Annotated in this window: 55 protein-coding genes and 3 pseudogenes (2 of these 58 only partly in view); 34 read left to right on the top strand and 24 right to left on the bottom strand. The window is 66.1% G+C overall.

Annotated elements, in window-relative coordinates:
- The 3 genes from JX552_RS09565 to JX552_RS09555 form a co-directional block, all read left to right on the top strand.
- A protein-coding gene (locus JX552_RS09565) for a class I SAM-dependent methyltransferase (protein ID WP_205877103.1) crosses the window boundary here: on the top strand, window positions 1-220 show its end. Its footprint begins 578 nt before the window's first position; 220 of the gene's 798 nt are visible here — the last part of the coding sequence; its start codon lies off the left edge, out of view; the stop codon is at window positions 218-220.
- Window positions 221-246: 26 nt separating this feature from the next.
- Window positions 247-1,797, top strand: a complete 1,551-nt coding sequence (locus JX552_RS09560; RefSeq protein WP_205878343.1) for a 1,4-alpha-glucan branching protein domain-containing protein — start codon at window positions 247-249, stop codon at window positions 1,795-1,797.
- A gap of 112 nt (window positions 1,798-1,909) precedes the next feature.
- A complete protein-coding gene (locus JX552_RS09555) occupies window positions 1,910-3,154 on the top strand; it encodes a glycosyltransferase family 4 protein (protein WP_205877102.1) in 1,245 nt (414 codons plus the stop codon).
- Here JX552_RS09555 and JX552_RS09550 read toward each other — a convergent pair.
- Window positions 3,151-4,113 (bottom strand): SDR family NAD(P)-dependent oxidoreductase, encoded by a 963-nt coding sequence (locus tag JX552_RS09550; protein WP_205877101.1) that lies wholly within the window; start codon window positions 4,111-4,113, stop codon window positions 3,151-3,153. The genes JX552_RS09555 and JX552_RS09550 overlap by 4 nt on opposite strands.
- Window positions 4,114-4,168: 55 nt before the next feature.
- Here JX552_RS09550 and JX552_RS09545 point away from each other — a divergent pair, with 55 nt between their 5' ends.
- The gene (locus JX552_RS09545; RefSeq protein ID WP_205877100.1) at window positions 4,169-5,518 is read left to right on the top strand and encodes a TIGR01777 family oxidoreductase; all 1,350 of its coding nucleotides are present in this window, start codon (window positions 4,169-4,171) and stop codon (window positions 5,516-5,518) included.
- A gap of 4 nt (window positions 5,519-5,522) precedes the next feature.
- Here JX552_RS09545 and JX552_RS09540 read toward each other — a convergent pair whose 3' ends face one another.
- A complete protein-coding gene (locus tag JX552_RS09540) occupies window positions 5,523-6,401 on the bottom strand; it encodes an NAD-dependent epimerase/dehydratase family protein (protein ID WP_241010987.1) in 879 nt (292 codons plus the stop codon).
- A gap of 294 nt (window positions 6,402-6,695) precedes the next feature.
- Between JX552_RS09540 and JX552_RS09535 the strand changes: the two genes are divergently transcribed.
- The 11 genes and pseudogenes from JX552_RS09535 (at window position 6,696) to JX552_RS09485 (ending at window position 15,696) form a co-directional block, all read left to right on the top strand.
- Window positions 6,696-7,805, top strand: coding sequence for a polyprenyl synthetase family protein (locus JX552_RS09535; protein ID WP_241011116.1), 1,110 nt, complete (start codon window positions 6,696-6,698; stop codon window positions 7,803-7,805).
- 19 nt (window positions 7,806-7,824) lie between these two features.
- Window positions 7,825-9,348, top strand: a complete 1,524-nt coding sequence (crtI, locus tag JX552_RS09530) for a phytoene desaturase family protein (protein WP_205877097.1) — start codon at window positions 7,825-7,827, stop codon at window positions 9,346-9,348.
- On the top strand, window positions 9,345-10,298 hold the full coding sequence (locus tag JX552_RS09525; protein ID WP_205877096.1) for a phytoene/squalene synthase family protein: 954 nt from the start codon (window positions 9,345-9,347) through the stop codon (window positions 10,296-10,298). The genes crtI and JX552_RS09525 overlap by 4 nt, the downstream gene beginning before the upstream one ends.
- Complete coding sequence (locus tag JX552_RS09520; protein ID WP_205877095.1) at window positions 10,295-10,618, top strand: lycopene cyclase domain-containing protein; 324 nt, start codon at window positions 10,295-10,297, stop codon at window positions 10,616-10,618. The genes JX552_RS09525 and JX552_RS09520 overlap by 4 nt, the downstream gene beginning before the upstream one ends.
- Window positions 10,615-10,926 (top strand): lycopene cyclase domain-containing protein, encoded by a 312-nt coding sequence (locus JX552_RS09515; protein WP_205877094.1) that lies wholly within the window; start codon window positions 10,615-10,617, stop codon window positions 10,924-10,926. The genes JX552_RS09520 and JX552_RS09515 overlap by 4 nt, the downstream gene beginning before the upstream one ends.
- A gap of 2 nt (window positions 10,927-10,928) precedes the next feature.
- Entirely contained in the window at window positions 10,929-11,648 is a 720-nt protein-coding gene (locus JX552_RS09510) for a class I SAM-dependent methyltransferase (RefSeq protein WP_205877093.1), read from the top strand.
- The gene (locus JX552_RS09505; RefSeq protein WP_205877092.1) at window positions 11,645-13,162 is read left to right on the top strand and encodes an FAD-dependent oxidoreductase; all 1,518 of its coding nucleotides are present in this window, start codon (window positions 11,645-11,647) and stop codon (window positions 13,160-13,162) included. Before JX552_RS09510 ends, JX552_RS09505 begins: the two co-directional genes overlap by 4 nt.
- On the top strand, window positions 13,159-14,154 hold the full coding sequence (locus tag JX552_RS09500) for a DUF5914 domain-containing protein (protein ID WP_205877091.1): 996 nt from the start codon (window positions 13,159-13,161) through the stop codon (window positions 14,152-14,154). The genes JX552_RS09505 and JX552_RS09500 overlap by 4 nt, the downstream gene beginning before the upstream one ends.
- A gap of 33 nt (window positions 14,155-14,187) precedes the next feature.
- Window positions 14,188-14,514, top strand: a pseudogene (locus tag JX552_RS09495) (DUF2784 domain-containing protein); the annotation flags it as partial.
- Window positions 14,515-14,589: 75 nt separating this feature from the next.
- Window positions 14,590-14,808: a hypervirulence associated TUDOR domain-containing protein gene (locus tag JX552_RS09490; RefSeq protein WP_205878342.1), complete on the top strand. Its 219-nt coding sequence runs from the start codon at window positions 14,590-14,592 to the stop codon at window positions 14,806-14,808.
- A 306-nt stretch (window positions 14,809-15,114) separates the two neighbouring features.
- Entirely contained in the window at window positions 15,115-15,696 is a 582-nt protein-coding gene (locus JX552_RS09485; protein WP_205877090.1) for a MarR family winged helix-turn-helix transcriptional regulator, read from the top strand.
- Here JX552_RS09485 and JX552_RS09480 read toward each other — a convergent pair.
- The 3 genes from JX552_RS09480 to JX552_RS09470 are packed head-to-tail and all read right to left on the bottom strand — an operon-like array spanning window position 15,625 to window position 18,597.
- A complete protein-coding gene (locus JX552_RS09480) occupies window positions 15,625-16,917 on the bottom strand; it encodes a glycosyltransferase (RefSeq protein ID WP_205877089.1) in 1,293 nt (430 codons plus the stop codon). The two genes, JX552_RS09485 and JX552_RS09480, sit on opposite strands and share 72 nt — an antisense overlap.
- Before the next feature lie 8 nt (window positions 16,918-16,925).
- The gene (gene fni, locus JX552_RS09475; protein ID WP_205877088.1) at window positions 16,926-17,972 is read right to left on the bottom strand and encodes a type 2 isopentenyl-diphosphate Delta-isomerase; all 1,047 of its coding nucleotides are present in this window, start codon (window positions 17,970-17,972) and stop codon (window positions 16,926-16,928) included.
- Between the two features lie 28 nt (window positions 17,973-18,000).
- Entirely contained in the window at window positions 18,001-18,597 is a 597-nt protein-coding gene (locus JX552_RS09470; protein WP_241010986.1) for an SOUL family heme-binding protein, read from the bottom strand.
- Between the two features lie 472 nt (window positions 18,598-19,069).
- Here JX552_RS09470 and JX552_RS09465 point away from each other — a divergent pair, with 472 nt between their 5' ends.
- The 3 genes from JX552_RS09465 (at window position 19,070) to JX552_RS09455 (ending at window position 22,246) form a co-directional block, all read left to right on the top strand.
- On the top strand, window positions 19,070-19,432 hold the full coding sequence (locus JX552_RS09465) for an STAS domain-containing protein (RefSeq protein WP_205877087.1): 363 nt from the start codon (window positions 19,070-19,072) through the stop codon (window positions 19,430-19,432).
- Window positions 19,433-19,442: 10 nt separating this feature from the next.
- Window positions 19,443-19,841 carry a hypothetical protein gene (locus JX552_RS09460; protein WP_205877086.1) on the top strand — a complete coding sequence of 133 codons (399 nt, stop codon included), beginning with the start codon at window positions 19,443-19,445 and terminating at the stop codon, window positions 19,839-19,841.
- A 146-nt stretch (window positions 19,842-19,987) separates the two neighbouring features.
- Window positions 19,988-22,246, top strand: coding sequence for an MMPL family transporter (locus tag JX552_RS09455; protein WP_205877085.1), 2,259 nt, complete (start codon window positions 19,988-19,990; stop codon window positions 22,244-22,246).
- Here the strand turns inward: JX552_RS09455 and JX552_RS09450 are convergent.
- Window positions 22,216-22,725: a MarR family winged helix-turn-helix transcriptional regulator gene (locus tag JX552_RS09450; protein ID WP_205877084.1), complete on the bottom strand. Its 510-nt coding sequence runs from the start codon at window positions 22,723-22,725 to the stop codon at window positions 22,216-22,218. The genes JX552_RS09455 and JX552_RS09450 overlap by 31 nt on opposite strands.
- Before the next feature lie 48 nt (window positions 22,726-22,773).
- Between JX552_RS09450 and JX552_RS09445 the strand changes: the two genes are divergently transcribed.
- The 6 genes from JX552_RS09445 to JX552_RS09420 all read left to right on the top strand — a co-directional run bounded on the left by JX552_RS09445 (window position 22,774) and on the right by JX552_RS09420 (window position 28,006).
- The gene (locus JX552_RS09445; protein ID WP_205877083.1) at window positions 22,774-24,858 is read left to right on the top strand and encodes an MMPL family transporter; all 2,085 of its coding nucleotides are present in this window, start codon (window positions 22,774-22,776) and stop codon (window positions 24,856-24,858) included.
- Complete coding sequence (locus JX552_RS09440) at window positions 24,851-25,330, top strand: TspO/MBR family protein (RefSeq protein ID WP_205877082.1); 480 nt, start codon at window positions 24,851-24,853, stop codon at window positions 25,328-25,330. Before JX552_RS09445 ends, JX552_RS09440 begins: the two co-directional genes overlap by 8 nt.
- 13 nt (window positions 25,331-25,343) lie before the next feature.
- On the top strand, window positions 25,344-26,678 hold the full coding sequence (locus tag JX552_RS09435) for a cryptochrome/photolyase family protein (RefSeq protein WP_205877081.1): 1,335 nt from the start codon (window positions 25,344-25,346) through the stop codon (window positions 26,676-26,678).
- A gap of 107 nt (window positions 26,679-26,785) precedes the next feature.
- Window positions 26,786-27,331 (top strand): anti-apoptotic protein, encoded by a 546-nt coding sequence (locus tag JX552_RS09430; protein WP_205877080.1) that lies wholly within the window; start codon window positions 26,786-26,788, stop codon window positions 27,329-27,331.
- Window positions 27,315-27,629 carry a hypothetical protein gene (locus tag JX552_RS09425; RefSeq protein ID WP_205877079.1) on the top strand — a complete coding sequence of 105 codons (315 nt, stop codon included), beginning with the start codon at window positions 27,315-27,317 and terminating at the stop codon, window positions 27,627-27,629. The genes JX552_RS09430 and JX552_RS09425 overlap by 17 nt, the downstream gene beginning before the upstream one ends.
- A gap of 17 nt (window positions 27,630-27,646) precedes the next feature.
- Entirely contained in the window at window positions 27,647-28,006 is a 360-nt protein-coding gene (locus JX552_RS09420) for a hypothetical protein (RefSeq protein ID WP_205877078.1), read from the top strand.
- Here the strand turns inward: JX552_RS09420 and JX552_RS09415 are convergent.
- Complete coding sequence (locus tag JX552_RS09415) at window positions 28,003-28,740, bottom strand: acyltransferase (RefSeq protein WP_205877077.1); 738 nt, start codon at window positions 28,738-28,740, stop codon at window positions 28,003-28,005. The genes JX552_RS09420 and JX552_RS09415 overlap by 4 nt on opposite strands.
- Before the next feature lie 81 nt (window positions 28,741-28,821).
- Between JX552_RS09415 and JX552_RS09410 the strand changes: the two genes are divergently transcribed.
- Window positions 28,822-30,048 carry an outer membrane protein assembly factor BamB family protein gene (locus tag JX552_RS09410; RefSeq protein WP_241010985.1) on the top strand — a complete coding sequence of 409 codons (1,227 nt, stop codon included), beginning with the start codon at window positions 28,822-28,824 and terminating at the stop codon, window positions 30,046-30,048.
- 91 nt (window positions 30,049-30,139) lie between these two features.
- On the opposite strand, the gene JX552_RS09405 is transcribed toward JX552_RS09410, so the two are convergent.
- The 6 genes from JX552_RS09405 to JX552_RS09380 all read right to left on the bottom strand — a co-directional run bounded on the left by JX552_RS09405 (window position 30,140) and on the right by JX552_RS09380 (window position 35,501).
- Window positions 30,140-30,823: an esterase gene (locus JX552_RS09405; protein WP_205877075.1), complete on the bottom strand. Its 684-nt coding sequence runs from the start codon at window positions 30,821-30,823 to the stop codon at window positions 30,140-30,142.
- 87 nt (window positions 30,824-30,910) lie between these two features.
- A complete protein-coding gene (locus tag JX552_RS09400; RefSeq protein ID WP_241011113.1) occupies window positions 30,911-32,137 on the bottom strand; it encodes a class I SAM-dependent methyltransferase in 1,227 nt (408 codons plus the stop codon).
- The gene (locus JX552_RS09395; protein ID WP_205877074.1) at window positions 32,095-33,069 is read right to left on the bottom strand and encodes a class I SAM-dependent methyltransferase; all 975 of its coding nucleotides are present in this window, start codon (window positions 33,067-33,069) and stop codon (window positions 32,095-32,097) included. The genes JX552_RS09400 and JX552_RS09395 overlap by 43 nt, the downstream gene beginning before the upstream one ends.
- Before the next feature lie 10 nt (window positions 33,070-33,079).
- Entirely contained in the window at window positions 33,080-33,847 is a 768-nt protein-coding gene (locus JX552_RS09390) for an enoyl-CoA hydratase (RefSeq protein ID WP_205877073.1), read from the bottom strand.
- Window positions 33,844-34,662, bottom strand: a complete 819-nt coding sequence (locus JX552_RS09385) for an NUDIX hydrolase (protein WP_205877072.1) — start codon at window positions 34,660-34,662, stop codon at window positions 33,844-33,846. The genes JX552_RS09390 and JX552_RS09385 overlap by 4 nt, the downstream gene beginning before the upstream one ends.
- Window positions 34,659-35,501, bottom strand: a complete 843-nt coding sequence (locus JX552_RS09380) for an ABC transporter ATP-binding protein (protein WP_205877071.1) — start codon at window positions 35,499-35,501, stop codon at window positions 34,659-34,661. Before JX552_RS09380 ends, JX552_RS09385 begins: the two co-directional genes overlap by 4 nt.
- 354 nt (window positions 35,502-35,855) lie before the next feature.
- Here JX552_RS09380 and JX552_RS09375 point away from each other — a divergent pair, with 354 nt between their 5' ends.
- The gene (locus JX552_RS09375; RefSeq protein WP_205876309.1) at window positions 35,856-37,148 is read left to right on the top strand and encodes an IS110 family RNA-guided transposase; all 1,293 of its coding nucleotides are present in this window, start codon (window positions 35,856-35,858) and stop codon (window positions 37,146-37,148) included.
- Between the two features lie 110 nt (window positions 37,149-37,258).
- Here JX552_RS09375 and serB read toward each other — a convergent pair whose 3' ends face one another.
- Both serB and ctaD read right to left on the bottom strand, forming a co-directional pair.
- Window positions 37,259-38,506: a phosphoserine phosphatase SerB gene (serB, locus tag JX552_RS09370; protein WP_205877070.1), complete on the bottom strand. Its 1,248-nt coding sequence runs from the start codon at window positions 38,504-38,506 to the stop codon at window positions 37,259-37,261.
- A gap of 15 nt (window positions 38,507-38,521) precedes the next feature.
- Window positions 38,522-40,267, bottom strand: coding sequence for an aa3-type cytochrome oxidase subunit I (ctaD, locus tag JX552_RS09365; RefSeq protein WP_205877069.1), 1,746 nt, complete (start codon window positions 40,265-40,267; stop codon window positions 38,522-38,524).
- Window positions 40,268-40,459: 192 nt separating this feature from the next.
- On the opposite strand from ctaD, the gene JX552_RS09360 reads away from it, so the two are divergent.
- Both JX552_RS09360 and JX552_RS09355 read left to right on the top strand, forming a co-directional pair.
- A complete protein-coding gene (locus JX552_RS09360; RefSeq protein WP_431195972.1) occupies window positions 40,460-41,527 on the top strand; it encodes an iron-siderophore ABC transporter substrate-binding protein in 1,068 nt (355 codons plus the stop codon).
- 91 nt (window positions 41,528-41,618) lie between these two features.
- Window positions 41,619-42,659 (top strand): NAD(P)-dependent alcohol dehydrogenase, encoded by a 1,041-nt coding sequence (locus JX552_RS09355; protein WP_205877067.1) that lies wholly within the window; start codon window positions 41,619-41,621, stop codon window positions 42,657-42,659.
- On the opposite strand, the gene JX552_RS09350 is transcribed toward JX552_RS09355, so the two are convergent.
- A complete protein-coding gene (locus JX552_RS09350; RefSeq protein ID WP_241010984.1) occupies window positions 42,654-43,064 on the bottom strand; it encodes a DUF3349 domain-containing protein in 411 nt (136 codons plus the stop codon). The two genes, JX552_RS09355 and JX552_RS09350, sit on opposite strands and share 6 nt — an antisense overlap.
- 198 nt (window positions 43,065-43,262) lie before the next feature.
- Here JX552_RS09350 and JX552_RS09345 point away from each other — a divergent pair, with 198 nt between their 5' ends.
- The gene (locus JX552_RS09345; protein WP_205877065.1) at window positions 43,263-43,799 is read left to right on the top strand and encodes a restriction endonuclease; all 537 of its coding nucleotides are present in this window, start codon (window positions 43,263-43,265) and stop codon (window positions 43,797-43,799) included.
- On the opposite strand, the pseudogene JX552_RS32105 reads toward JX552_RS09345, so the two are convergent.
- Window positions 43,796-43,864: pseudogene (locus JX552_RS32105) on the bottom strand (hypothetical protein); the annotation flags it as partial. The gene JX552_RS09345 and the pseudogene JX552_RS32105 overlap by 4 nt on opposite strands.
- 539 nt (window positions 43,865-44,403) lie before the next feature.
- Here JX552_RS32105 and JX552_RS09335 point away from each other — a divergent pair.
- Both JX552_RS09335 and JX552_RS34055 read left to right on the top strand, forming a co-directional pair.
- Entirely contained in the window at window positions 44,404-44,865 is a 462-nt protein-coding gene (locus JX552_RS09335; RefSeq protein WP_205877064.1) for a hypothetical protein, read from the top strand.
- 405 nt (window positions 44,866-45,270) lie between these two features.
- Complete coding sequence (locus JX552_RS34055; RefSeq protein WP_431195971.1) at window positions 45,271-45,621, top strand: DUF6985 domain-containing protein; 351 nt, start codon at window positions 45,271-45,273, stop codon at window positions 45,619-45,621.
- Window positions 45,622-45,726: 105 nt separating this feature from the next.
- Here JX552_RS34055 and nrdF read toward each other — a convergent pair whose 3' ends face one another.
- From nrdF to JX552_RS09305, 5 genes are all read right to left on the bottom strand, one after another.
- Complete coding sequence (gene nrdF, locus JX552_RS09325) at window positions 45,727-46,701, bottom strand: class 1b ribonucleoside-diphosphate reductase subunit beta (protein WP_205877063.1); 975 nt, start codon at window positions 46,699-46,701, stop codon at window positions 45,727-45,729.
- Between the two features lie 124 nt (window positions 46,702-46,825).
- On the bottom strand, window positions 46,826-47,605 hold the full coding sequence (locus tag JX552_RS09320) for an alpha/beta fold hydrolase (RefSeq protein ID WP_205877062.1): 780 nt from the start codon (window positions 47,603-47,605) through the stop codon (window positions 46,826-46,828).
- 6 nt (window positions 47,606-47,611) lie between these two features.
- Entirely contained in the window at window positions 47,612-48,754 is a 1,143-nt protein-coding gene (locus JX552_RS09315; RefSeq protein ID WP_205877061.1) for a glutathione-independent formaldehyde dehydrogenase, read from the bottom strand.
- Window positions 48,755-48,795: 41 nt separating this feature from the next.
- A complete protein-coding gene (locus JX552_RS09310) occupies window positions 48,796-49,647 on the bottom strand; it encodes a YncE family protein (protein WP_241010982.1) in 852 nt (283 codons plus the stop codon).
- A gap of 227 nt (window positions 49,648-49,874) precedes the next feature.
- On the bottom strand, window positions 49,875-50,384 hold the full coding sequence (locus tag JX552_RS09305) for a TetR/AcrR family transcriptional regulator (RefSeq protein ID WP_346779300.1): 510 nt from the start codon (window positions 50,382-50,384) through the stop codon (window positions 49,875-49,877).
- A 24-nt stretch (window positions 50,385-50,408) separates the two neighbouring features.
- On the opposite strand from JX552_RS09305, the pseudogene JX552_RS09300 reads away from it, so the two are divergent.
- Window positions 50,409-51,299: pseudogene (locus JX552_RS09300) on the top strand (SDR family NAD(P)-dependent oxidoreductase).
- Here the strand turns inward: JX552_RS09300 and JX552_RS09295 are convergent.
- Together JX552_RS09295 and JX552_RS09290 are read right to left on the bottom strand one after the other, a co-directional pair.
- Complete coding sequence (locus tag JX552_RS09295) at window positions 51,296-52,852, bottom strand: flavin-containing monooxygenase (RefSeq protein WP_205877059.1); 1,557 nt, start codon at window positions 52,850-52,852, stop codon at window positions 51,296-51,298. The pseudogene JX552_RS09300 and the gene JX552_RS09295 overlap by 4 nt on opposite strands.
- A 133-nt stretch (window positions 52,853-52,985) precedes the next feature.
- Window positions 52,986-53,729 (bottom strand): TetR/AcrR family transcriptional regulator, encoded by a 744-nt coding sequence (locus tag JX552_RS09290; RefSeq protein ID WP_205877058.1) that lies wholly within the window; start codon window positions 53,727-53,729, stop codon window positions 52,986-52,988.
- 146 nt (window positions 53,730-53,875) lie between these two features.
- Here JX552_RS09290 and JX552_RS09285 point away from each other — a divergent pair, with 146 nt between their 5' ends.
- On the top strand, window positions 53,876-54,802 hold the full coding sequence (locus JX552_RS09285) for a CPBP family intramembrane glutamic endopeptidase (RefSeq protein ID WP_205877057.1): 927 nt from the start codon (window positions 53,876-53,878) through the stop codon (window positions 54,800-54,802).
- Window positions 54,803-55,178: 376 nt separating this feature from the next.
- Window positions 55,179-57,088 carry the 5' portion of a type 2 lanthipeptide synthetase LanM family protein gene (locus tag JX552_RS09280; protein WP_205877056.1) on the top strand. Its footprint extends 1,315 nt past the window's final position, so only the first 1,910 of its 3,225 coding nucleotides appear in the window; its start codon is at window positions 55,179-55,181; the stop codon falls past the right edge of the window.

Raw genomic sequence — 57,088 nt, 5'->3', positions numbered from 1 at the left:
CGGCTTGTTCCACGGGCCGCGGCTGCTGGAGATGGACGCCCGCCACGGCGGTTCCATCATCGACGCGCAGATCGAGCGGGCGGTGGCCGACGCGCCCTGGTCACCCGAGCTGGTGGCAGACGTGGCGGCGGTGGCCACCGCCGACTTCGACCTCCTGGACCGGGCCGTCCGTGATATCGACGACAGCCTGGATCTGGTCGCGATCGCGGTGCGCAATTGACCAGTTCGCCCGACCGGGTGCCCGGCATGTTCACGCTGGTGCTGCACACGCACCTGCCCTGGCTGGCCCATCACGGTCGCTGGCCGGTCGGCGAGGAATGGCTCTACCAGTCGTGGGCGGCGGCCTATTTGCCGTTGTTCCGGGCGCTGCGCTCGCTGGCCGACGAGGACCGCGGCGGCTTGCTGACCCTCGGCATGACGCCGGTCGTCAACGCCCAGCTAGACGACCCATACTGCCTCGCCGGCATGCACCACTGGCTGGCCAACTGGCGATTGCGCGCCGCCGAGGCCGCCAGCGTGCGGTCACTGCCGCGATCGAAGTCCGACGGCTACCTGTCGTGCACACCGGAAGCTCTGCGCGCCTTCGGCATTCGCGAGTGCGCCGAAGCCGATCAGGCGCTCGAGGAGTTCTCCACGCTGTGGCGGCACGGCGGTAGCCCACTGCTGCGCGGCCTGATCGACGCCGGCACCGTCGAACTGCTGGGCGGCCCACTGGCCCATCCGTTCCAGCCACTGCTGGCACCCCGGCTGCGGGAGTTCGCACTACGCGAAGGTCTGGCCGACGCCCGGTTGCGGATGTCCCAGCGCCCAACCGGGATCTGGGCGCCCGAATGCGCATATGCCCCGGGCATGGAGCAGGACTACGCCGCGGCCGGAGTCAGTCACTTCATGGTCGACGGTCCATCGCTGCACGGCGACACCGCGCTCGGCCGTCCGGTGGGCAGCAGTCCAGTGGTCGCGTTCGGGCGTGACCTGCAGGTCAGCTACCGGGTGTGGTCGCCCAAGTCCGGCTACCCCGGTCACGCCGCCTACCGCGACTTCCACACCTACGACCATTTGACCGGGCTGAAGCCGGCGCGAGTCACCGGCCGCAATGTGGGGTCCGACGGCAAGGCGCCCTATGACCCCGAGCGCGCCGATCGCGCGATCGATGTCCACGTCGCGGACTTCGTCGAGGTGGTGCGCAACCGCCTGGCGGCGGAATCCGAGCGGATCGGCCGCCCCGCCCACGTGGTGGCCGCATTCGACACTGAGTTGTTCGGGCACTGGTGGTACGAGGGTCCGACCTGGCTTGCGCGGGTGCTGCGCGCACTGCCCGAGGCCGGCGTCCAGGTGGGCACGCTGCGCGATGCGATGGCGGCCGGGTTCGTCGGCTCCGCAGTCGAATTGCCGCCCAGCTCTTGGGGTTCCGGTAAGGACTGGCAGGTGTGGAACGGCGAGCAGGTGGCCGATCTGGTCCAGCTCAATGCCGAGGTGGTCGACACGGCGCTGTCCACCGTGGACAAGGCACTGGCCCAGACGGCGTCGCTGGACGGGCCCATCCCGCGCGATCACGTCGCCGACCAGATCCTGCGCGAGACGCTGCTGACGGTGTCCAGCGACTGGCCGTTCATGGTCAGCAAGGACTCCGCCGCGGACTATGCGCGCTATCGCGCGCATCTGCACGCCCACGCCACCCGCGAGATCGCGGGGGCGCTGGCGTCGGGCCGCCGCGACTCCGCGCAGCGGCTCGCCGAGGGGTGGAACCGGGCCGACGGCCTGTTCGGCGCGCTGGACGCCCGGAGGTTGCCCAGGTGAGCACCCCTTCCTCCCCGTGTTGCGAGCGTGCGCGTGTTGCCAGCAACACGCCGCCGCGACCGGCATTTCACGCACCTTCGCACCAGCGCCAGCGCCAGAGCCAGGTCCCCTCGTGAAGATTCTGATGATCTCGTGGGAGTACCCCCCGGTCGTCATCGGCGGGCTGGGCCGACATGTCCACCACCTGTCGACCGCGCTCGCCGAGGCCGGCCACGAAGTCGTCGTGCTGTCACGTCGGCCAACCGGCACCGACCCCAGCACGCACCCCACCTCGGACGAAGTCCAGGAAGGTGTGCGGGTTGTCGCGGCGGCGCAGGACCCGCACGAGTTCACGTTCAGCACCGACATGATGGCGTGGACTCTGGCCATGGGTCACGCCATGATCCGTGCCGGACTGGCCATCAAGAGCCCCGGCAACAAGCGGAGCTGGCGCCCCGACGTGGTGCACGCCCACGATTGGCTGGTAGCCCACCCGGCCGTTGCGCTCGCTGAATTCTACGACGTACCAATCGTTTCCACGATCCACGCGACGGAGGCGGGTCGACATTCCGGCTGGGTCAGCGGGGCCATCAGCCGACAGGTGCACGCCGTCGAGTCGTGGCTGGTGCACGAATCCGATTCGCTCATCACGTGTTCGGCGTCGATGCGCGAAGAAGTCACCGAACTGTTCGGGCCCGGCCTGTCCGAGACCACGGTGATTCGCAACGGAATCGATGCGGCGCGCTGGCCGTTCGCCACCCGTGCGCCGCGCACCGGTCCGGCCGAACTGCTCTACGTCGGACGGTTGGAATACGAGAAGGGCGTGCATGACGCCATCGCCGCATTACCGAAGATCAGACGCAACCATCCAGGGACCACCCTGACCATCGCCGGCGACGGCACCCAGCAGGACTGGCTTATCGAGCAGGCTCGTAAACACAAGGTGCGCAAGGCCACTCACTTCACCGGACACCTCCATCATGAGGAGCTGCTGGCCGCGCTGCACCGGGCCGACGCCGCGGTGCTGCCCAGCCACTACGAACCGTTCGGCCTGGCCGCGCTGGAGGCCGCCGCGGCCGGAATCCCGCTGGTGACGTCTGACACGGGCGGTCTGGGCGAGGCGGTGATCAACGGCGTGACCGGGATGTCGTTTAAGCCACGCGACGTGGCGGGCCTGGCCCAAGCGGTCAGCGCCGTGCTCGATGACCCGGCAGCGGCCCAGCGCCGGGCACACGCCGCCCGTGAGCGGCTGACCTCGGACTTCGACTGGCAGACCGTGGCCAGCCAGACGGCGCAGGTGTATCTGGCCGCCAAGCGCGGCGTGCGGCAACCGCAGCCCAGGCGGCCGGTCGTCGAGCACGCGCTGCCGGATCGTTAGTCCAGACCGACCGCCTCGGCGCAGTACCGCCACATGCGCTGCAATGCAGCGTCGCTGTACCAGGTCGTGGGTAGGTAGTGCTGCGGGCGCGGCCTCCGGTCATGCCAGAACAGTCCGGTCGGCGGCGCCGGTTTGGTCGCGGCGAGCCAGACCGCGGTGTCGGCGCCCTCCTCGGCGGTGCGCAGCAACGGGCCGGTCAAGCGACGAAAGCCCGGCAACGAGGAAGCAACTCCCGGTGTGTCTGCCCACCCCGGATGCATCGAGTAGACCCGGATGCCCGCCCAGCGGCGGGCCAGGAGCGACGTGAACGCCACCTGAACCCGCTTGCTGCGGGCATAGGCGATGGCGCCGCGGTAACGGCCTTCCCGGTATTCGGGGTCGTCGACCGGCAATTGCTGGGTGTACATCCCGCCCGAGGACATCAGGATCACCCGCGGGTCACTGGACGCGCGCAGCAACGGAAGCAGGCCTTCGGTCAGCAGCAACGGCCCCAGCACGTGGGTCGCCAACGTGACTTCGTGACCGTCGCTGGTCTCCGTTCGCTGGGCGGGCAGCAGTCCGGCGTTGTGGATCAGGATGTCCAGTCCGGCCATCCGCGCGGCCAGATCGGCGGCGAACGCGCGCACGGCGGCCAGGTCGGACATGTCACACACCTCGACGCGGATGTCGGCGTAGGGGTACGAGGCGATGATCTCCGCGCGCGCCTGCTCCCCCTTGGTCCCGTCGCGCACCGTCAGCAGTACCGTGGCGCCGAGTCCTGCCAACGCGACGGCGATGGCCTTGCCGATGCCGCGGTTGGCGCCCGTGACCAGCGCGGTGCGACCACGTAGCGCGTCCGGCGGCGGATCATCCGGCCATTCGAGGGTTCGGAGTCGATACCCGATCCTGGTGTAACCGGGCACCACCGCCCGGTCCAACACGGCGTCGAACAGCGAAACGATTCCGTCGCGAACACCCATGCAGATAAGAATGCCGCACCGGCGTGCCGCAGCATTCGTCGGTAACGTCAGACCCATGGGCCTGATCTACTCGAGCGTCATCGACGCACCTCGCGACGAGGTGTTCGCCTGGCACACCCGCCCCGGCGCATTCGCCAGGCTTTCGCCGCCCTGGTCGCCGATGCGGCTTATCAGCGAAGCCGACTCGCTCAAGGACGGCCGCGCGGTCCTCGGGCTGCCGGGCGGCCTGCGCTGGGTGGCCCAGCATCAGGCGGATTCTTACGAACCGCCACAGCGTTTCGTCGATGTGCTCAGCAGCGACGGGCTGGCCTCGCTGCCACCACGCATCATCGGGCACTGGAGGCACACCCACGATTTCGAAGAAGTCGGCGCCGGGCAGACCCGCGTCATCGACCGCGTTGACACACCGGTACCCGAGCGCGCGCTGCGAAAGATGTTCGTCTACCGACACCGTCAGCTGGCCGACGATCTGGCCGCGCACAAGCGAGCGACTCAGCATGGCCTGGCGCCCTCAACCGTCGCTGTCACGGGCTCCTCGGGGTTGGTCGGCACCGCGCTGAGCGCGTTCTTGAGCACCGGCGGCCACCGCGTCATCCGGCTGGTCCGCGGCACCCCGCACGGCCCCGATGAGCGCAGCTGGAACACCGATGAACCCGCCCCGGACCTACTGGCCGGCGTCGACGCGGTCATCCACCTCGCGGGGGCATCGATCGCCGGACGGTTCACCGACAAACACCGAAAAGCTATCCGCGACAGCCGAATCGGGCCCACCCGCCGGCTGGCCGAACTGGTGGCGCGCACCGGAACCCCGGTGCTGATCTCCGCTTCGGCGATCGGGTACTACGGCTATGACCGCGACGACGAATCCCTCACCGAAGACAGCGAGCGCGGCGACGGATTTCTCGCCGACGTCGTGACCGAGTGGGAGGACGCCTCCGCGCCGGCAGAGCAGGCCGGAGCCCGGGTGGTCAAGGTGCGCACCGGGATCGTCCAGTCCCCCGCCGGCGGCACGCTGCAGCTGATGCGACCGCTGTTTAGCGCCGGGCTGGGCGGCCGACTCGGTGACGGCCACCAGTGGTTCTCCTGGATCGGGATCGACGATCTGATCGACGTCTATCACCGCGCGTGGTGGGACACCGAACTGTCCGGACCCGTCAATGCCGTTGCGCCACAACCCGTTCGGAATTCCGAGTACACCCGGATCCTTGCGCATGTGCTGCACCGGCCTGCGGTGCTGCCGGTCCCGGCGCTGGGCCCACGGGTGCTGCTGGGTGCGCAGGGGGCGCGCGAACTGGCGCTGGCGAACCAGCGAGTCAGCCCGGCCCGGCTGGACGGCGCCGGCCACCCGTTCCGCCACCCCGACCTCGATTCCGCACTGCGGCACCTGCTCGGACACAGCGCCTGACCGACTAGGGCACCTTCCGGGTCGTGACGGGCCCGTGCGACACGTCGCGCATCAGCGCGGTGCGCAGCGACCGTGGCCACAGAACCGGGCTCGGCATCCCCTTGCCGTGCAGCAATCCGTCTACCAGGTCGGCAAAGGCGTCCGTCGACGACCACCGCGGTGACCAACCCAGTTCCTGACGTGCCCGGCCGGTGTTCAGCAGCGGCGCGGAGAACGCCATGTCGAACCAGCCGCGGTCGATCGGCTGTAGGCGGGCCAGCCACGACGCCTGCACCAGCGGTCCGAGCAGGCGGGCGGGCACGTGAAAGGGTTTGGCGCCCAACGTACGAGCGATGTCATCACGGGTCAACGGCGGCTCGGCGGCGAGGTTGAAGGCCCCCAACGCCCCCCGCTCGATCGCCCGCACGCACGCGTCCGCCACGTCGTCCGTGTGGATCATCGACATGACCAGCGACCGGTCCAGCGGCAGCACCGGCAACCAGCGCAGCCACGCGGGGTCGATGTAGGCGGGCAGTGTGTAGCGCTGCAGACCCGCGGCGGCGTTGCGCTGCACTATCAAACCCGGGCGCATTCGCGTGATGCCGACACCGTCGGCGTGCCTGGCTTCGTAATCGTCCAGCAGTTTCTCCGCGGCGGCCTTGGCCCTGCTGTAGCTCGAGGTGCTCAGGCCCGCCGTCGACCACGACTCGTCCACCTGCTGCCCGAACCGGCCCGGCGCATAGGTCCCGAGTGAGGACATGTGGACCAGGTGGGACACACCCGCGCTGTGCGACGCGCCCAGCACCGCGGAGGTTCCGCGCACACCGACCTCATACAGATAGCGCGCGTTGCGGGTGGGCTGGAACCCCCAGGCCAGGTGCACGACGAGATCGGAAACTTTCACCGGCGGCGGATTCCCGTTCCGAGTGAGGAGAAACCCGCTTGAACCGAATCCAGCTCTACTACGTGTGCTCAATAGTCAGCGGCCGACCGGCACGAGTGGCGAACTACAGGATCATTCAGTATTTTAACGTTTAAATAAGTGAAGATAATTTTTCCGTCCCGGGCCACCGCCACCCGAACGTGGTTTGGCTTCTCGTCGAGGGGGTACCAACGCGTGAATCTGAGCCGTCCGGTATCAGCGGGTGATGAGACTTTCGAGGGAGTCGCCGTGGGAGACGTCCGTGAATTCCCGCGCGTGGCTCTTGCCGAAGTCACACGTAAAGGAGCAGCCGCCCTGTCGTCGGTCGACCAGTTCGACGATTGGCGGGCGAATCTGCGACACGCCGTGCTGGCCGAGGTCGAGGAGTTCGTCGCAGCCCGTTGTGCCGACACATTGGGCGACTGCGGGGTCGACGCTGCCGGCCAGGTGCTGATGGAGTTCGTCAAAGGCGGCAAGTGCCTTCGGTCAGCCTTCATGTACCTGGGCTGGCTGTCCGGTGCGCCACCCAACGACGCTGCCCTGTCGGCGACAGCCAGCTTAGAATTACTGCACGCATTCGCACTGCTGCAGGACGACGTGATGGACGATTCGCCGTCGCGGCGAGGTTTGCCGGCCGCGCACATCCAGTTCGAACAGTGGCACCACCAGCGTGGGTTGTCCGGCTCGTCGCGCCGGTTCGGAGAATCGGCTGCCGTGCTGCTCGGTGACCTGTGCCTGATCTGGGCCGAGCAGATGTTGCGTGACTGCGGCCTGAGCCGCGGTCAGCTGCAGCGGGCCTGGCCGCGCTACGACGCCATGCGCACCGAGCTGGCCGTCGGCCAATTCGCCGATCTGACCCTGGATATTCGCAAACCGCCCACACTGGAAGCGGTGCTCAACGTCGCCCGGCTCAAGTCCGGCAATTACACGGTGCGCCGGCCACTGGAGATCGGCGCCGCCATGGCCGGTTGCAGTGAACACACGCTGGCTCGGCTGGGCGAATACGGCAGCGCGGTCGGCGAAGCCTTCCAACTGCGCGACGACATCCTGGGGATTTTCGGATCGCCGAGCACCACCGGCAAACCCAACGGCGGTGACCTGCTCGAGCGCAAGGCCACCAGCCTCATGGTCGCTGCGTTCGAGCTCGCCGACACCTCGACCCGACGGCAGTTCGCCGAGCTGATCGAGCGCGCGCATCTCACTGATGCCGATCTCGAGCATTGGCGCGGCTTGATTCTTGCCACCGGAGCAGTCCAGCGGATCGAGGGACTCATCACCGATCGGGTGCAGATCGCCCAGCAAGCGTTAGATAGCAGTGGAATCGACGGACCGATCAAGGGCGCGCTGGCCGGCATGGCCGGGGTGTGCACCAGGCGTGCCGCGTGAGAGTACGGGAGGGGAACTGATGCGTACGGTTCGAGGCCGGACCGACCGGGTCGTCGTCGTAGGTGCCGGTTTCGCCGGACTTGCGGCGGCACTGCACTTGGCCGGTCGGGGGCGAGAAGTCACGGTGGTCGAGCGTGAGCGGTGGCCAGGCGGCCGGGCCGGACGCCGCGACATCGGCGGCTACCTGATCGACACCGGGCCGACGGTGCTCACCATGCCCGACCTCATCGACGAGGCCTTTGCCGCCGTCGGCGACTCCCTGTCGCAGCGGCTCGACCTCTTGCCGCTGGACCCCGCCTACCGCGCGATGTTCGCCGACGGCGCCGCCATCGACGTCCACACCGACGCCGAGCGGATGGCTGCGTCGGTGCGGGAGTTCGCCGGACCCCAGGAAGCCGCCGGTTACCGGGCGCTGCGGGACTGGCTGGACCGCCTCTACCGCACAGAGTTCGACGGCTTCATCGCCGCCAACTTCGATTCGCCGCTGTCCATGCTCACCCCACAGCTGGCTCGGCTGGCCGGCCTCGGCGGGTTCCGCCGCTGGGAGACGATGGTCAAGCGGTACATCGCCGATCCCAGGCTGCGGCGGGTATTCACCTTCCAGGCCCTCTACGCCGGAGTGGCGCCGCAGGACGCGCTCGCCGTCTACGCCGTGATCGCCTATATGGACACGGTGGCCGGCGTCTTCTTCCCCCGCGGCGGTGTGCGGGCTCTGCCTGACGCTCTCGCCGCCGCCGCTGCGGACGCCGGGGTGCAATTCCGGTACGGATCGACGGTCACCTCGCTGGAGCGCTCCGGTGACCGGGTCAATGCGGTGGTCACCGCCGGGGGCGACCGCATCGCGTGCGACGCAGTGGTTCTGACCACCGAGCTACCGCTGACCTACGAATTGCTGGGCCGCCGCCCCCGGCGCCCGTTGAAGTTGCGCGCCGCCCCGTCGGCCGTGGTGATGCACGTCGGTTGCCCTGCCATCGAGCCACCCCCGGCCCACCACACCATTCTTTTCGGGGACGCGTGGGACCAGACGTTCACCGACATCATCCGCGACGGCGAACTGATGCGGGATCCGTCGCTGTTGGTGACCCGGCCCACCGCCAGCGACGCCGGTCTGGCTCCGGCGGGACATGACCTGCTCTACGTCCTGGCGCCCGCGCCCAACCTGGACCGCGGTCGCATCGACTGGTCGAACACCGCGGAGCCGTACACCCAGACCATGCTCGAGGCGGTGGAACAACGCCTGTTACCCGGCCTGCGCGACGGCGCGGAGGTGCTGCACGTGGACACCCCCGCTGACTGGGCCCGCGCGGGTATGGCGGCGGGCTCGCCGTTCGCCCTCGCACACACCTTCGGCCAGACCGGACCGTTCCGGCCGGCGAACCTGATCCGTGGCATCGACAATGCGGTGCTCGCCGGATCGTCGACGACACCAGGGGTGGGAGTGCCGACCACCTTGATCTCCGGGCGGCTGGCCGCCGACCGCGTCACCGGTGTGCCCGAGCGGTCCACGACACAGCGCATCGACCTGAAAGCCCCGCTGCCGTGATCCGCGCCGAACTCGACGCAGCCGGCATCGACGATCCCGACCTGCGTGCGGCCTATCGCGACTGCCGAAAGATCGCGGCCGCCAACGGCCGTACCTACTTTCTGGCGACCCGGCTGCTCGCACCCGACCAGCGTCCGGCGATTCACGCCCTCTACGCATTCGCGCGCGTCGCCGACGACATTCTCGACGAGTTCAATCCGCACCTGGACTCCCAGGCACGAGCCGACCGGCTGCAAGTGCTCTCCGACCGCTTCTTCGCCGGCGGCAATCAGCGAGACGAGCCGGTGCTGGCCGCGGTCGACGACACCGTGGCCCGCTACCAGATCCCCACTGAGTTGTTCGTGGACTTCCTCGATTCCATGCGCATGGACCTCACGGTCACCAGGTATCCGGACCGCGACGCACTCAACCGCTACATGCGTGGTTCAGCGGAAGTCATTGGCCTGCAAGTGCTCCCAGTGCTCGGAACGGTCGGCGGCACCGACGAGGCGGCACCCTACGCCGAAGCGCTGGGCCGCGCCTTCCAGCTCACCAACTTCCTGCGTGACGTCGACGAAGACCTGCTGCGCGACCGGATCTATCTGCCGGCCGACGAACTCGCCGCCCACGGCGTGGACCGCGAGTTGATGCTGTGGTGTCACATGCATCGCCAGACCGACGCCCGGGTTCGCGACGCGCTGGCCGAGCAGCACAAAATCACCCGCGAGATCTATCGGTTCGCCGCGCAAGGGATTGAGCTGCTGGCACCGCGTTCCCGCCCTTGTGTGACAACAGCTTTGACACTCTACTCGGAAATTCTGGACCGCATCGAGTACAGCGACTTCGCGGTCTTCAGCCACCGCGCCACCGTCGGCAAAGCCCGCCGTCTTCAGGTCGCCGGCGGCGCCCTGTTCCAGTCCTGGCGGATCCGCCGATCACTACCCGACGGCCGAAGGCCCGGCGCCGCATGAGCGACCACTGGCAGTATCTGATCGTGCTGGGACTGTGCCTGCTGATCACGTTGCCGCTGGAAGTGTTCGGCAAGGGGGTGTACCGGCAACCGGGACGCCTGGTGCGTGCGGTGGTGCCGTTCGCGGTGATTTTCCTGGTGTGGGACGCCATTGCGATCGCCGCCGGAATATGGTGGTACAACGGCAAATACATCACCGGCATCGAGTTGCCACCGCGCATACCCATCGAGGAGGTGCTGTTCTTCCTGGTGATACCCGTGTGCGGCCTGCTCACTTACAGCGCGGTGAGCACCATCCTGGACTGGAGCAGACGCCGATGACCGGACTGGGTTACACCGTTCCGGCCGTGGTGTCGGTGCTGGCCGTCTGTGCGGTCGAGTTCACGGTGCTGCGCACCGGCTTGTTCCGCAAGCTCGCCTACTGGCTGTCGATGGTGATCGTGCTCGGCTTCCAGGTTCCGGTCGATGGCTGGCTGACCAAGCTCAGCGCCCCGGTGGTCATTTACGACGAGCGCCAGACCAGCGGCCTGCGCTTTCCCTTCGATATCCCCATCGAGGACTTCCTGTTCGGCTTCGCCCTGGTCACCGGGGTGCTGCTGGTCTGGGAGTATCAACGTGTACGGCGGTGATCATGGATAAAGCAGGTCTTGCTCGCAGCGACGTCCCGGACGCGTTCGACGTCGGTGCGGATGCCTACGACCGATTGGTGGGCGCCAACCCCGGCTATCACGCGAACCTGCGGCGTTCGGTGCAGCGCATGGGCTTGCCGGACAGGGGCCGCGGCTTACGGCTGCTCGACGCCGGGTGTGGCACCGGCGCGTCGACGGCCGCGCTGCTGGCGGCGGCCCCGGAAGCCGAGATCATCGCCGTCGACGCCTCGGCCGGCATGTTGGAGGCGGCGCGGGCCAAATCCTGGCCATCGTCAGTGCGGTTCGTGCACACTCCCATCGAGAAACTCGCTCAGCACGGCATCACCGGCCCGTTCGACGGCATTCTGGCGGCCTACCTGCTGCGCAACCTGGCCGACCCGGACAGCCAGCTGCGTTCCTTCCGCGAACTGTTGCGGCCGGGCGGAACGTTGGCGCTGCATGAGTATTCCGTGCGTGATTCCGCTGTCGCCGTAAGGATTTGGCACGCGGTGTGCTGGGGGATCATCATTCCGTCCGGGTGGTGGCGCACCCGGAGCACCACCTTGTACCGCCATTTGTGGCGCAGCGTGCTCAGTTTCGACGGCGCTCAACGGCTGCGGCAGCGGATATCCGACGCCGGTTTCAGCACAGTCCGCAGCGAAACCATGCCAGGCTGGGAGCGCAACATCGTTCATACCTTTATCGGGGAGGTGCCGCTGTGACCGACCGCCGCCGCGTACGACACCCGGCAACGCGTGGGTTGGCCGATGCCACGTCGCTGTCGAAGCGTCCTCGCGCGGTGGTCGTCGGGGCCGGGATTGCCGGGCTGGCTGCAGCCACCGGTCTCGCCGAACGGGGTGTGGACGTCGAGGTGGTGGAGAAGGAGCCCTACCTCGGCGGGCGCGTCGGTGGTTGGACCGAACAGGACGGTGGCGTCGACGTCGCGATGAACCGCGGATTTCACGCCTTCTTCCGCCAGTACTACAACCTGCGGGCGCTGCTGAGCCGGGTCGATCCACAGCTGCGGATGCTGACACCGGTGACCGACTACCCGTTGATCGACGGCCAGGGCAGGCTCGACACCTTCCGCGGGTTGCCCCGCACACCCCCCTTCAACGCGCTGGTGTTCGCGTTGCGCAGCCCCACCTTCCGGCTCTCCGATCTGGTCCGTATCGACGCCCGGGCGTCGGCACCGCTGGCCGCGGTATCGGTTCCCGAGGTCTATCACCAGCTGGATCACATCGACGCCGAGACATTTCTGAAGAGCATCAATTTCCCCGAGTCGGCGCGTCACCTCGCCTTCGAGGTGTTCTCCCGCAGCTTCTTCGCCGAAACGAACCAGCTCTCGGCCGGTGAACTCGCGACGATGTTTCACATCTATTTCCTGGGTTCCAGCGAGGGACTGATCTTCGACGTCGCTAACGCCAATTTCGATGTGAGCCTGTGGAATCCGCTCCGGGAGTATCTGAGTCAGCGTGGTGTCCTATTCCGGCTGGGCACACAGGTTCAACGGGTCGACACCGCTGAGGGCGGTTACCACGTGCAGACCGGGGATGGTGCGCTGTCCGCCGACGCCGTGGTGCTGGCGCTCGACGTGGGCGGTCTGCAGGACATCGTCGCCGCATCGAACGGCCTGGGTAACGACCTGTGGCGGGCACAGATACGGCGGCTACGCACCGCGCCGTCGTTCGTGGTTCATCGACTGTGGCTCGATCGCCCGGTCAGGTCGGACCGGGCCCCCTTCCTGGGTACCGCGGGACATCCCCCGCTCGACAACATCAGCGTCCCGGAGCGCTACGAGTCCGAAGCGGCCGCATGGGCGCGCCAGACCGGCGGGTCCGTCATCGAATTACATTCCTATGCACTGGATTCGACGACTCCCAGCGATGCGGCGATCGAGCAGCTGCACAAGCTGTACCCCGAGACGGCGACGGCCAACGTGGTACGAGAACGCGTGCTGCGACGCAGCGACTGCCCGCTGTTCACCCCAGGCACCTACACCCGGCGACCTACCGTGGCGACGCCGCAACCCGGGTTGGTGCTGGCCGGTGATGGCATCCGGGTGGACCTGCCGGTGGCGTTGATGGAGCGCGCCGCCACCACCGGATGGGTGGCCGCCAACCAGTTGCTCGCAAGCTGGGGGGTGTGCGGTCACGAGCTGTTCACCGTTCCCACCCGCGGCCGCTCTGCGCTGCTGCGAACGCTGGCGCTGCGACAGATTCGAGGGCGGGCATGAGCGCCGGCGATCAGATCCGCGATCGGTGGCCCAAGAACTGGCCACTGCAACTGATTCCGCGGGAGCCGTGGACAAAGCAGCGTCCCACCTACGGTCAGGCTCAGCCGGCGATCATCAACGCCGCGTTGGAGCGGTCGCAGCGTCGCCCCACCGGAAACTGGTACGTTTTCGCGGCGAGCGCTGACGTGCGACCCGGCCGACCGCTCGGCGCCCGCGTTGCCGGCGTCGAACTGGTCGCCTGGCGCGATCGGCTCGATCATTTGACGGTGGGGCCGGCCAGTTGCCCCCATCTGGGCGCGGACCTGGCCACCGGCACGGTCTCCGACGGCGTGCTGTTCTGTCGCTGGCATGGGCTGGCCTTGGACGGTACGTCCTGCAAGCTGGGCTGGGCTGCACTGCCCAGCTATGACGACGGGGTGCTGGCGTGGGTGCGATTGGACGCTGTCGGCGCCGAAGCGCCGCTGGACGTGCCGGTGATTCCCGATCGACCGACCAGGACGACGCTGCCGGCCGTCGCCCGCCTCGTCGGCACCTGCGAACCGCAGGACATCATCGCCAACCGACTCGACCCCTGGCACGGCAGCTGGTTCCACCCCTACTCGTTCACCCGCCTAGAGGTGCTGACCACGCCGACGGAGGAAGACGACCGGTTCGTCGTCTCGGTCACCTTCCGGGTGGGCCGCTTCGGCGTGCCCACCATCGCGGAATTCAGCTGCCCCGAGGCACGCACCATCGTCATGCGCATCGTCGAAGGCGAGGGTGCGGGCAGCGTCGTCGAAACACATGCCACCCCAATGGGTCCCGGGCCGGACGGACAACCGCGCGTCGCCGTGATCGAAGCCGTCGTCGCGCATTCCCAACGCCCCGGGTTCAAGGCGGCACTTTCGGTCGCGCCACTGGTGACGCCCTTGATGCGCTATGCCGCCAATCGGCTGTGGCGCGACGACCTGGCCTATGCCGAGCGCAGATACCGACTGCGAAGCGGCAGCTGATTCTCCCGCCGCGTGCTCTAGGCTGAATCAGCGATGAACAGAAGATATTTCGCCTTGGTCGTCGCCACCGTCGCGGCACATTTCGCCTATCTCGCGTATCTGCCGAGCGGGGGCTTTCTGGCGTTGCGCTGGCGGCGCACCTTCTGGCTGCACCTTCCGGCCGTGGCGTGGGGCGTCGCCGTGGTGGCACTGAACCTTCGCTGCCCGCTGACTTCACTGGAAGAGTGGGCCCGGGCCCGGGCCGGCATGGGCGAGTTGCCTGAGAAGGGATTCATCGGCCGCTATGTGGATGGCACCGTCTTGCCGGCTGACCGTACCGGAACCGCCCAGGCACTGGCATTCGCCGCAGCCGGGCTCTCCTGGATCGCGTTAATCATCCAGGGCCGGCGGGTACCCGACTCAGGGCCTAACCGATGCCGAGGGAAGCGAATTCACGTGAGCGACGACAAGCTGCGCAAGGGCGACAAGGTCGAGTGGAAGAGCCACGGTAACACCGTCGAAGGCAAGGTTGAGCGGAAGATCACCTCGGATACCGAAGCGGCCGGGCGCACCGTGCGGGCATCAAAGGACGATCCGCAGTATCAGGTGCGCAGCGACAAGACCGGCAAAGATGCCGTGCACAAGCCGGACGCGCTGCGCCGCCAGGACGGCTGACCGATCGCGGTGGCCCGCAGCACCGACGACACCACGCGCCAGATCCTCTGCATGACCCGGCCAGCTCGAAAAGCGAAAACGCAGACTTCACCGGGTCATGACCGACGCCGCCAAAGGGTCGCCATCCTGCGCTCTGAGCACGTATAGCTCAACCACGATCGCGATGCCCATCTGTGCCAGGCGACCAGCGTTGTTCGCTGATGGGCGGGGGCCACGACACGACCATGCCGGTGCAGCGTGCGGCCGGCTGACGCACTTATGAGCGCACACGCCGTACTCTGAATGGTTGATGAAGGGTGCGGGCAAATGACCAAGCGCGGCGTGGGCGAGCCGCCGCCGAGGCGGGCGGAGCTGGAGCGGCAGCTCTCCGCCGACATTCGCGCAATCACCGCCCGTTCTGACCGCGTCGGCCGCCACTACGCACGCATCAACGACGTCAGCAACAGTGATTTTCACGCCTTGCTGCACATCATGGTGGCCGAGACAGCGGGTGCCCCCTTGACCCTGGCCCAGCTGCGCCAACGCATGGACGTGTCGCCTCCGGCCATCACCTACCTGGTCGACCGGATGATCGAAGCCGGTCACATCCGGCGCGAACCCGACCCGGAAGACCGCCGCAAGTGGCTGCTGCGCTACGAGACCCGGGGCATGACCCTGGCGCACACGTTCTTCAGCCCGCTCGGAGCCCATATCCGCGAGGCCCTGGCCGACCTGCCGGACAAAGACCTGGTGTCAGCCCACCGGGTATTTATGGCGATGATCGACGCGATGGCCACGTTCGAGGACGAGCTGGCCGCGCCCGAGCAACACGAGGATTCAGCGGAACTCGGCCGAGGCGCTTCGGCTTCCCGGCGGCGGGGTGCCCGGTCCCACGCGCCGAGGCGCTGACACTAACCGCTGCTCGATCAGGTCAGCACCTCGTGCCACACCTCCAGTTGCAGCGAATCCGGCGGCAACCCGACGCGCTCCTGCCGTCATCCTCTCCGCTTTGAGCACTGCGGCACGCAGCCGGTCCGGGGTGAGCCGCTTGGGTGGCAGCCGGGTTCCGCACTCAGCCACCTCGACGCGACGTGCCACCTCGCCCTGGTCACGCGCGAACGGCACCACGCAGACCGGGACGCCCCGGTTCAGCGCCTTCACGGTCGTTCCCATCCCACCGTGCGTGACGACACACACAGCCCGGTCGAGCACCGGACCATGGTCCAGAAACTGGCACACCGTCGCATTCGGGGTCTGCGGCAGCCCCGCGGGCACACCGGCCGGAAAGGTCGCCACCACGTGAACCGGTTCCTCGGCCAATGCCTGCAGCGCAATGTGCCCCAACTTCGCGTCGGCCTGGGCGATCGACGAGGTACTCACCAGCACGATGGGGCGCTCGATGGACTGCAGCCAATCCGGAGCCGGACCGGCCATCTGCTGAAATACGCAGGGACCGACGAAGTGCACCATATCGGACCAATCCGGATGCGGGTACTCGAACGGCTCGCCTCCCACCGCCAATAGCAGCGGCGCCCGGCGCATCAACTGGTCCACCGAATCGATCAGCGGAGCGCCCAGGCCGGCGCGAAGCGCGTTGATCCGCGGCAACATCGGGCGATCGAACAGGAATCTGACGAACGGCCGCATCGAGGCGTCGCGGATGCGGCCTATGAAGCCCGGCAGCGGCCGCAGTCCCGGGCCGAACGGCGGCGCCGACCGCGATCGCAGGTACGGCGTGAACGGCGAGAACACCGCCCACGGCAAGCCAGCGACGTCAGCCGCCGACATCGCGCCCCAACAGTTCGCATCGACGATGACGGCCTCAGCTGCTGTCTCGCTGACCGCGTGCCGGAGATCATCCACCTCGAACACGGCCCGCCGGCAGAGCACGTCGATGGACCGCTTGAGGACGCCTAAAGCGTTGCGCGCCAACCAGTCATCACCGACGATATTCTCGATGCGAGGGTCGACGGATTCGGTGTGAATACCGACGGCCCGCATCGAGGCGACCTCACCGCTCATCGTGCGCAGGTGGACCTGGTGCCCGCGCCCGGTCAGCTCGGTCAGCAGTGCGGCCATCGGGTAGAGATGACCCAGTGCGGGCGAACCGTAAGCCAGAATGACCGCCACAGGTTCGCCTAGGTGACAGGTAGCGCGCCGAGCTTGCGCACCGTCGGCAGATCTGCCGCTCCGCAACAGTGCAGGCAGATGCGTAACTCGTCGATGAACCCTTGCAGCCAGGCCGTCGCCGCGGCGGCGGACTCGATGGCCGATGCCAGCAGCGGCCTAGCAACCGCCACTACGTCAGCGCCCAGGGCGATCGCTTTAGCCGCGTCCGTACCTGTCCGGATCCCGCCGGAGGCCACCAGCGGGATGCTTGGCAGTGCCGCGCGCACCTCGAGGAGCGCCTGCGCGGTGGGTATCCCCCAGTCGGCGAGATCCGGATACCGCAGTTCGCCATAACGGACAAACTGCTCGACGCGCGACCACGACGTACCGCCGGCCCCGGCGACGTCAATGGCGGCCACGGGCGACTCTCCGGTGAGCCGCAGCAGGTCGGCAACGGCGCTCGCCCCGATGCCGTGGCCCACTTCCTTCAGCAGCACCGGATAGTCCAGCATCGCGGTCAGCTCGTGCAGCCGGTCCAGCGACCCGGCGAAGTCGGTGTCACCGTTGTGCTGCATCGCCTCTTGTAGCGGATTGGTATGAACCGCAAGCGCATTCGCGCCGACCCGGTCCAGCGCCCGGGCAATTTCCGGTATCGCGTCCTTGACGAACTGGGACAACCCGATATTGCCCACCAACAGCACGTCGGGGGCCACGTCCCGCACGGCGAAGCTGGACGCGGCCTGTTCGCCCAGGGCACGCTCCAACATCACCCGTTGGGACCCGAGCATCATCCCGATGCCCAGCCGTTGGGCGGCGGTCGCCAGATTCCGGTTGATCGTGCCCGACAGCTCGGCACCCCCGGTCATGGCGCCCACCAAAACCGGTGCGCGTAGCGGGGCTCCGAGAAACTCCGTCGATAGGTCGACGTCGGCCAAGTTCGTCTGCGTCAATGCGTTGTAGGGCAACCGATAGCGTTCCAAACCCGTCGTAACCCCGTGATAGGTCACGTCACCGTCCCGGCAGACGTCGATATGACGGAGCTTGCGAGATGTAATGTCGCTGCGCTGTGCCGTCACGGGAATCGGGCCCCACCATTCAGCACGCTCAGACCTCACTCCTGCGCTTAACCGGGACGGCGATTTCGTTGCGGCGCAACGCCGGAACGGTCCAGGGCGGGTCGTAGAACCAGGCTGCCGGGGAGTCCGTCGGCTCGAATCCCAATTCGCCCAGTGTGCCCATCAACTGCTTGGTGTGCGAGGCGACCGCCCGCTCGGTGGGAATTCCGTTGAAGGTGTGTACCGCAACCGTTGTGGGTGGCACGGTCACCAACTTCACATCGCCGTCATCAGGCGACGGCAGGGTGTCCATCGTCTTGTGGGAAGGCATGAAGAACTGAATCACCCATTCGCCCTTGCTGCGGGATTCCTGCGCCACCGGCGCGGTCATGGCCACCTTCTCCCGGTCGTTATTGGCGCCGAAGATGTAGCGTGCGAGACGGCGGAACCCGACGTTACGCGCCGATTCCTCATCCGCGACGACTGTGGTCTGAGCAGCGATGCGATCACCATAGTGCCGGATCTCCACATCGCGGGTCAGCTTCTCGGTCGTGTGGGCAGGCTCCTCGATGTTGTGACGGTAGCCCACGACCATGCCGGCCGCTTCAACGAACTGCCCCACAACTGAGCTGATCGCTTTCAACAAGGTCGCCTCTTTCCCTGATCGATCCCATCGTGTCTGGATTTCGCGGCTCCCACAACTGAGCCTGTGCTCAGATCTGCGTCATTGGCACTACTCCGCCACCCTGGCAGGAGCCCCGGCATGTTCAGCATACGCCCAACAGACAATCTTGTTAAGTAAATGAATGTTTAATTCAATTAAGTTTTGCGATGAAGTCCGGCACCGAACCTTCGAACTGCGAACTCCAGCGCATGCCGCGTCCGACGACCCGGCAGCGGGATCCCCTGCCACTCGGCCAGCCGAACCGTCACAACGCTGTTGCGGTGACGACTGTGCCGAACCGAGCCGCCAGATTCCGTCTAGGCTGGTCTCAGTTGAGTCCGCAGCTACAGTTCCTTCTTCCACAACTTGATAGGCCACATCGATGCACGCTGTAGATTCACCGAACCAACGACGCCCCCGCTACCGCTACGTCGTTAATTGCGATGGGGCACAGATGTTTGTATACGCCCGCAGTCTGGCAACCGTGGTACGGGTGGACGGCGGTATAGACGCGTCGAACGCCGGACAGATCGCCACGGAGATACGTCGATTCACCAAGGCACGCTCGCCCCTGATCATCGATCTCAGTCGTCTGGACTTCCTCGGCATCGAAGGATTTCAGCAGTTGCTCGCCCTCAACCATCAGCATCAGGCCGCCGGCCTCTACTGCAGGGTGGTCAGCGGTGTGGCGCTGGACCCGCTGGTTCGGGTCGTTAGGGATCACGGACTACCTCTTGTCACTTCGGTGGCCGAAGCGTTGCAACTGATCGATGACGGCCTGGCCACCCGCCGTCACGTTCCCAGACTCGTCCGGTAGGGGCACATCGATGACACCAGCTGATCAGCCGGGCCGCCACTTTCCCTACAGTTACGACGCGCGCCTGGCGCCGCTGTGGCTTCCGTTCCGCTGGCCCGGCGTGCAGGGCGTCACGCTCACCGATGACGGGCGCTTCGTGGCGCGGTACGGCCCGCTGCGGGCCGAAGCTCCCTTGTCGGACGTGGTTGACGCTCATGTCACCGGCCCCTACCGCTGGTGGACCGCGGTAGGACCACGACTGTCACTGGCTGATGACGGACTCACTTTCGGCACCAACGCGCGTGCGGGAGTCTGCATCCATTTCGAGCCACGTATCCACCGAGTCATCGGATTTCGCGACCACTCAGCCTTGACAGTCACCGTCTCCGATCCCCAAGCCCTGGTCAGGGCGCTGAAGTCCGGGGATTGATCGAAGCGGAAACTCTGCTCAACACCGTCGAACCAGCGGCACCGTCGCCTCGTTACCACTAGGTACCCCAGCTTAATTAGATTAATGTTTAATAATCTTAAGCTTTGCTGCGGTTGCCACGGGAAGTGTCATCACGAGGACGGAACATGCTTGCCGCACTTACACGAGTCTCCGTCGCCGCGCCGCGACGGGTTATCGCCGCTGCTCTCTTGGTGATGATCGGAGCTGCCGTTTTCGGAATCCCTGCTGCCGGCAGCCTCTCCGGAGGTGGCTTCCTCGATCCCGATTCCGAATCCGCGCGCGCGTCGGCTTTGCTCGCCAACACTTTTCACCAAGGTGACATGGAGTTGGTGCTGCTCGTGACATCGGAAACCGGGGTTAATGCGGGCACGGCACTGCAGATCGGCAGGGACACGGCACGACAGCTTGTCGAGTCGCCGTTCGTGTTCCAGGTCGGCTCACCATGGCAGCAGCCACCCACCCCCGGCACGCTCAGCGGCGACGGAAAAACGGCCATGATCATCGCTGCACTCAAGGGTGACGAGAACACCGCCGCCAAGCACGCCCAGCAATTGGCCGATCGCTTCGTCGGAACCCGAGACGGCGTGGGGGTGCAAGCCGGTGGATCCGCAATGGTTTATGCGCAGATCAACAAACAGACCGAAAACGATCTGCTCCGAATGGAAGTCATCGCAATTCCATTGAGCTTCATTGCCCTGGTCTGGGTGTTCGGCGGGTTGCTGGCAGCCGCGCTGCCGGTGGCGGTGGGTGGGTTCGCGATCCTGGGGGCACTCGCCGCGCTACGAGGGATCGCGCAGGTCACGGATGTGTCGATCTTTGCGCTGAACGTCGCGGTGGCCCTGGGTTTCGCGCTGGCCATCGACTACACGCTGTTGATCGTCAGCCGCTACCGAGACGAGTTGGCCGACGGTGTGCCACCCACCGAAGCTGTGCTGCACACCATGGGCACCGCCGGGCGAACGGTGCTTTTCTCCGCGATGACAGTGGCCCTGGCGCTGTTGGGAATGGTGTTCTTCCCGATGTACTTCCTTAAGTCCTTCGCGTATGCCGGCATCGCGGTGGTGGCTTTCGCCGCCGCCGCCGCGGTGTCGATCACACCGGCGGCGCTGGTGTTACTAGGCGACCGGATCGACGCCTTCGATGTGCGCCGCCTGGGAAGGCGGATACTGGGGCGTCCGGAGCGACCTGCGCCACCGATCGAGCAGACCTTCTGGTATCGCCTGGCGAAATTCGTTATCAGGCGGTCGATCCCGCTCGGCCTAATTCTGATAGCGCTGTTGCTTGCGCTGGGCGCACCCTTCCTCGGCGTGAGATGGGGCTACGCCGACGACCGCGTGCTGCCCGCCACGTCGTCGGCGCGATTGGCCAACGACCGGATCCGTGACGAGTTCCCCTCGAACTCGGCGACCCGGGTCAAGATCGTGATTCCCGACACCGCCGGCCTGAGCCGCTCGGATCTCGACACCTACGCCGCTCAGCTGTCTCGGGTGCCAGACGTGGCTTCCGTTTCGGCTCCGACCGCGACCTTCGTCGCCGGCGCTCCCCAGGGACCTCCGTCGGCGCCGACCGGAATGGCCGACGGCGCGGCTTTTCTCACGCTGGACAGCTCTGCGCCGCTGTATACACAGGCGTCCGAGACACAGTTGGATCGCGTGCACGCGATCACGTTGCCGGCTGGCAAGCATGCCCTCATCACCGGTCTGGCGCAGACGAATCGCGACTGTGTTCACGGCATCACATCGAGATTGCCCATAGTCTTCGGGTTCATCGCGATCGTCATGCTGGTGCTGCTGTTTCTGCTGTCCGGCAGTGTGGTGCTCCCGATCAAGGCTGTGTTGCTCAACATGTTGTCGTTGACCGCGACGTTTGGCGCGTTGGTGTGGATCTTCCAGGAGGGCCATCTCGGGGCGGCCGGCACCACGCCGACCGGAACGCTGGCGGTCAACGTCCCGGTGCTGATGTTCTGTGTCGCCTTCGGGCTGTCGATGGATTACGAGGTGTTCCTGCTGTCGCGCATCCGGGAATACTGGCTCGCGTCACCCCAGACACATGCCGACAACGACGAGAGTGTCGCCCTGGGCATCGCCCGTACCGGTCGAGTGGTCACCGCGGCGGCCCTGCTGATGTCGATCTCGTTCGCCGCCCTGATGTCCGCCGGCGTTTCGTTCATGCGGATGTTCGCGGTGGGGCTGACGATAGCGATCCTGGTGGACGCCACGGTGATCCGGATGATGCTCGTCCCCGCTTTCATGCATGTGCTCGGCCGGCTCAACTGGTGGGCACCGAAACCGGTGGAGAAGTGGCACAGGCGACGGTTTACCGCCATAGCCGAACTGGGACTGCCGCAGCCGTATCAGGAATCCCTGGGGCCCAGTTCAGCTTGAAACTGCCGCATCGCCGCCAGCAGTGCGTTGAATACCCGATGCGCGGCAGCCAGATCGGAGTCAGGCAGGTCAACCATCGCTTCATGGGTGTGCTGCCCGAGCGGGGTGAAGAACAACCGCGCGGTGTTCATTCCGGGTTCGGCATGCCGCAGAATCACCTTTCGCCTGTCGGCCGGATGCGAGTCCCGGCGAATGTGCCCGGAGTCGATCAGCCGATCGACCAGGTAGGTGATCGCGGCACCGGACAGACCCATTCGCTGACTCAGGTCGCCGGACGTCATCGGCTGACCTGCCGTCTCGGCGACCATGATGTGCAGCAGCGCACGAAAGTCGGTCGGCCGAACATCATGGGAGACCGCGAAGATCCGGCCTATCTGGTCGGACTCAGACGACAACTCCCGCAGATCAGCGGTGATCTGCGATTCCAGGGCGGCCCGCCGGGACGCCTGCTCGTCGGTTTGCATGCCGAGGTGCAGCATATCGGGTTCCCCGCCTAATTTCAGTTGATTAATATTTCAGTTACTGAAATGCTTGGGTGTGTGTGGGAGGGGTTTGCCTCAGCAGTGACACGACGACACTCCTGGCTGCTCGCGCTGGGGGTGTTGGTGGTGGCCGTCGGTTTCATGGTGTTGGTCGGTGGGAATGCCGCAGCGGGACAGGCGCCACTGTCGGTGCCTACCGATTCCGATTCGGCAAAGGTGCAGAAGCTGTCCAGCCAGTTCCCCGGTGGAGACCGGGTACCACTGATCGTGGTGGTCACCGGTACTGCCGACCAAACCAAGGACGCACTGAAGCAGGCGTGCGAAGGCGCCCTGGGCCGGATGCAGGCGAATGCCGGTGCGCCTGCGGCGCCGGTGCTGGTGTCGGCCGACGGCAAAGCGGCGATCGGAGTGGTCCCGATCAGCGCCGACCTGTCGGGACTGCCCCTCAACGATGCCGTGGCTGCGATGCGCTCCGCCGCGAACACGGGCCTGCCGCAAGGAATGAAGGCCCATATCACCGGCGGGCCGGCATTCGGCGCGGACATCGCGAACGCATTCAGCAACGCCAACATCACGCTGCTCGCGGTCACCGCATCGGTGGTCGCCCTGCTGTTGATCGCAACCTACCGCTCACCGGTGTTGTGGTTGGTGCCCCTGATCGTTATCGGCTTAGCCGACCGATTGGCCAGCGCCGTCGGCATCGCGGTTGCCGACCTGACCGGCTTGAATTTCGACGGCTCCACCTCCGGCATCACCAGCGTGTTGGTGTTCGGCGCCGGCACCAATTACGCGTTGTTGCTCATTTCGCGCTACCGGCAGGAACTTCGGCGTCACCGCGACCACCGCGATGCGTTGCGGCAAGCGGTGCGGATGGCCGGACCCGCGATCGTGGCCAGCAACGCCACCGTGGTGCTGGCGCTACTCACCCTGCTCTTCGCATCCACCCCCAGCACCCGCAGTCTGGGAGGGCTCGCGGCCTGCGGACTGTTGGTAGCCGCGATCTCAGTGCTGGTGCTGCTACCGCCACTGCTGGCGGTGTGCGGGCGGCGGCTGTTCTGGCCGTTCGTCCCACAGCCCGCAACACACACCCACCACGCGGCGCCGGACACCGGCATCTGGCACCGCGTCGCCGAATCCGTGTCGCGCCGTCCGGTGCTCGTCGCATCGGTGACGATCGTGCTGTTGGGGGTCCTCGCCACCGGCCTACTGAGCACGCACATCGGGCTGACGCAGACCGAACAATTTCGCGTCAAAGCGGATTCGGTGACCGGCTTCGACATCGTGGCGCGGCATTTCCCGGCCGGTTTGGCCAACCCCACCGAAGTGATAGCCCCGACCGATAAGGCAACGCAGGTGCAGCGGGCGATCACCTCCACCCCCGGAGTGGTGTCGGCCAATCAGTCCGGGACCTCAACCGGCGGACTGACCAAATGGTCGGTGGTGACCGACTCCGCTCCGTCCTCTCCGCAGGCATTCAGCACCGTTGCGGCGCTGAGGCATTCGACCAAGGCGGTGTCCCCGGACGCTCTGGTCGGCGGCCCGGATGCGCAGGCGCTCGACGTGCGCGACGCCGCGGTACACGATCGGATCCTGCTGATCCCGGCGATCCTGCTGGTGATCATGGTGGTGCTGTACCTGCTGCTGCGGTCGGCGCTGGCGCCCCCCACGCTGCTGGCGGCAACGATCCTGGGCGCCCTGGCCGCACTCGGACTCGGGGGTTGGGCGAGCATGCACGTGTTCGGATTCCCCGCGCTGGACAACATTGCTCCGCTCTATGCGTTCCTCTTCCTGGCCGCACTCGGGGTGGACTACACCATCTTCCTGGTCACCCGCGCTCGCGAGGAGGCAGCGCAGTACGGCGCGCGCGACGGCATGGTCCGTGCGGTGTCCGCGACTGGCGGCGTCATCACCAGCGCGGGAATCGTTCTGGCCGCGGTCTTTTGCGTACTCGGCGTGTTGCCGCTGATTGTCATGACGCAACTGGGCATCATCGTGGGCCTGGGCATTCTGCTCGACACCTTCGTCGTGCGCACCCTGGTGATCCCCGCGCTCTTCGCCCTCATCGGCGACCGCATCTGGTGGCCCGCTGACCTCACCCACGTCACAACCGAAGGGAAACAACATGAGTAAGTCAACTCTGGCCGGCACCGCGCTGGCCGTCACCGCCGCGGCGGCCTCCGGCAGCGTCGCCAGCCCGAACCGGACTCCCGGTTGGTACGACCGACTCCGCAAACCGAGTTTCCAGCCACCCAAGGCCGCTTTCCCGATCGCCTGGACCAGCCTCTACACCGATATCGCGGTCACCTCGGCCAACACCATCGACCGGTTCCGCGAAGACGGTCGCGAGCAGGAAGCCCGCAGCTACATCGCAGCACTCGGGGTGAACCTGGCCATCAACGCGGGATGGAGCTGGCTGTTCTTCCGCTATCACAAATTGGGCCCGTCGGCGGTGGGCGCCGCTGCGCTGACCGCCAGCAGCGCCGATCTGGTGCGCAGGGCTGTCGACGCCGACCCGCGCAAGGGCTGGGCACTACTGCCCTACCCGCTGTGGTGCGGATTTGCCACGGTACTGGCCACGACCATCTGGCGGCTCAACCGCTGAAGGGAGCCCGGACATGTCGGCATTGTTGTGGTTTCGCCGCGACCTGCGCTTGGCCGATCATCCCGCATTGGCTGCTGCATCCGAGAACGACGACGTGCTGGCATGTTTCGTCCTCGATCCGCGCCTCGAGGCTTCCTCCGGCCCCCGACGCCTGCAGTTCCTCGGCGACTCGCTGCGGCAACTGAACGACGATCTGGACGACCGGCTGCTGGTGACCAGGGGGCGACCCGAGGAGCGAATTCCCGCCCTCGCCAAGGCGATTGACGCCGCGTCGGTGCACATCTCGGATGACTTCACCCCCTTCGGGCGACGTCGCGACGAACGGGTGCGCGACGCGTTGGACTCGGTGCCGCTGGTGGCGACGGGCTCGCCGTATCTGGTTTCGCCCGGTCGGGTCGTGAAAGACGACGGCACCCCGTACAAGGTGTTCACCCCGTTCTTCGGCAGATGGCGTGAATCCGGATGGCGGTCCCCGGCCGAGACCGGCGCCGAATCCGCGCGCTGGCTCGATCCGTCCGACGTCAAGGGGCGAAAGCAAGCCAAGATTCCCGACCCCGGCGTCGCGCTGGATTTGGCTGCCGGTGAGGCAGCGGCACGCTCGCAATGGGCGTCGTTCCTCGACGGCGGGGTGCAAAGCTACGCCGACGACCGCAACCGGCCGGACCTACCCGGCACCAGTCGGATGTCGGCACACCTGAAGTTCGGCACCATCCACCCCCGAACCATGGTCGCCGACCTCAACCGGCGCCGCCAGGGCGACTCAGCGTATCTGCGGGAGTTGGCGTTTCGCGATTTCTACGCCGCCGTCCTGCACCACTGGCCGCACAGTGTCTGGTGGAACTGGAACCGCGACTTCGACGCCATCGACACCGACACCGACGCGCAGGCGAAGCTCCGTTTCGAGGCGTGGAAGGCGGGCGAGACCGGCTACCCGTTCGTGGATGCCGGCATGCGTCAACTGCGCGAGACCGGGTTCATGCACAACCGGGTACGCATGATCGTCGCCTCCTTCCTGGTCAAAGACCTGCACCTGCCGTGGCAGTGGGGCGCCCGGTGGTTCCTGGAGCAACTCGTGGACGGCGATATGGCCAACAATCAACACGGGTGGCAGTGGAGTGCCGGCTGCGGCACCGACGCGGCGCCGTACTTCCGGGTGTTCAACCCGACCAAGCAAGGCGAAAAGTTCGATCCTGCAGGGGATTACATCCGGCGCTGGGTTCCCGAACTGGCCGGCGTCGACGACGTCCATCTTGCCAAGGGTGAGCGGCCGAAAGGCTATCCCGCGCCCATCGTCGACCACGCCGCCGAGCGGGCGGAAGCGTTGCGCCGCTACCGCGACATCGGCTGAGCCCAGCGCGAGCCCGGCGATTTTGCGGGATTGCTTTGCAGATGGTCTCCGGCGTGCAATTATCTCCCCGACTCAACTCGGGATTCTGCACACGCCAGGGAGGCGCTATGGCTCGGTTCGTTCGGACACTGCTGGTCTCGGGTGCCGCTGTCGGCCTGATGGCCAGCGCCGGGGCCTGCTCCTGTTCGGTCGGATCGTCGGGGCCCAAGTCAGTGAGCAAGAAGGACGTCGCCGGGCAGATCATCACCAAAATGACCGACGCCAACGGCAACAAGCCGAGTTCGGTCAGTTGCCCTGACGACCTGCCGGCGAAGGTGGGCGCGCAGACCAACTGCGAGATGAAGGTGAAGGACGAGACCTACAACGTCAACGTCACCGTCACCAGCGTCGAAGGCAAGGACGTCAAGTTCGACATGGTCGAGACCGTCGACAAAGACCAGGTCGCCCACATCATCAGCGACAAGCTCTACCAGCAAGTCGGTCAGCGGCCCGATGCGGTGACCTGCCCCGACAACTTGAAAGGCGTCGAGGGCGCCACGCTGCGCTGCCAGTTGACCGACGGAAGTTCCAAATACGGCATCAACGTCACCGTCACCAATGTGGTAGGCGGGGATGTCAACTTCGACTTCAAGGTCGATGACCACCCCGAATAGGCCGGACCGGCTGACCATCAACGAAGGACCCGCCACCGAGCCGTCGGCGGGCCGCCGGATGGTCACCATGATGAACCCGCGGTTTCTGCTGTCGCTGGCAGGCGGCTACCCGGTGGTCGTCAAGCAGTTCCTGTGGTTCTGTTTGATCCTGATCTACCCCGGGTGGCTTTTCGCGGTCCTCGCCTCAGCCGCCATGTACTACACCGTCTACGCGACCCTGTGGGTGCTGTTCTGGCCGGCGCGAGCGTGGATGAGCAAGAATCGGCCCGAAGATTACGCTGTCAGCCGGGGCAGGTAGCCGAGGGAGGCCCTTCGGTGAGTACGACCGAATCTCCCGCTGACCTCGAACCGTCAGGTCCCTCGGCCGGCCGCAAGCTGTTGGACGCGATGCGGCCCGGGTTCTTGACGTCACACGGCGTCAATCAGGCTGTCGCGACGCTGCTCTATCCCGGCTGGTTGGTGCCGGTTCTGTGCGCGACCGCCCTCTACTACCTCGCGGCATTGTGCGCGGTTCTAATGTACGCGGCGGCCATGCTCTTCGTCCTGGCCGCAAAGACCATCGGCTACGTGGTGTGTGCCGTCGGATTGCTGGTCTGGCTGCCGTTCAGGAAGCTGTGGAAACGCGACGGACCGCAGCGGACCGGCGAGCCGCAGCAGGGGCCGCCAAACGGCTAGTTCGCCGCCTTCTTGCGTTCGATATCGGCGAGTGCGGCCGCCAGTTCAGCGCGCTGTGCGGCCGAGGTCTCCCAGGACAGCTTGCGGTTCTTGACCACCTTCGCCGGGGCGCCCACCGCGATCGAGTAGTCCGGGATGACGCCGCGGACCACCGCGTGTGAGCCCAATACGCACCCGCGGCCCACGGCCGTGCCACGCAGCACCGAGACCTTCACTCCGATCCAGGTGTCGGGACCGATCCGGACCGGGGACTTGATGATCCCCTGATCCTTGATCGGCAGCGTGATGTCGTCCATCCGGTGGTCGAAATCGCACAGGTAACACCAGTCGGCCATCAGTGCGGAGTCACCAAGCTCGATGTCGAGGTAGCAGTTGATGACGTTGTCGCGGCCCAGTACCACCTTGTCGCCGAATCGAAGCGAACCCTCGTGCGCCCGGATGGTGTTCTTGTCGCCGATGTGCACCCACCGGCCGATCTCCAGCTGCGCCAACTCGGGTGTGCAGTGGATCTCGACACCCTTGCCCAGGAACACCATGCCCCGGGTGATGATGTGCGGATTCTGCAGCTTGAATTTGAGCAACCGCCAATATCGCACCAGGTACCACGGTGTGTAGGCCTTGTTGCGCAGCACCCACTTCAGCGAAGCCACGGTCAGGAATTTCGCCTGGCGCGGGTCTCTGAGCCGCCCTCCCCGCCACCTGCGATGCAGCGGAGCACCCCACATGCTCGTCATGGCCCGCAAGCCTACCCAAGGCGCCGCGCGATACCCTCACGTGTGCTTGCGCGACGTCTCCTGACGCCTGTTCTGGTGGCCATGCTCGCCCTCGCGCTCGGTGGTTGCGGCAACACGGACTCCTGGGTGGACGCGGCGCCGGCGCAAGGCTGGCCGGCGCAGTACGGCGATTCCGCCAACAGCAGCTACAGCCCGACAGCGGGAGCCGGAAAGCTCGTCCTGCGGTGGACCCGTTCGGCCAAGGGAGGCCTGGCCGCCGGCCCCGCGCTCGGCGCGCGCGGCTTCCTGGCGCTCAATGCGCAGACGCCCGCCGGCTGCTCGTTCATGGAGTGGGAGATAGGAAACGGCCGGCAACGCTGGTGTACCCGGCTGGCGCAGGGCGGCGGCTTCGGCGGACCGCTGTTCGACGGCTTCGACAACCTCTACGTCGGGCAGCCCGGCGCCATCATCTCGTTCCCTCCGACTCAGTGGACGCGCTGGCGGGAGCCGGTGATCGGCATGCCGACCACTCCCCGGTTCCTGGGCGACGGCCGTCTGCTGGTCAGCACGCACCTGGGACAGATGCTGGTGTTTGACACCCACCGCGGCGCCGTCGTCGGCACCGCGCTCGATCTGGTGGAAGGCGTCGATCCGGCCGATGCGACGCGGGGGCTCGCCGACTGCGCGCCGGGGCGCGCGGGCTGCCCGGTGGCAGCCGCACCGGCGTTCTCGCCGGCGAGCGGCACCGTCGTGGTCAATGTGTGGCAGCCCGGGGCCCCGGCGGCAGGACTCGTCGGGCTGAAGTACCGCGGGGGCCAGCTGTCCCGTGAGTGGAGCAGCGATGCCGTCGGCGCCGGCGTACTGGGCAGCCCGGTGTTGTCCGCGGACGGAACCACCGTCTATGCCAACGGCCGCGACCAACGGCTGTGGGCGCTGCACGCTGCTGACGGCAAAGTCAAATGGTCTGTCGCGCTTGGTTTTACGGCGCAGACACCGCCCACGGTCACTCCGCAGGGGCTGATCGTCTCCGGCGGGGGCCCCGAGGCCCGGCTGACCGCCTTCCGCGACAAGGCCGATCACGCCGATCTCGCCTGGCGGCGCGATGACGTCACGCCGCTGTCGACATCGTCGGTAGCCGGTGGCGGCGTCGGCTACACCGTGGCGGCCGGGATGAACCTGCTGGTCTTCGACCCGGGCGACGGCCGCACCGTCAACAGCTATCCGCTGCCGGCGGCCACCGGATCCCCGCTGGGCGTTTCGGTGGGTAAAGACCGGCGTGTGGTGGCGGCCACGAGCGACAGTCAGATCTACAGCTTCGACCCGGCCTAATAGCCCGACTCGTGCCACCGCTGGCCCTGCGCCGAGGACGCGAACCACTCGCATTCTGTCGCCACAGGCGCAGAGTGAACGTTGACGACAGCTAGATGGCCAGCGGCGGGATCGCGCTGCGGGGCACCTGGACCTGGGTGGCACCGGCGAACGACGGCAGCAACTCGCCCTGGGCGAAGTAGAAGATCAGCGCGTCGTCGGTGATGGCGAAATTCTGATAATTGGTCGGGTCATGGCCTGCACCGGGCGAGATCGCCACGCCCAGTCCGGTTTGGTGTTCCAGTTCGCGCTGCACGATCGGAAAGATGGTGTCCAGCGCGCTGGTGTTGGGCACGAACAGGGTGTCGAAGGTGACGGGCTGCTTCGTCCCGAGGTTGTAGTTGAACGCCTTGAACCAGTTCGAGGGACGGGATCCGCCTAGGTCCTGGAAAAACTTCAGCACCACGCTGCGGGTGCGGGGCGGCGCGCCGGAGCTGTGTTGTTCGTTGGTGGCGTCCATCTGATAAGGCTGGTCGCGCCGCCCGCCCGAACTCTGCGCGACATTGACGAAGCCGTCGCGGTTCTGCGTGATGTAGTCGGTCAGCGCCTGCTGGTCGGGATAGTCCACGGGAAACGACATATCCAGCGTGTAGGCGGCGCCGGACTGATGGATGTGGCATATCTGCGCAGCCTCCACGGAGCCGCCCAACGCGGCGCACGAGGGCGGCGCGGCACTGGCCGGCCAGCCCACTAAGGCGGCGGCGGCCAGCGCTGCCGCCGCAATCAGGTAACGCATGTCGTCTCTGTCCTTGCACCGAGTCTTTTGCACCCCAAGAAGGCGTGAGTACGCCTAATGAGGTAATCGCCGTCAGCGTACCCGCCGTTACCGTGACGGTCGGCAAACGTAAGCCGCGGCGTGACTGCCGCCCCCGGCGCCGCTGCGTCCGATGCGGGCGATCACCACCGACAGTGCAGCACCACCGCGCAACCGCAGTCGTCGCCGCAGGGCGTCAGGGTCCACCTGCACCCCCCGGACCAGAATCTCCGCCGCCCCGCAGTCCAGTGCCGTCAGCGCCTGACGCAGCCGCCGTTCGTCGAACGGCAGCCGCTCGAGGACTTCGAAGCCACGCACTCCGGGCGGCAGTCGGTCACCGGACAGGTAGGCGATGTCGCGGTCGAGTTGCCACAACCCGTGCCGGGCACCGTAGTGACGCACCAGCCCGGCCCGGACGACGGCCCCGTCGGGATCAACGATCCATCGGCCCGCCGGCCCCACCGGGCAGTCGTCAGGGTCGGCCGAGGTGAGGTGTTCGTCGCGATCGAGGACGCTCGCCCGTCTGCGCACACCGGGCTGTGCCAGTCCGCCCGACCACAGGCATGCCTCCCGGACCGAGCCGCGGTAGGACGTCACCTCGATCTCGCCGTCGAATCCGAGTCGGGCAATTTCATCGAAATCGATTCCAGGAGAGCATTTTACGGCCAGTTCACGACCTCGATACGCAGCCAGCAACGGCCCCAGGGCAGGCTGGTAGTGGTCCGGACTGAAGCGGCGCCGGCCACCGCTGCGCCGCGCCGGGTCGACGACCACGGCCGTGTCGCGCGTCACCGGACGCAGCGCGTCGGCGCGGCACAGGTCGACGGTGGCGGTCAGATTGTGGCGAGCCATCGCCAGCCGGACGGGGTCGATGTCGCTGCCGATCACGCGCTGCGCCACGCCGCAGAGAGCGGCCAACTCGGTGCCGATCGAGCAGGTCGCGTCGTGCACCACCCGCCCGGCCAGCCGGCGTGCACGGTGCGCGGCCACGGGTGCGGCGGTGGCCTGCTGCAGTGCGTCACCGGTGAACAGCCAGCCAGACACATCCCCCAGCTCGCCCAGCTTGTCGGCGGCCTTGCGCCGCAACAGCGTCGTCTCCACCAGCACCGGAGCCCGCTCGCCGAAGCGGCCGCGCACCGCGGCGATGTCGGCGATTCTGGAGATGTCGCTCAACTCGAACTCGGCAACGGACGCCAGCGCCGCGGCGCCGGATTCCGAGCGCAGGTAACTGACGTCGTCGCTGGTGAAGACCGTCAGGAGGGTTTGACCCCGGTGACCATCACGTTGTAAAACCAGCCCTTCGGCGCCACGTGCCGCCAGATGTTGGCGTCCACCCAGCTCAGCGCTTTCCAGCCGTTGAACGCGAACTTCGCCCAGCCCCAGCCCAGCTTCCCCGGCGGCACCGTCGACTCGAACGTGCGCACCGGCCAGCCGAGCATGGCGGCCGTGAACTCCTCACTCGCCGTGCGCACGTCCACCGCGCCGGCGTTGCGGGACATCCGCTCCAGGTCCCTGGGTTCGAAGGTGTGCAGGTCTACGATCCACTCCAGGGCTGCGGCCCGCGAGTTCTCGTCGATCTCCTCCTGCGGGCGACGCCAGCTGCCGAGACCGGGCAGCTTCACTGCCCGGATGGTGACGTTCCACGTCAGGTCCGCGAGCGCCCGGGCATAACCGTTGCCGACGGTCGTCGGCTCCCCCGCGAACACGAAACGGCCGCCCGGCTTCAAGACGCGCAGCACCTCCCGCAGCGACAGCTCGACGTCGGGAATGTGGTGCAGCACGGCGTGCCCGACCACCAGGTCGAAGGTGTTGTCGTCGTACGGGATGCCTTCGGCGTCGGCGACCCGGCCGTCGATGTCCAAGCCCAGCGAATGCCCGTTGCGAGTGGCGACCTTGACCATGCCGGGCGACAGGTCGGTGACCGACCCCCGCCGGGCGACCCCGGCCTGGATCAGGTTGAGCAGGAAGAACCCGGTGCCGCAGCCCAGTTCCAGTGCCCGGTCATAGGGCAGCTCGCGGATCACCTCGTCGGGCACGATGGCGTCGAAGCGGCCGCGGGCGTAGTCGATGCAGCGCTGGTCATAGGAGATCGACCACTTGTCGTCGTAGCTTTCGGCTTCCCAGTCGTGGTAGAGCACCTGCGCGAGCTTGCTGTCGTGTCGCGCCGCTTCCACCTGCTCGGCGGTGGCATGGGGGTTGGGCGCGGGGATCTCAGAACTCCTCGTCATGCAGGGCAGCCTAACCGCCGCTGCTGTCACCCTTCGCGCCAGCGTCCTGACCAGCGGTGAACACCTCGACGTAACGGCGGTCTTCGGCGGCGTGCCGTTCGGCCTCCCAGGAGCTGTCGTACACGGCGTTGATTCCGGCCTTGGCCGCGGCCAGGGCCGGCCGGGGACCGTCCAAGAAGCCTCGAGCCCAGGTCGCGGCGGCATCGTAGACGTTGTCCGGGGCCACCATGTCATCGATCAGACCCAGCGTCAGCGCCTCCTCGGCATCGAAGAACCGACCGCTGTACACCAGCTCTTTGGCCCGGCTCGGTCCGACCGTGCGGGTCAGCCGGGCCATTCCGCCGCCGCCGGGCACCAGGCCGGCCAGGATCTCGGTCGCGCCGAACTTCACGTTGTCGCCACTGACCCGCCAGTCGGCGGCCAGCGCCAGCGTCAGCCCGGCGCCCAGGGCGTAGCCGGTGATGGCCGCCACGGTGGGCTTCGGGATCGCAGCCACCGCGTCGATGGCCTCGCGCCGTACGCGGGCCGCGGTGCCGGCTTCGGCCGGACTGAGGGTCCGCAGTTCAGGCATGTCGTCGCCGGCGGAGAAGATCTCGTGGCCGCCGAAGAGGATCACCGCGGCGACGTCGTCGCGGCGGCCCAACTCTTCGGCAGCGGCGGCGATCTCCCGGTAGACCTGCCGGGTCATCGCGTTGGTGGGTGGCCGCGACAGCAACAGCATGGCCATACCGGGGTCCTGGGAGCCGTCGCTGACCATGACGCTCACGAATTCACTCAAAGCGGCCACGTCATCGATCCGCCCGCTTCGCGGGCCCGGTGGTAGCGGTCGGAGTCGAAGAACTCGAAGACCCAGTTGTCGCCACGCTTCTCTAGCAGCGGCTGGATCGGCACGATCTGACGTTCCACGGCCAGCACTTCGGCGACGCTGTGGCCCGCCAGCGAGTCCAGCTGCGTCCAGGTGGGCGGCAGCAGCACGTTGCGACCGGCCTCGAAGTCGGCGATAGCGTCCCGCGGAAGGGCCCAGCCCGACAGATCGGATTCGGTGTTCTCGCCGTCGGCGCGCTGCCCCTCGGGCAGGGCCGCCACGAAGAAGTAGGTGTCGTAGCGACGCGTGCGCTCGGCCTCCGGAGTGACCCAGTTCGCCCAGGGCCGCAGCAGGTCCGAGCGCAGCACCAGGTTCTCGGTACGCAGGAAGTCAGCGAAGGACAGCGTGCGGGCTGCCAGCGCGTGGCGCGACTCGCGGTACACCGACGCGTCGCCGACGATTCCGTTGGGATCGTCGGCCGGTCCGGCGAACAGCACCCCGGACTCCTCGAAGGTTTCCCGCGCTGCCGAGCAAACCAGCGCGATGGCCAGGGCGGTTTCGATGCCGAACCGCTGCGCCCACCAATCCGGCGGGGGGCCCGCCCAGGCGATATCAGCATTGCGGTCGCGGTCGTCGACCCCGCCACCGGGAAAGACGATGACCCCAGGGGCGAATTCCATCGCGGAGTGGCGGCGCATCAGGAAGATGTTCAGGCCACCTGGGGCATCGCGGACAAGCATGACGGTGGCGGCCGGGCGGGCCGGTAGCGGCACGTGGGGCTCATTCATGGGCGCCTCCGATGAGCCGCGCGGGTGCGGACCCGGCGGGCGAAGTAGCGTCCGTCGACCACGTCGAGGGCAATCCGCTGTCCGAACGCCAACGAGAGATTCTCGGCAGTCAGCACGTCGGGCAGCAGGCCCGATGCGACGACTTCGGCCTCGGAGAGCAGCAGGCAATGGCTGAAGCCGGGTGGCACTTCCTCGACGTGGTGAGTGACCAGAACCAGCGCCGGCGCGTCGGGGTCGGCGGCCAGATCGGCCAGCCGGGCCACCAGTTCCTCGCGGCCGCCCAGGTCCAGGCCGGCGGCGGGCTCGTCGAGCAGCAGCAGCTCGGGATCGGTCATCAACGCGCGGGCGATCAGCACCCTCTTGCGTTCGCCTTCGGACAACGTTCCGTAGGTGCGATCGGCCAGGTGCTCGGCGCCCAGGCTTTCCAGCATGTCGACCGCTCGGCGATAGTCGACGTCCTCGTATCGCTCCCGCCAGCGGCCCAGCACCGAGTAGCCGGCCGAGACGACAAGGTCGCGCACCACTTCGTCGGACGGGATGCGCTGGGCCAGCGAGGACGAGCTCAGGCCGATCCGGGACCGCAGCTCGCTGACGTCGACGCGGCCGAGCCGCTCCCCCAGCACGAACGCGGTGCCGCTGGTCGGGTGTTCGGTGGCCGCCGCGATGCGCAGCAGCGACGTCTTGCCGGCGCCGTTGGGGCCGATGATCACCCAGCGTTCGTCGAGTTCGACGGCCCAGTCCAGAGGGCCGACCAGGGTGCGGCCGCCACGGCGCAGAGACACATTTTTGAAGTCGATCAACAGGTCTGGATCGGCCTCGAGAGAGCCGGGTTCGGGCACCCGCTCATCGTGCCGTACCGCGTAGCGGCTCGGACCGCCGGGTCGCGTTACCCCGCGAGCAGCTATCTGGGGGGCTGCGCCCCGCGGTGGAGGATGAAAATTAGTGCGGCGCGTTCGGCCTGGTGAGGTGGTTGCGCAGCGAGTCGGGCGGGTCGACCCTTGAGGGGTGTTTCGGTTGACCCCGTTGCGTCTGTGTTGCTCTGAGCACGCCGAGCAGCTTGGGGCTGGAGAGCACCCCTGTGTTGGTTGCGGGGGCGGTGGATTGTTGCCTGTGAGCACGCGAGAGAGACTCCTGTTTTGTTTTCGCTCTCCCCGAAACACCCTTGATAGCACGTGTTTTGGAGGTGAGTAATCATGGAAGTCGTTTATGCGCGGTGCGCGGCCCTCGACGTTTCCAAGAAGGACGCCAAGGCATGTATCCGTGTTCAGGGGCAGGGCCGACGGGCGACGTCGACGACGGTGACCACGTGGGGCTCGATGACCAACGAGATCCTGGCGTTGCGCGAGCATCTGGTGGCCGAGCACGTTGAGTGTGTGGTGATCGAGTCCACCTCGGACTACTGGAAACCGTTTTACTACCTGCTCGAAGAGCAGTTGAACGTGACCCTGGTCAACGCCAAAGCGGCACGCAACGTCCCCGGCCGCAAGACCGATGTCTCCGACGCGGCGTGGCTGGCCGATCTGGGAGCCCATGGGCTGTTGCGCGCATCGTTCGTGCCGCCACCGCCGATTCGGGTGTTGCGCGACCTGACCCGGGCGCGCACCGTGATTACCCGCGAGCGCACCAAAGAGATCCAGCGGCTCGAAAAGCTACTGGAAGACACTGGGATCAAACTCTCCGCGGTGGCCTCAGAGATCATCGGCGTCTCGGGGCGGGCGATGCTCGAAGCGCTGTGTGCCGGCCAGCGCGATCCGGCGACGCTCGCCGATCTAGCCAAAGGGACCCTGCGCAAGAAGATCCCGCAGCTCACCGACGCGCTGCGTGGGCGATTCACCGACCATCACGCGTTTATGGTGCGGTTATACCTTGACCGCCTCGATGCCCACGACGCCGACCTCGCCCGTCTTGATGAGCGCATCGAGGAGGTGATCGAACCTTTTTGCGCGACCCGGGAACTGCTGATGAGTATCCCGGGGTGGTCTGAGCTGGTCGCCACTGTGTTCATCGCCGAAACCGGCGGCGATATGAGCGTGTTTCCCACCGCCGGGCATTTGGCGTCCTGGGCCGGGGTGGTGCCGGGCTGTAACGAATCCGCGGGCCGGGTCAAATCGGCGTCCATCCTGCCCGGTAACCGTCACCTCAAAGCCGCACTTGGTGTTGCGGCCCTGTCGGCGGCCCGCAGCAACGACACCTACTACAGCGTCCGCTACCGACGTATCGCCGGCACTCACCGACCCCTACCCAAGCGCCATAACCAGAACAAACCCAAGCGCCGCTCATCAACCGGCCAGATCGCTTTGGTTGCCCTCGAACACAAGATGCTCACCGACGCCTACAACATGCTGATCAATGGCGCCTTCTACCAGGATCCAGGACCCGACTACTACACCCGGCACAACCCTGGGCAGACCAAAGCCAAAGCAATCAAGCAACTGGAGAATCTTGGCTACAACGTCATTCTCGAACCGCTCACCGGAGCTGCCTAACACCGGCACCCCAATCACGCACCAACTTTGGGTCACCACATTTTCGAGAGAGACACAAAAGCTCCTGAGAGCAGGCGCTCCGGGGTGCCTTTGTGTCTGCTCGCCAAGCGCTATTCGGCAGGGATTTCGACCCGGCGCACCACGCCGTCCACCGCGTCGGCAGCTTCGATCTCGCCGCGCGTCACGCCCAGCAGGAACAGCACGGTGTCCAGATAGGGGTGGCTCAACGACGCGTCAGCGACCTCGCGCAGCGCGGGCTTGGCGTTGAAGGCGATCCCCATGCCCGCGGCGGCGAGCATGTCGATGTCGTTGGCGCCGTCCCCAACCGCGACGGTCTGCTCCATCGGTACCGCGTACTGCTCAGCGAAGGCCCGCAGCGCGGTGGCTTTGCCCGCGCGGTCGACGATCGTTCCCACCACCCGCCCGGTGAGGGTGCCGTCGACGATCTCCAGCTCGTTGGCGGCGACGAAATCCAGCTTCAGCTCATCGGCCAGCGGCTCGATGATCCGCCGGAAACCGCCGGAGACAACGCCGCAGCGAAAGCCCAAACGCTGCAACGTTCGTAGCGTGGTGCGGGCCCCCGGCATCAGCTCCAGCTGTTCGGCCACGTCGTCGATCACCGACGCGGGCAGGCCCGCCAGGGTGGCGACCCGCTGCTCCAGCGACTTGGCGAAGTCCAATTCACCGCGCATCGCGGCCTCGGTGATCGCCGCGACCTTGCCCTCGGCACCGGCGCGGGCCGCCAACATCTCGATGACCTCACCCTGAACCAGCGTCGAGTCGACGTCGAACACGATGAGCCGTTTGGTGCGCCATGCCAGACCGTAGTCCTCGAGCGCCACATCCACCTGCTCCTCGGCGGCGACCTTGGTCAGCGCGCTCTGCAGCGGGCCGTAAGCGCCGGGCGGCACCGACACCCGCAACTCCAGACCGGTGACCGGGTAGTCGGAGACGCCGCGGATGAAGTCGATGTTGACGCCCAGGTCGGCCACTTCCCTGGCAACGGCGCCGAAGGCGCCGGCGGTGATCGGGCGACCGAGCACGAAGATGGTGTGGGTCGAGGGTTCCCGGATGATCGGCAGGTCCTCGCTGCGCTCGATCGTGACGTCCAGCCCGACCTCGCGGATGGCCGCCTCGACGTCCTCACGCAGCGCCGTGGCCTCGAGATCGCCGTTCACGGGATCCAGCGGGCAGGACACCAACACGCCCAGCGTCAATCGCCGCCGAATCACGACCTGTTCGACGTTGAGAAGCTCGACTTTGTGTCGGGCGAGGACGCCGAACAGGGCGGACGTCACACCAGGTTGGTCGACGCCGGTAACCGTGATCAGCACCGACACCCTGGGTGACTTACTCACCCGCCACGGCCGCCATCAGGTGCGGACGCTGACGTCGTCCGATCTGGTGACATCTCCGTCGGAGGGACCGTGTGCGCGCCCGACATGCGCTTCGGCACGCAGCCGCTCGACCATGTGCGGGTAGTGCAGCTCGAAAGCCGGACGCTCCGAACGGATTCGGGGCAGCTCGGTGAAGTTGTGCCGCGGCGGCGGGCAGCTGGTCGCCCACTCCAGCGAGTTGCCGTAACCCCACGGGTCGTCGACGGTCACTACCTCGCCGTAGCGCCAGCTCTTGAAGATGTTCCAGACGAACGGCAGCATCGAGACACCCAGAATGTAGGCGCCGACGGTGGAGATCATGTTCAGGGTGGTGAAGTTGTCGGTCGGCAGGTAGTCCGCGTAGCGGCGGGGCATGCCCTGGTCACCCACCCAGTGCTGCACCAGGAACGTGGTGTGGAACCCGATGAAGGTCAGCCAGAAGTGCAATTTGCCCAGCCGCTCGTCGAGCAGCCGACCCGTCATCTTCGGGAACCAGAAGTAGATGCCCGCGTAGGTCGAGAACACGATGGTGCCAAACAGCACATAGTGGAAGTGGGCGATCACGAAGTAGCTGTCGGTGACGTGGAAGTCCAGCGGCGGGCTGGCCAGCAGGACACCGCTGAGACCACCGAGCAGGAAGGTCACGGCGAAGCCGACGGAGAACAGCATCGGCGTCTCGAACGTCAACTGACCCTTCCACATCGTGCCCACCCAGTTGAAGAACTTGATGCCGGTCGGCACGGCGATGAGGAAGGTCATGAAGGAGAAGAACGGCAGCAGCACGGCGCCGGTGGCGAACATGTGGTGCGCCCACACGGCGACCGACAGTGCGGCGATCGACAGCGTTGCGTAGACCAGCGTCGTGTAACCGAAGATCGGCTTGCGCGAGAACACCGGGAAGATTTCCGAGACGACACCGAAGAACGGCAGCGCGAGGATGTACACCTCGGGGTGGCCGAAGAACCAGAACAGGTGCTGGAACAGCAGTACCCCACCGTTGGCCGGATCGTAGATGTGGGCGCCCAGGTGGCGGTCGGCCGCCAGGCCGAACAGGGCCGCGGTCAGCAGCGGGAAGGCGATCAGCACCAGTACCGAGGTCACCAGGATGTTCCAGGTGAAGATCGGCATCCGGAACATCGTCATGCCGGGCGCACGCATGCACACCACCGTGGTGATCATGTTGACCGCGCCGAGGATGGTCCCCAGGCCGGCGACGATGATGCCCATGATCCACAGGTCACCGCCGGCGCCGGGGGTGTGGACCGCGTCGCTCAGGGGGGTGTAGAACGTCCAGCCGAAGTCGGCCGCGCCGCCCGGAGTGATGAAACCGGCCGCCACGATCAGGCCGCCGAACAGGAAAAGCCAGAACGAGAAGGCGTTCAAACGCGGGAACGCCACGTCGGGCGCGCCGATCTGCAGCGGCAGCACCAGGTTGGCGAAACCGAACACGATCGGCGTCGCGTAGAACAGCAGCATGATGCCGCCATGCATGGTGAACAACTGGTTGTACTGCTCGTTCGACAAGAACTGCAGCCCAGGCACCGCCAGCTCGGTCCTCATCAACAGCGCCAACAGGCCGCCGATGAAGAAGAACATGAAGCAGGTGACGCAGTACATGATGCCGATCAGCTTGTGATCGGTCGTGGTGATCAGCTTGTAGACCAGATTGCCCTTGGGACCGGTGCGAGCCGGGTAGGGACGGACTGCCTCGAGTTCTCCCCGTGGGGGCGCTTCGGCTGTCAACAGATCCTCCAAACATCCATCCGGACAGGGGCGCACATGCAGTGCTAAGAGGAATCTTAGCCCGCGTTCAGCCTGCCGGTAGGCCTGGTCCTACAAACTGTCGTATTTCGTTTTGCGAGAGCCCGCCACCCGCCCGACCGCCGTGGTCTGAGCAGGCCGGATGTTACCGTCGGACGCGTGCAATCCGGCGGCCTGCGAACTCCTCTGGGCGCCGTGGCGGCGGTCGCGCTGCTCCTGACCTCCGCCTGCGGTTCGGATCATCCGACATCGGCGTCCTCACTGGTCACCCCGACCACCCAGATAGCGGGCGCCGGAGTGCTGGGCAACGACCGCAAGCCCGACGAATCATGTGCGCGGGAAGCGGCCGCCCCTGACCCCGGTCCCCCGCGGCCGGCCCGCAACGCGGCCGGAGTAGTTCCGGGCGAGGCCCAGGTGCCGGCCGATCCCCAGCGCATCGTCGTGCTGTCCGGAGATCAACTCGACTCGCTGTGTGCACTCGGTCTGCAATCGCGGGTGGTCGCGGCGGCGGAGCCGGACGGATCGTCGAATCAGCCGTCGTATCTGGGCAAGGTGATTCACGACGTGCCGGGCGCCGGTGCGCGCAACGCACCGGACCTGAAGGCCATCGCCGCAGCCCGCCCCGACCTGATTCTGGGGTCGGTGGCGTGGACGCCGACGTTGTATCCGCAACTGGCGGCGATCGCGCCGACCGTGTTCACCGCGGCCCCGGGCGCGGCCTGGGAGGACAACTTGCGCGGCGTCGGCGCCGCGACGGCTCGCGGCGCTGCAGCTGAGGCGCTGATCACCGGCTTCCGGCAGCGCGCCAGAGATGTCGGCGCCAAACACGACGCACCCCATTTTCAGGTGTCGGTGGTTCAGCTGACCACCAGCGCGCTGCGGGTCTACGGGGCCAACAACTTTCCCGGCAGCGTCTTGGCAGCGGTCGGTGTGGACCGTCCCACGGCGCAGCGGTTCACCGACAAGCCCTACCTGGAATTCGGCGCCACCGACACCGACCTGAGCAAGAACCCCGACTTTTCCGCTGCCGACGGCGACATCATCTATGTGTCGTGCGCCTCCACCGCGGCCGCCGAGCGCGCGGCCACCGTCTTGGACAGCGCCCCCTGGCGCAAGCTGGGCGCCAACCGCGACAACCGGATCTTCGTGGTCAACGACGAGATCTGGCAGACCGGTGAGGGAATGATCGCGGCCCGCGGCATCGTTGATGACCTTCGTTGGATCAACGCACCCATCAACTGAGAGTGACCAGCGCAACGCCCCCGCAACTGGCGTGCAGACCGTTACCTTAGCTAACCTTTATCAGAGCGCAACCAATTCGCAGAGGATGATGATGAGCACCGTTTCCGCATACGCCGCCACGTCGGCTACCGAGCCGCTGAGCAAGACCACGATCGAACGCCGCGATCCCGGTCCGCACGATGTGGCCATCGACATCAAGTTTGCGGGAATCTGCCACTCCGACATCCACACCGTCAAAGCCGAATGGGGCGTACCGAACTATCCGGTGGTGCCCGGCCACGAGATCGCCGGCGTGGTCACTGCCGTCGGCTCAGCGGTGACCAAGCACCGAGTCGGAGACCACGTCGGCGTCGGCTGCATGGTCAACTCCTGCGGCCAGTGCACCAGCTGCCAGGCCGGGCTGGAGCAGTACTGCAAGAAGGGCGCCACCTTCACCTATAACTCCACCGACAAGGACGGCACCCCGACTCAGGGCGGTTACAGCCAGGCCGTCGTGGTGGACGAGAGCTTCGTCGTGCACATCCCCGAGTCGCTGCCGCTGGACGCCGCGGCCCCGCTGCTGTGCGCCGGCATCACCCTGTTCTCCCCGCTGCGGCACTGGAAAGCCGGCCAGGACACCCGCCTGGCTATCGTCGGCCTGGGCGGCCTGGGCCACATGGGCGTCAAGCTGGGCGCGGCGATGGGCTGCCAGGTGAGCGTACTGTCACAATCGCTGAAGAAGATGGAAGACGGATTGCGTTTGGGTGCAAGCGATTACTACGCAACTGCCGACCCGGACACCTTCAAGAAACTGCGTGGCAGCTTCGACCTGATCCTCAACACGGTCTCGGCGAACCTGGACCTGGGCCAGTACATGAACCTGCTCGACGTCGACGGCACCATGGTCGAACTCGGCATCCCCGAACACCCCATGGAAGTGCACGCATTCGCATTGGCCGCGGCGCGGCGCAGCCTGTCCGGTTCGAACATCGGCGGCATCGCCGAGACCCAGGAGATGCTCGACTTCTGCGCCGAACACCACGTGACGCCCGAAATCGAGGTCATCGCAGCCGATTACGTCAACGAGGCCTACGAACGGGTGCTGGCCAGTGACGTGCGCTACCGCTTCGTGATCGACATCTCGACGTTATAGGCCGGCCCGCAGCCGCGCCGCCACCTCTTCGGCCGCTTCGCCGTCCACGTCGCCGGGAATCACTTCGCTGACGTCGATGCCGGCCAGCGGCCACCCGGCGGCGGCGAGCGTGGCGGCCACCCGCCGGACGTTTTCCGGACCGGGGTCGCGCTGGGTCAATTCGGCGATCTGCCCGGCGATTTCGTTTCCGTCGATCACGCCGTCAGCGACAGCCGGCGACCCCTTCGCGGTGAGGTTGTCGATGACTTCCTTGAGCTGATCCGAGGTCAGGGGTGTGCTGCGCAACAACGCGAACAGCGGGACCCGATCGGGCCCGGGCACGCCTTCGGGATAGCCGGCCTGCAGCCAGCGGATCACCGAGCGAAAGAAGTGGGGGTGAGCGCCATCGTTACGGTCTTTCGTCACCCGCCCAGTGTCCCGAAAGCGACGCCGACGATGCCACTTCCGAAGGCGTCTGCGACGACAATTCATGCGTCGTTCACGACACGCACACGTGTGTCCAGTGGGCCGGACTTGTCGTCGCCGGTCTTTATCATCGCCCCGTGCAGACGGCTCCCGCGATAGCCCGGTCATGACCCGGCATGACCCCGGCATAACCCCGGTATGACAAGGGCCCTGATCGCCATCCCGCTGGTCGTCGCGGTGGGCGTCGGCATCGTCGAGCGCAGCCTCGCGGCCGGCGTCCTGGCGTTCTATCTGACAGCGCTGTGCGTGGTGCTGATCGGGTGGGCGGCCAACCGGGAATGGCCGCGGCGCGGGCGCCGCGGCACGACCTTGCACGAGATCGATGCCATGGACGGCGTCGAGTTCGAGAGCTACATCGCCACACGCCTGGGCCGTGCGGGCTGGGACGTCACATTCACCCCGCCGGTCGGCGACTATGGCGTCGACCTGGTCGCGCAGAAGGACGGCCACTACGTGGCGGTGCAGTGCAAGCGCTACGGCAAACCGGTCGGCATTTCAGCTGTCCAGGAGGTGGTGTCCGGGGCCCGCCACCACGGCTGTACCCGCAGCATCGTCGTCAGCAACCAGGAATTCACTCCTGCCGCAAGGCAATTGGCGCGTACCAACAACTGCCAGTTGATCGGCCGCACGGTCTTGCAGAGTTGGGTGCGGCCGCCGGAGCTGCGACCTTCTTAGAAGTCCCAGTCGTCATCCTCGGTGACCACGGCCTTGCGGATCACGTAGCTCGATCCCGACCCCGACCCCGACCCCGAGAAGTCTGGTTCTCAGCAGGCACCTGGTGAGGGCGGGGTAAACCGCTGTCACCAGCAAAAACCGCTATCCCCCGGCACCTGCAGATATCTGCAACTACCGAGCAAATGTGGGCAAAAGTGGGCACGGATGCCCGATACTAAGATTTTGGCTGATCAAGGCCCGCAATGGGACGGCGATGTTGTGGTGTTGCATCAGAGGTCTATGAGGTGCGGAGTGCGGTCGTCCTCGACTACGCCCCACCCGAAGGGACTTTCAGCGCCTTTGGCATTCGAGTCTGCGCGCTGCATCTCGATGAGACGGGTCCTACTTCATCCCACGGTGGCATGACACGGGCTACGCAGAGCCTCCCGGCGGTTGGAACCTGTACGATATTGACCACACAAAGCCACGCGAATTTGGTGGTGACGACTCCTTCGATAACCTTATCCCCGTTCCGTGCGTTTACACAATCAACAAATTACGCCGTGGTGGAACAACTTTGGGCGATATCGAGTCGACTGCACAGATACGAGGTGATCAGAGAATCATGTTCGAATTTCTGCGTGATTATCGTAACGCCACAATCGAGGTCCGGGATGTCATGGACGGGTTGGCGCTGACAAGTCGACTGCGCGAAGGCTTAACTGACACTGACATCCCTGCAGGCGTCCCACCCCAAGCGCGAGAGCTTTGGCGATGTACCGCTGGTGGATTCCTCATGCGCGATTTGAGATTTGGCATTTGTGGACTTGACTTGAATGATCCCGATGAGGCGAGGAGGGTGTCGGCGGATCGCGCCGAGTCCGGCTACGACGTCACCGAATCAGACTGGGTGATCGGCGAGTTCATCGGCGACACAGATATGCTGATACTCGACAATAATAACAATGCCGTGATATCGACCGGGTCCTACGCTCGGGAATTTTGGCATACCTTTACATCGCTTGAAGATGTCCTGAGAAAGTACATAGAGTATGCAGCAGAGAAATACTGGGAACGAGACAAGTAATAAACTGCCAACACCGTTATCGCATCCTCCAAGTCGGCGAAGGCGCATTTGCAGGCACCAGGGGGGTCACCAGTCGCCCTGCCGTCGGTCGGCCACCTTACGGTCGAGCATGGTGAAGTGCCAGCGAGTACCGGTGGCGAGTCCCAAAGTGACTGACCCCACCCCGTTATACAGTCGGGTTTGTTTGACCCGGATTAAATTGCCAGCGACAACGAGTACACGCGGTCACGAGGAGCCGAATCTCGAGACGATGCAGCTAGTGACCCTCGATAGTCAACAACCGACTGGGACACGTCGGCGGTATCGGTGAACTCAACGCCGGAAAGACCTTGCCACCATCGGCGGGAGAGGGGGGACCGTGACCGACACCGTGCTTGGAGCGATCGCATATAGCGAGCCAGGAGGCTGGGAGGGCATGTCCAGCGTGACGCTTTAGGGCAGTTCACTGACCGCAGGGCCGAGCTTTACGGGCAGGCCGACGATGCCCTGTACACCGAATACCTCCGGTGCCAGCGGGAATTGCGCGAGCAGTTCGGTGACGATGCGAACCGACTCATGCCAATCATCAACGGCAAGGAAGGCCTGTCCACTCTGGTGGCACCGGACTTCTTCCAGGTTCCGCTCCCGCGTCGCTGCTCCACCGACCGCGTGGTTGCCCTAATGTACAGCTGCTCGTGGGACGTCGAACTGGGACTGGCCGTCAAGTTCGTCAATGAGTCCATCGTCGAGGTCGGACCGCAGAACATCGTCCTCTAGCGAGCTGGCTTGCCGACCCACTCCAGCCACCAAACCTCACCTCTCCCGGCTGTCAACCACACCACGTTGGACCTCGGCGCAAGCATTAACGCATTGAGCTGATCTTTAGAAGTCCCAGTCCTCATCCTCGGTGACCACGGCCTTGCCGATCACATACGACGAGCCCGACCCGGAGAAGAAGTCGTGGTTCTCGTCGGCATTCGGTGAAAGCGCCGACAGGATCGCCGGGTTGACGTCGGTCTCGTCGCGCGGGAACAACGCCTCGTAGCCGAGGTTCATCAGCGCCTTGTTCGCGTTATAACGCAGGAACTTCTTGACGTCCTCGGTCAGCCCGACCTCGTCGTAGAGGTCCTGGGTGTACTCGACCTCGTTGTCGTACAGCTCGAACAGCAGTTCGTAGGTGTAGTCCTTGAGCTCGGCGCGCTTGGCTTCGTCCTCCATGGCCAGGCCGCGCTGGTACTTGTAGCCGATGTAGTAGCCGTGCACGGCCTCGTCGCGGATGATCAGCCGGATCATGTCGGCGGTGTTGGTCAGCTTGGCCCGGCTCGACCAGTACATCGGCAGGTAGAAACCGGAGTAGAACAGGAAGCTCTCCAACAGGGTGGAGGCCACCTTGCGCTTGAGCGGCTCGTCGCCGCGGTAGTACTGCAGCACGATCTCGGCCTTGCGTTGCAGGTTCGGGTTCTCCTCCGACCAGCGGAACGCGTCGTCGATTTCGGCGGTCGAGCACAGGGTGGAGAAGATCTGGCTGTAGCTCTTGGCGTGCACCGACTCCATGAACGCGATGTTGGTGTACACCGCCTCCTCGTGCGGAGTCAGCGCGTCAGGGATCAGGCTGACCGCGCCGACGGTGCCCTGGATGGTGTCCAGCATCGTCAGGCCGGTGAAGACGCGCATCGTCAGCTGCTTCTCGCTTGGGGTCAACGTTCCCCAGGACGGGATGTCATTGGAAACCGGCACCTTCTCGGGCAGCCAGAAATTGCCGGTCAACCGGTCCCAGACTTCCGCGTCTTTGTCGTCTTGCAGACGGTTCCAGTTGATCGCCGAAACGCGGTCGATCAGCTTTGCATTTCCACTCACCGAAACCCCACTTCACCAGGCCGATTTGGCTGCCGGCAGCGCCGGACGTGCTTAGAGCTCAAACACTACCCCTAGGGGCCGACAAGCCGGCGCAACACAATAAGTTGTGTTTTGCGGCGTGTCGCTATGTCACCGCGAGAATCAGCTCGGCGGCCTGTTGTGGCTGGTCCCAGTGCGGAAAATGGCCGCAATCGTCGAACCGGTGCAGGGTGGCGTCCGGGAACAGCTGCTGGGCGCGCGTAGCTTGGCGAGGTAGCGTCACCCGGTCGTTGCGACCCCAGCCGATGACCGCCCGTCCCCGCAACGACCCGGCCGGCGCGCCTTGCTGCTTGGGCCCGTGCACCAAAGCGTCCAGCGCCTCGTCGAGCTGGGTGGCGCGGGCGAAGCTGCGCAGTTCCTGCAACACCAGACCGGCCGGCAATCGCCACGGCTTGGCCGAAAACTGCAACAGCAGAGCCGTCCGACCGGCGCGGCTGCGGGTCAACGTGGGCAGCAATCGCTGGATGCGGCGCACCAACCCGATCGACGCGCCGACCGTCACGCCGAAGACCTTCAGTTCGCCATCGCTCCAGAAGCCGCCGGGATCCAGCGCCACCACCGTTCCGCCGTGACCGCGCCGGGCCAGCTCCAGCGCCATGCGAGCACCCATCGAACTGCCCACCACGTCGATATCACCGAGTTCGTGTTCGCGGATGAATGCCTCGACGGCGTCGGTCAACGACGCGATCGTGACCGGTTCCGCCAAGGGCGCACTGTCGCCGAACCCCGGCAGGTCCAGCGCGATCACATCCCGCTGCGCGGACAGCGCCGGTAACACCAAATCCCAATTGCGCCAACTGGATCCGAGCCCGTGCACCAGCAACAACGGCCGGCCCGCACCCGAGCGGACAAAATGCATCGACATGGCCGATCAGCTCTTGCCCGGGTTCAGAACCACTTTGGTCCAGCCTTGGTCGCGATTGTCGAAGTGCCGGTAGGCATCCGGCGCGTCGCCCAGAGCCAGATTGTGCGACACCAGCCGCGACGGCGTGGCCTTGTCGTGGTGGATCAGCTGGGCCAGCTGCCGGTTGTAGTTCTTGACGTTGGCCTGACCGGTCGCGATGGTCTGCCCCTTGAAGAAGAACGTGCCGAAATCGAATGCCATCTTGCCTTCTTTGGCCAAATCGTCTGCCGCGCCGGGGTCTTCGGGCACGAATACGCCTACGACGCCGATGCCGCCGGTCGGCCGCACCACATCCACCAGCGCGTTCATCGTCATATTCGAGCGTTCGGCGCCCGAGGAATCGTGGGCCTGGTAGCCGACCGCTTCCACGCCTCGGTCCACGCCCTGTCCCCCGGTCGCTTCCTTGAGGTACTCGACGGGATCCACCTGGCCCGAATTCACGGCGACGGCACCGAACTTCTCGGCCAACGCCAGACGTTCGGCGTTGTGGTCGACCACGAACACCTTTGCCGCTCCTTGGATTTCCGCCGAGTAGGCCGCCATCAGGCCGACCGGACCGGCACCCCAGACCGCTACGGTGTCCCCGGGCTGCAGCTTGGCCAGTCGGGTTCCATGCCAGCCGGTCGGAAAGATGTCGGCCAGCATCACATAGTCGTTTTCCTTGTCCACGCTGTCTTCCGGGAGGTGCAGCGCGTTGAAGTCGGCGAACGGCACTCGCAGGTACTCTGCCTGCCCCCCGCTATAGGGTCCCATGTTGGCGTAGCCGTAGGCGCCGCCGGCCACTCCGGGATTGACGGTGAGGCAAAAGCCGGTCAGCCCGCGCTGACAGTTTCCGCAGAAGCCGCAACCTATGTTGAACGGCAGACATACCCGGTCACCGGGCCGGCGACTTACGACCGCCGATCCGACTTCGACGATCTCGCCCAAATTTTCGTGCCCGATCACCGTGCCCGGTTCCAGATCGGTGCGGCCTTCGTACATATGCAGATCGGACCCGCAGATGTTGGTCGCGGTGATCCTGACGATGGCGTCGGTCGGTTGCTCGATCGCGGCGTCGGGAACTTCGTCGACCGACACCTCACGCGGCCCTTTGTAGACAACGGCTTTCATCCACGCCGGTTACCCAGGCAATACAAGTTCAATCGCGAGTCTCAGGATGCGGTGTCGATGATCTGCACCACGCCACCGGTCACCCCGGCGACGAACAACCGTCCGGTTGCCGCGTCGACGCCGACGGTATAGGGATTCTGGACTGTGGGAAAGCGTTGCACTTCACGTGGTTTCGCAGCACCCATGTCGTAGCCGACGACCTCGTTGGTTCCGGAGGACGCCACCCAGAGCCGGTCACGGGACCCGTCGTAGGCGATGCCGTAGGGGCCGCCAGGCTGCGCTACCGAGGCCACCTCGTGCGGCGTGGGCAGTGGTGTGAACACCCGCACCGCGTCGCCCCGGGTGTCCGCGGCGATCATCCGCCCGTGCCGGTCGGCGACCAGGTGGGTCGGCCCCGCCCCGGCCGGCGTGGAACCTACGATCGTCAGCCGCTCGGCGTCGTAGACGGTCAAATCGTTCTTGCGCACGTCCAGCACGCCCATCGACGTCCCGACCGGGGCCGTCCCGGCCGGCTGGACGGTGTTTGCGAAGACTTTGACGATCTGGTCACCGCGCAGCGCGACTACCGTTCCACCGTGTTCATTGGCGACGAACACCGTTCCGTTGGCCGCCGCGGCGGCGTCGTGCGGATGCTCACCGGTGCGGATCGCCGGCTGCGCCTTGCCTTGCGGCAGGTCGACGCGGATCAGCACGTCGGCGGTTTCGACCGGGACCAGCACCGGTCCCCCGGGACCGGCGAGTTGGAGGTGGCGGACGGCCCCCGGCAGCGATACCCGGCCGCGCACGTCGCCGGTGTCGGCATCGAGCAGCACCAGCTCGTCGGGCTCGCGAGTGGCGATGGCGACGATCCGGGTCTGCGCGTCGACGGCGACGCCCTCGGGTGAGCGTCCCACTGCGACCGTCCGACCCACGCTGGGGTCAATGGGCGGCGGCGCTTGCCGGGGTTCGGCAGCCGGTAGCAACCCTGCATCCGGCGGGCGACGGCCCTCGGTGGGCACACTGGACGACGCTGAACTCGACTGCGGCGCGCGATCGGGATGGCCACAGCCGGCGATCAAGAGCGCCGTCAAACCCACTGCATACAATCGCGTCCGCAAAGTCACGGTTGCGGGTACCCACTTCACGCGCGTTCAGCGGTGTTCCCGGTAGGGAGCAGAGCGATCATCGTGTCGACCAGCTCCTCGGCATCGGTATGCCACTTGTTCAGATCAAGATGTCCGCTCAAGTCCAGGCCCGTGATGCCGTGGGCGCTGGCCAACAACAGCGCTCCATATCGTTTCGCCTCTCCAGGACCGGTGATCCGACCGACGATGTCGAGAAACAGATGCGGCCGACTGCGACCGAGTGCGATCAGGGACAACAGCGCGGATCGCAACGCCGCCTCGGGGGAAGCGACACTGGCGGCCAAACCTTCCAGGACATCACCGAGTTCGTTCAACGCGTTCATCGCCAGCACGCCGAGCAGCGATTCCTTATCGGCGAAGTGGCGATACGCCGCCGAACGTGACACGCCGCTGCGGGCACCAACCTCACGCAGGGTCACCGCCTCGACTCCCCCGAGGTCGAGAAGCGCACCTGCCGCCTCGAGCAACGACCGGCGGGTCACCGCAGCGCTTTCCGCTCGAGTCATCACTTCGGAAAGCATAGGCCGTCAGTGCACTCTCCCACTGAAGAACTGGCCGTGGTGACCGGCGCGTCCACCGGGATGGGTGCCGCCACCGCCAAAGAATTGGCCCGCAGAGGCTTTCATGTGCTCGCCGGGGTACGCCGCGAAGTCGACGCGGACGCGCTGCGCGCTGACGGCATCGAGCCGCACATCCTGGACATCACCGTCGACTCCGATGTCAGGGCCATCGCCGATCGCGTTGCGCGGGACCAGCGACCACTCCGCGCGCTGATCAACAACGCCGGAATCGCGATCAACTCACCGGTCGAAACGTTGCCGGTAGCCCAGTGGCGCCGGTAGTTCGAGGTCAATCTGTTCGGGCACATCGCTGTCACCCAGGCGCTGTTGCCCGCACTTCTGCACAGTTGCGGCACCGTCGTGAACATCAGCTCCGTCGGCGGGAAGGTGGCCTTGCCGACCTACGGCGCGTACGCGGGATCGAAATTCGCCCTCGAGACGGCCAGCGACGGGTTGCGGCGCGAGGTCGCCGGCCTAGGGGTCAAGGTGGTGGTCGTCAAGCCCGGCGCCGTCAAGACGGCGATGCCGGAGCGAGGCATCGCGACCGCGGAGGAGCTGCAGGCCTCCATGGGTCCGGCCCAACTGGCGCGTTACGGCGACCTCATCGGCGCCGTCACCGCCCAGGCGCGATCATTCATCGAGACCGGCGTGTCAGCCGAACACGCCGCCAAGGTCATCGCCGAGGCCGCCACCGCGACTCGTCCCCGCACCCGCTACACCGTCGGACGCGACGCCGCGGTGCTGGTGCGGCTCAGCCGGGTGCTACCCGACCGAGTGCTGGACCGCATCGTGCGCCACAACCTCCGGTCGTTCGCCGAACGGTCGCCGACTTCGATTGGCGCAGAAGGTGTTTCGTCCTAGACGGCAACCTTCTTGCCGGCTCGCTTGCCCGACTTGCCGCGTAAGCCCAGGAACTGGTATTCCTCCGGCTTCACCGACCGGGTGGCCATCCAGTACTGCCAGGTGTAGCCACCCCACAACACGGTGTTCTTGCCGTGCTCGTCCAGATACCAGCTGCTGCAACCACCGCTGTTCCACACCGACCCGGACAGCTTCTCCTGCAGCTCTTCGTTGAAGCGGTCCTGCGCCGCACGGGTCGGCGCCAGCGCCCGGGCGCCCATCTTGTCGCACTTGGCGATCGCGTCGGCGACGTAGCGGATCTGCGACTCGATCATGAACACCACCGAGTTGTGGCCCAGTCCGGTGTTGGGGCCGAGCAGGAAGAACAGATTTGGCACGTCGGCGACGGTAATGCCGCGGTGCGCGCCGATGCCCTCGCGGTTCCACCGGTCCACCAGATCTTCACCGTGCTGGCCTTTGATCTGGACATAGGTGTAGGAGTCGGTGACATGGAAGCCGGTGGCGTACACGATCACGTCCGCCTGGCGCTCGCGGCCGTCGGCGGTGAGGATGCCGTTACGGGTGATTCGGGTGATACCCTCGGTGATCAACTCGGTCTTCGGGTCGGCCACCGCGCGATAGTAGGTCGACGAGTTCAGGATCCTCTTGCACCCGATGCGGTACTTCGGTGTCAGCTTGCGCCGCAGTTCGCGGTCCTTCACCGAGCGGCGAATGTTCCACTTGCAGTACGCCTCAATGAATTTCAGCGCATTGGGGTGCTTGGTCATGCCGAACGCGAGCGCTTCCTGGCCCCAGTAGATCGCCAGGCGCGCCAGCGCACGCAAGCCGGGGACATTCTCCATGGCGGTGCGCAGCGCCGGCGGGATCTCGGGATTGGACCGCGGCACCACCCACGGCGGGGTGCGCTGGTAGAGCTGGAGTTCGGCGACCTGCCCGACGATCTCGGGCACGATCTGAATCGCGCTGGCGCCGGTGCCGATGATCGCGACCCGCTTGCCGGTCAGGTCGACGCTGTGGTCCCATTCCGCGGAATGGAAAGCGGCACCGGCAAATTCGTCGCGACCCTCGATCTCCGGGACCGACGGGATGTGCAATGCGCCGGCTCCGGAGACCAGGAATTGCGCCACGTACTCCCGCCCGTCAACGGTGAACACATGCCAGCGGTACTCGTCGTCGTCCCAGTAGGCACGGTCGACGAGCGAATTGAACTCGATGTAGCGGCGCAGCCCGTACTTCTCGGTGACGCCCTTGAGATAGTCCCAGATCTCGGGTTGGAAGGAGAACGGGTTCCGCCAGTCCGGCTTGGGCTCGAAGGAGAACGAGTACAGATGCGACGGGATGTCGCACGCGCAGCCGGGGTAGCTGTTGTCGCGCCAGGTGCCGCCGACGTCATCGGCCTTCTCCAGAATGATGAAGTCCACGCCCTCCTTCTGCAGCGCAATGGCCATTCCGAGGCCGGAGAATCCGGTCCCGATGATCAGGGTGCGGGTGTGGGTCGGCTGTGACTGCGGTTTCTCGGCGGATTCGTTAGCCGAGGTCACGACGTCGGTCATGGTGGATCTTTCCTGTAGTGGCCGCTAGAGGGCGGGCGTGCTCATTGAGACGCAGATACCCAGTACCCGGGGTATCGGATATACCCGAGTGTCATGGAAACCCCGGACGATGTCAACGTTGCTGAGGCTCAGCTCACGGCAGGGCGGCCGGCAGCGCATCATGGATCGGCTTGTCCGGGTCCATTGCGATGCCCAGCGTTTCAGCGGTGCCCACGATGACGCCCATCATGATGGTCGTCAGCTGGCTGACGAACTGTTCGCGCGTCATCGACCGTGGGCTGTCGGGTTCGGGACCCAACCACCATTCGGTGGCCGATGCGGCGCACCCGAACGCCGAGAACGCGGCCAATTCCAGGGCGGCGGCGTCCAGCTCCATGTCCCGCAGTTCGTTGTCGAACATCTCGGCGATGGTCAGCGTGATCTCGCGGCCTTCGTTGAGGGTGCGGACCGTGGCCTTGGACTGGGCACTGGAGCTGCCCTGGATGAAGACCCGCATCACGTTAGGGTGCTGGTCAAGCAGGGTGACGAACTCCTCGACGGCCCGGTGGATCACCTGGCGGGCGGAGTCGGTGGCCAGGTTGATCGAGGGGAAGATCGCCGCCCACAGCATGTCGCGCAGCCGTTCCCCGATCGCCAGGAACAGGTCGGACTTGTCGGTGAAATGCCGGTAGATCTTCGGCTTTGCGGTGCCGGCCTCCTCGGCGATCTCCCGCACGCTCAACTCCGGTCCCAGCCGGTCGATGGCACGGAAAGCGGCGTCGACGATCTCGGCGCGCACCTTCTTGCGGTGTTCGCGCCAGCGCTCGCTGCGCGCGTCGACTTTCACGCCGGGCTTCGCGCTCGGGTGGGGTAAAGCGGGTCGAGGCATTCTCACCACGTAGAGAACCTTACCGCCTGGGAGCCGCTGACCTGCGCAGACCGGCATCCTGTGACAGCGGACGAGGGCATGGCCCACCCACGGCCGCAGCGGGCGCGTGGCCTCGGGCCTTGTCGACGAACCGCCAGCGGTCTGAAGATGACCTGGTGCCCGCTTCACGACGCCAAGGGGATCCGCCCGACAGAGACTCGCTGACCAAGTCCGCGTGGCGCGGCACGGGCGTGTTCCTGGTGTTGACGGCGGCTCTCAGCAGCGTCTTCTGGGCGTTGATCATCGCGACCGGTACCACCAATCGGCTCTACATCGGCGGGCTGATGTGGATGCCGGCGGTTGCGGCCATGATGTCCTGCCGGCTGTTGGGCCGTCCCCTGAGCGTGCTGGGCTGGCGCTGGAACGGCCGGTTCGCCGTGGTCGGTTACCTGATTCCGGTCGGGTATTGCCTGGCCGGGACGCTGGCGATCTGCGTCCTTGGACTCGGCGGATTTCCCGACACCGCCCACCTGCACCAGGTCGCCCAGTCGTTCGGGTTCGGCCGCCTACCCGATGGCGTTACCGTGGCGCTGCTGGTGGCCTTGGAGGGCTCTGCCGGAATGGTCTACAGCGTCGCCACCGCAGCGGGCGAGGAGCTGGGATGGCGCGGCTTCCTGGTGCCGGAACTGGCGCGGACGTTGTCGTTCACGCCGGTCGCCGCGCTTTCCGGCTTGGTCTGGGCAATGTGGCATTACCCGATTTTCTGGATGCTGTTCCCGCCTGAAAAGGGTGTGCCGGTGTGGTTCTCGCTGCCGACATTCACTGTTGCGGCGGTGGCGGTGAGCTTCGCGCAGGCATGGCTACGGCTTCGGACGGACAGCGTGTGGCCGCCCATCATGTTGCACGCGAGCCATAACGTGTGGATGCAGTCCATCTGCACACCGTTGATCACCGCGACGCAGTCCACCAAATGGGTTGTCGGCGAACCGGGATTGGTTTTCGTCTGGCTGTCAGCGTTGGTTGCGGCGGTGTTCTGGGCCAAACGGACCGAGCTCGCCGAAACGAAAGCCGCCTCGTCACCGTCGCTCAGCGATGGGCATTGACGATGACGAGCGGCCATCGGAATGACACAAGCGGCGCCGTCAGCAAGGCCAGCTGGTGAAAACGACCTGGGCGCCCACTGACATGTCGCCCGCCAATTCAAGTGCTTCGTCGGAAATGCTGCGGGTGAATACGTCGCTGGCGTGGTCGAGAGTACGAGCAGTGCTCATGGCATGGTCCCTTCACTGAGCCGAATCCCGGTCGCTGAGTCGGCAGAACTGTGGTGCTGAAATACCTTCTTGCGATCCGCAATACGAATCTCTACTGACCGCTATACGAATCCTTAAGGTGCGCTAAATATAACAGTCAGGACACCCCCGCGGTGTCCTCCGGACGGAGGATCTTCGTGTCCCCCGATCGGTGGACACCGCGGACTCCGTGTCGGTCTACCCTGATCGCGACGAGACGGACCCCTGGGACAGTGAGATGCAGGCAGACCACGAACGCTTGATTTCTCGCGCGGCGACAATTGACGAGCTGCTTTCGGATCGCTTCGAGCCGCTGCCGGGCCAGAAGAGCGATAGCGATCTGGCCGCCCGCCGCCTGGCCGCATGGTGCCGCTCGTCGGCAAGCGGAGACTGGACGCTATTGGCCAGGCGACTCGAGCGCGACGGATTGTCGTTGGCAAGCGTGCTGGCAAAGTTCGCCACGGTCCGCCGCAACCCTTCCCGGCCTGCGCCGTCCTGGATGCAAGACGCCGCCTGGATTGCCGCGGCGTTGAGTGAAGACACCGATGACGTAGCGAGAACTGTTGTGTCCGAGACGGATCGCCAGGCCTTCGAAGAACTGCTCGAACCTGTTGTCCGCCAGGCGGACGCGCGTCTATGGCAGGGCCTGGACCCGGCCGTCGGCGCCGCCCTGGGCCCGGGAGTGCGAGTGGGCTTGCGCCGCTGTCTGGTCGTCGAGCTGTCCAGACTCGCAGCCCCGGCGCTGTACGAGCGTTTCGTGCACGCTCGCCAAGGCGACGGTGCACCGTTACCGTCGGGTTCGACTGCCCGCTACGACGAGTTCATTGCCAACATGAGATCGGGCGGGCTGCGTCGGCTTTTCGACGACAAGCCAGTCCTGTTGCGGCTGATGGCGGCACTGACCCGGCAATGGCTCGAGTCCTCACGTGAGTTGCTCACCCGGCTCCATGACGATCTCCCCGCGATCCGACGCCAGCTGCTCGCACCCGGCGCCAGTGCCGATATCCGCAGCATCGATGGCAGCCTTTCCGATCCACACAACCTCGGCCGCACCGTGCGAGTCATCACCTTCGACGACGACCAACGGGTCGTCTACAAGCCCAAGGACCTGCGGGTGGACGCCGCCTGGCACTCGATGATCGATGAGCTCAACCCGAGGGCGCCCATCGCACTGAAAGCAGTCAGAGTTCTCGCATGCGACGGATATGGCTGGGCTGAATATGTTCGCCACCCGAGTTGTGCTGACGGCCAAGGCTTTCCGCGATTCTTTCGGCGCACCGGTGCATGGCTGGCGCTCTTCTACTGCTTCGCCGGCGTCGATATGCACCAGGAGAACGTCATCGCCGACGGCGACCACCCGGTACCCATCGATCTGGAAATGATTCTGCAGGCAGACCCATCGCCGGAGGTCAGCAGTGCCGCGGATCGGCCCGGCGTCGCCGTGGAGGCCGCCCACGCAGCGATCAACAATTCGGTCATGACGGTGGGCTTGCTTCCTGTGTACGGTTCGCAGTCCAACGAAATTTTCTCGATCGGCGGCATAGCCTCCGACTCGAAGTCACGCAGCGCACTCGCCTGGAGGGACATCAACACCGACGCCATGCGTCCGGAGCTGATTGCCCAGGCCGAGGCGACTCTGCCGAACCTGCCCCAGTTCGGGGGCCGATATGCCCTGCCGGGCGACTACGTCGACGATCTGGCGTCGGGCTTTCGTGACTACGCGACGTTCCTGCAACAGCAGCGCCCGGAAGATCTCTTCGGCCGATTCGCCGGTCTGACCGTGCGAAAGGTCCTGCGGCCCACGCGGTTCTACTACATGCTGCTCGAGCGGCTGCGAGATCACCGCGCGATGGATGATGGCGCGGTGTGGTCGGCTCAGGCGGATTTCACCGCCAGGCTCTCCGATTGGGAGCGGGACTCCGATCCCCTGTGGCCGTTGCAGTCCGCCGAGCGCGCCGCGATCGTGGAGCTGAATGTGCCGCATTTCGTGATGGGCAGCGACGGCAACGAGATCGCGGACGCGTTCGGGACGTCGGTCGCCACGACGGGTCCGTCGGGTCGGGATCGCGCGTGCGGGCGCCTACTGGATCTGGACGAGGC

It is taken from the genome of Mycobacterium gordonae (assembly GCF_017086405.1).
GTDB lineage: Bacteria > Actinomycetota > Actinomycetes > Mycobacteriales > Mycobacteriaceae > Mycobacterium > Mycobacterium gordonae_D.
The sequence above is the reverse complement of the archived record's forward strand: the minus strand, read 5'-3'. Positions and strand labels throughout refer to the sequence as shown.

What these genes read in the sequence shown, in the direction of transcription:
- JX552_RS09320 (WP_205877062.1), bottom strand. Translation starts at nt 47,605, where the DNA reads ATGTCGATGCATTTTGTCCGCTCGGGTGCGGGCCGGCCGTTGTTGCTG.
- JX552_RS09415 (WP_205877077.1), bottom strand. Translation starts at nt 28,740, where the DNA reads ATGACGAGCATGTGGGGTGCTCCGCTGCATCGCAGGTGGCGGGGAGGG.
- JX552_RS09375 (WP_205876309.1), top strand. Translation starts at nt 35,856, where the DNA reads ATGGAAGTCGTTTATGCGCGGTGCGCGGCCCTCGACGTTTCCAAGAAG.
- JX552_RS09295 (WP_205877059.1), bottom strand. Translation starts at nt 52,852, where the DNA reads ATGACCGACGTCGTGACCTCGGCTAACGAATCCGCCGAGAAACCGCAG.
- JX552_RS09440 (WP_205877082.1), top strand. Translation starts at nt 24,851, where the DNA reads ATGAGTAAGTCAACTCTGGCCGGCACCGCGCTGGCCGTCACCGCCGCG.
- JX552_RS09355 (WP_205877067.1), top strand. Translation starts at nt 41,619, where the DNA reads ATGAGCACCGTTTCCGCATACGCCGCCACGTCGGCTACCGAGCCGCTG.
- JX552_RS09465 (WP_205877087.1), top strand. Translation starts at nt 19,070, where the DNA reads ATGTTTGTATACGCCCGCAGTCTGGCAACCGTGGTACGGGTGGACGGC.
- JX552_RS09385 (WP_205877072.1), bottom strand. Translation starts at nt 34,662, where the DNA reads ATGAATGAGCCCCACGTGCCGCTACCGGCCCGCCCGGCCGCCACCGTC.
- crtI (WP_205877097.1), top strand. Translation starts at nt 7,825, where the DNA reads ATGCGTACGGTTCGAGGCCGGACCGACCGGGTCGTCGTCGTAGGTGCC.
- JX552_RS09345 (WP_205877065.1), top strand. Translation starts at nt 43,263, where the DNA reads ATGACAAGGGCCCTGATCGCCATCCCGCTGGTCGTCGCGGTGGGCGTC.
- JX552_RS09455 (WP_205877085.1), top strand. Translation starts at nt 19,988, where the DNA reads ATGCTTGCCGCACTTACACGAGTCTCCGTCGCCGCGCCGCGACGGGTT.
- JX552_RS09515 (WP_205877094.1), top strand. Translation starts at nt 10,615, where the DNA reads ATGACCGGACTGGGTTACACCGTTCCGGCCGTGGTGTCGGTGCTGGCC.
- JX552_RS09485 (WP_205877090.1), top strand. Translation starts at nt 15,115, where the DNA reads ATGACCAAGCGCGGCGTGGGCGAGCCGCCGCCGAGGCGGGCGGAGCTG.
- JX552_RS09460 (WP_205877086.1), top strand. Translation starts at nt 19,443, where the DNA reads ATGACACCAGCTGATCAGCCGGGCCGCCACTTTCCCTACAGTTACGAC.
- JX552_RS09335 (WP_205877064.1), top strand. Translation starts at nt 44,404, where the DNA reads ATGTTCGAATTTCTGCGTGATTATCGTAACGCCACAATCGAGGTCCGG.
- JX552_RS09520 (WP_205877095.1), top strand. Translation starts at nt 10,295, where the DNA reads ATGAGCGACCACTGGCAGTATCTGATCGTGCTGGGACTGTGCCTGCTG.
- JX552_RS09500 (WP_205877091.1), top strand. Translation starts at nt 13,159, where the DNA reads ATGAGCGCCGGCGATCAGATCCGCGATCGGTGGCCCAAGAACTGGCCA.
- JX552_RS09405 (WP_205877075.1), bottom strand. Translation starts at nt 30,823, where the DNA reads ATGCGTTACCTGATTGCGGCGGCAGCGCTGGCCGCCGCCGCCTTAGTG.
- JX552_RS09395 (WP_205877074.1), bottom strand. Translation starts at nt 33,069, where the DNA reads ATGACGAGGAGTTCTGAGATCCCCGCGCCCAACCCCCATGCCACCGCC.
- JX552_RS09315 (WP_205877061.1), bottom strand. Translation starts at nt 48,754, where the DNA reads ATGAAAGCCGTTGTCTACAAAGGGCCGCGTGAGGTGTCGGTCGACGAA.
- JX552_RS09510 (WP_205877093.1), top strand. Translation starts at nt 10,929, where the DNA reads ATGGATAAAGCAGGTCTTGCTCGCAGCGACGTCCCGGACGCGTTCGAC.
- JX552_RS09450 (WP_205877084.1), bottom strand. Translation starts at nt 22,725, where the DNA reads ATGCTGCACCTCGGCATGCAAACCGACGAGCAGGCGTCCCGGCGGGCC.
- JX552_RS09430 (WP_205877080.1), top strand. Translation starts at nt 26,786, where the DNA reads ATGGCTCGGTTCGTTCGGACACTGCTGGTCTCGGGTGCCGCTGTCGGC.
- JX552_RS09550 (WP_205877101.1), bottom strand. Translation starts at nt 4,113, where the DNA reads ATGGGTGTTCGCGACGGAATCGTTTCGCTGTTCGACGCCGTGTTGGAC.
- JX552_RS09305 (WP_346779300.1), bottom strand. Translation starts at nt 50,384, where the DNA reads ATGACTCGAGCGGAAAGCGCTGCGGTGACCCGCCGGTCGTTGCTCGAG.
- JX552_RS09545 (WP_205877100.1), top strand. Translation starts at nt 4,169, where the DNA reads ATGGGCCTGATCTACTCGAGCGTCATCGACGCACCTCGCGACGAGGTG.
- JX552_RS09445 (WP_205877083.1), top strand. Translation starts at nt 22,774, where the DNA reads ATGCTTGGGTGTGTGTGGGAGGGGTTTGCCTCAGCAGTGACACGACGA.
- JX552_RS09435 (WP_205877081.1), top strand. Translation starts at nt 25,344, where the DNA reads ATGTCGGCATTGTTGTGGTTTCGCCGCGACCTGCGCTTGGCCGATCAT.
- JX552_RS09410 (WP_241010985.1), top strand. Translation starts at nt 28,822, where the DNA reads ATGCTCGCCCTCGCGCTCGGTGGTTGCGGCAACACGGACTCCTGGGTG.
- JX552_RS09425 (WP_205877079.1), top strand. Translation starts at nt 27,315, where the DNA reads ATGACCACCCCGAATAGGCCGGACCGGCTGACCATCAACGAAGGACCC.
- JX552_RS09560 (WP_205878343.1), top strand. Translation starts at nt 247, where the DNA reads ATGTTCACGCTGGTGCTGCACACGCACCTGCCCTGGCTGGCCCATCAC.